At 69.4% G+C, this 57,671-nt stretch carries 35 protein-coding genes (2 of these 35 only partly in view); 17 read left to right on the forward strand and 18 right to left on the reverse strand.

All coding sequences use genetic code 11. The annotated features are described in order from the left end of the window. The 3 genes from ACFV2O_RS06315 to ACFV2O_RS06325 all read right to left on the reverse strand — a co-directional run. A protein-coding gene (locus tag ACFV2O_RS06315) for a helix-turn-helix domain-containing protein (protein ID WP_355074828.1) crosses the window boundary here: on the reverse strand, positions 1 to 757 show its 5' portion. 488 nt of this gene lie to the left of the window's left edge; 757 of the gene's 1,245 nt are visible here — the first part of the coding sequence; its start codon is at positions 755 to 757; its stop codon lies off the left edge, out of view. A 149-nt stretch (positions 758 to 906) separates the two neighbouring features. Further along, on the reverse strand, positions 907 to 2,148 hold the full coding sequence (locus ACFV2O_RS06320; protein ID WP_379250587.1) for a TetR/AcrR family transcriptional regulator: 1,242 nt from the start codon (positions 2,146 to 2,148) through the stop codon (positions 907 to 909). A 278-nt stretch (positions 2,149 to 2,426) separates the two neighbouring features. Then, positions 2,427 to 3,773 carry a cytochrome P450 gene (locus ACFV2O_RS06325; RefSeq protein ID WP_379250589.1) on the reverse strand — a complete coding sequence of 449 codons (1,347 nt, stop codon included), beginning with the start codon at positions 3,771 to 3,773 and terminating at the stop codon, positions 2,427 to 2,429. 169 nt (positions 3,774 to 3,942) lie between these two features. On the opposite strand from ACFV2O_RS06325, the gene ACFV2O_RS06330 reads away from it, so the two are divergent. After that, positions 3,943 to 4,125, forward strand: coding sequence for a hypothetical protein (locus ACFV2O_RS06330; RefSeq protein WP_379250591.1), 183 nt, complete (start codon positions 3,943 to 3,945; stop codon positions 4,123 to 4,125). 138 nt (positions 4,126 to 4,263) lie between these two features. Here the strand turns inward: ACFV2O_RS06330 and ACFV2O_RS06335 are convergent, their stop codons facing one another. The 6 genes from ACFV2O_RS06335 to ACFV2O_RS06360 form a co-directional block, all read right to left on the reverse strand. Beyond that, positions 4,264 to 6,213 carry an acetoacetate--CoA ligase gene (locus tag ACFV2O_RS06335; protein WP_379250593.1) on the reverse strand — a complete coding sequence of 650 codons (1,950 nt, stop codon included), beginning with the start codon at positions 6,211 to 6,213 and terminating at the stop codon, positions 4,264 to 4,266. A gap of 31 nt (positions 6,214 to 6,244) precedes the next feature. Beyond that, on the reverse strand, positions 6,245 to 7,057 hold the full coding sequence (locus ACFV2O_RS06340; protein WP_379250595.1) for an HpcH/HpaI aldolase/citrate lyase family protein: 813 nt from the start codon (positions 7,055 to 7,057) through the stop codon (positions 6,245 to 6,247). Between the two features lie 202 nt (positions 7,058 to 7,259). Continuing rightward, positions 7,260 to 7,745, reverse strand: coding sequence for a MaoC family dehydratase (locus ACFV2O_RS06345; RefSeq protein ID WP_379250597.1), 486 nt, complete (start codon positions 7,743 to 7,745; stop codon positions 7,260 to 7,262). Continuing rightward, on the reverse strand, positions 7,742 to 8,902 hold the full coding sequence (locus ACFV2O_RS06350) for an acyl-CoA dehydrogenase family protein (protein ID WP_379250599.1): 1,161 nt from the start codon (positions 8,900 to 8,902) through the stop codon (positions 7,742 to 7,744). The genes ACFV2O_RS06345 and ACFV2O_RS06350 overlap by 4 nt, the downstream gene beginning before the upstream one ends. Then, the gene (locus tag ACFV2O_RS06355) at positions 8,899 to 10,947 is read right to left on the reverse strand and encodes a biotin carboxylase N-terminal domain-containing protein (RefSeq protein ID WP_379250601.1); all 2,049 of its coding nucleotides are present in this window, start codon (positions 10,945 to 10,947) and stop codon (positions 8,899 to 8,901) included. Before ACFV2O_RS06355 ends, ACFV2O_RS06350 begins: the two co-directional genes overlap by 4 nt. Before the next feature lie 5 nt (positions 10,948 to 10,952). Beyond that, positions 10,953 to 12,551 carry a carboxyl transferase domain-containing protein gene (locus tag ACFV2O_RS06360; RefSeq protein WP_356963752.1) on the reverse strand — a complete coding sequence of 533 codons (1,599 nt, stop codon included), beginning with the start codon at positions 12,549 to 12,551 and terminating at the stop codon, positions 10,953 to 10,955. A 93-nt stretch (positions 12,552 to 12,644) separates the two neighbouring features. Here ACFV2O_RS06360 and ACFV2O_RS06365 point away from each other — a divergent pair, with 93 nt between their 5' ends. After that, positions 12,645 to 13,238: a TetR/AcrR family transcriptional regulator gene (locus ACFV2O_RS06365; protein ID WP_379250603.1), complete on the forward strand. Its 594-nt coding sequence runs from the start codon at positions 12,645 to 12,647 to the stop codon at positions 13,236 to 13,238. An 8-nt stretch (positions 13,239 to 13,246) separates the two neighbouring features. Here ACFV2O_RS06365 and ACFV2O_RS06370 read toward each other — a convergent pair whose 3' ends face one another. Both ACFV2O_RS06370 and ACFV2O_RS06375 read right to left on the reverse strand, forming a co-directional pair. Next, the gene (locus ACFV2O_RS06370; protein ID WP_379250605.1) at positions 13,247 to 13,993 is read right to left on the reverse strand and encodes a 3-hydroxybutyrate dehydrogenase; all 747 of its coding nucleotides are present in this window, start codon (positions 13,991 to 13,993) and stop codon (positions 13,247 to 13,249) included. Next, positions 13,990 to 15,366, reverse strand: a complete 1,377-nt coding sequence (locus ACFV2O_RS06375; protein ID WP_355074803.1) for an MFS transporter — start codon at positions 15,364 to 15,366, stop codon at positions 13,990 to 13,992. Before ACFV2O_RS06375 ends, ACFV2O_RS06370 begins: the two co-directional genes overlap by 4 nt. A gap of 141 nt (positions 15,367 to 15,507) precedes the next feature. Here ACFV2O_RS06375 and ACFV2O_RS06380 point away from each other — a divergent pair, with 141 nt between their 5' ends. The 5 genes from ACFV2O_RS06380 to ACFV2O_RS06400 all read left to right on the forward strand — a co-directional run bounded on the left by ACFV2O_RS06380 (position 15,508) and on the right by ACFV2O_RS06400 (position 22,053). Continuing rightward, positions 15,508 to 16,425 (forward strand): LysR family transcriptional regulator, encoded by a 918-nt coding sequence (locus tag ACFV2O_RS06380; RefSeq protein ID WP_364424902.1) that lies wholly within the window; start codon positions 15,508 to 15,510, stop codon positions 16,423 to 16,425. A 504-nt stretch (positions 16,426 to 16,929) separates the two neighbouring features. Beyond that, on the forward strand, positions 16,930 to 18,150 hold the full coding sequence (locus ACFV2O_RS06385; protein WP_379250607.1) for an acetyl-CoA carboxylase biotin carboxylase subunit family protein: 1,221 nt from the start codon (positions 16,930 to 16,932) through the stop codon (positions 18,148 to 18,150). A gap of 18 nt (positions 18,151 to 18,168) precedes the next feature. After that, positions 18,169 to 19,401, forward strand: a complete 1,233-nt coding sequence (locus tag ACFV2O_RS06390; protein ID WP_379250609.1) for an MFS transporter — start codon at positions 18,169 to 18,171, stop codon at positions 19,399 to 19,401. A 40-nt stretch (positions 19,402 to 19,441) separates the two neighbouring features. Next, positions 19,442 to 20,416: an L-histidine N(alpha)-methyltransferase gene (gene egtD, locus ACFV2O_RS06395; protein ID WP_379250850.1), complete on the forward strand. Its 975-nt coding sequence runs from the start codon at positions 19,442 to 19,444 to the stop codon at positions 20,414 to 20,416. Further along, on the forward strand, positions 20,413 to 22,053 hold the full coding sequence (locus ACFV2O_RS06400) for an MFS transporter (protein WP_379250611.1): 1,641 nt from the start codon (positions 20,413 to 20,415) through the stop codon (positions 22,051 to 22,053). Before egtD ends, ACFV2O_RS06400 begins: the two co-directional genes overlap by 4 nt. A gap of 88 nt (positions 22,054 to 22,141) precedes the next feature. On the opposite strand, the gene ACFV2O_RS06405 is transcribed toward ACFV2O_RS06400, so the two are convergent. Then, a complete protein-coding gene (locus ACFV2O_RS06405) occupies positions 22,142 to 23,542 on the reverse strand; it encodes a PLP-dependent aminotransferase family protein (RefSeq protein ID WP_379250613.1) in 1,401 nt (466 codons plus the stop codon). A gap of 72 nt (positions 23,543 to 23,614) precedes the next feature. Here ACFV2O_RS06405 and ACFV2O_RS06410 point away from each other — a divergent pair, with 72 nt between their 5' ends. Continuing rightward, complete coding sequence (locus ACFV2O_RS06410) at positions 23,615 to 23,935, forward strand: cupin domain-containing protein (protein ID WP_379250615.1); 321 nt, start codon at positions 23,615 to 23,617, stop codon at positions 23,933 to 23,935. Positions 23,936 to 24,319: 384 nt separating this feature from the next. Here the strand turns inward: ACFV2O_RS06410 and ACFV2O_RS06415 are convergent, their stop codons facing one another. The 3 genes from ACFV2O_RS06415 to ACFV2O_RS06425 all read right to left on the reverse strand — a co-directional run bounded on the left by ACFV2O_RS06415 (position 24,320) and on the right by ACFV2O_RS06425 (position 27,234). Further along, positions 24,320 to 24,979, reverse strand: coding sequence for a QsdR family transcriptional regulator (locus ACFV2O_RS06415; protein ID WP_379250617.1), 660 nt, complete (start codon positions 24,977 to 24,979; stop codon positions 24,320 to 24,322). A 260-nt stretch (positions 24,980 to 25,239) separates the two neighbouring features. Further along, positions 25,240 to 26,544, reverse strand: coding sequence for a helix-turn-helix domain-containing protein (locus ACFV2O_RS06420; protein ID WP_379250619.1), 1,305 nt, complete (start codon positions 26,542 to 26,544; stop codon positions 25,240 to 25,242). A gap of 201 nt (positions 26,545 to 26,745) precedes the next feature. Then, positions 26,746 to 27,234 carry a hypothetical protein gene (locus tag ACFV2O_RS06425; protein ID WP_379250621.1) on the reverse strand — a complete coding sequence of 163 codons (489 nt, stop codon included), beginning with the start codon at positions 27,232 to 27,234 and terminating at the stop codon, positions 26,746 to 26,748. A 1,084-nt stretch (positions 27,235 to 28,318) separates the two neighbouring features. On the opposite strand from ACFV2O_RS06425, the gene ACFV2O_RS06430 reads away from it, so the two are divergent. The 3 genes from ACFV2O_RS06430 to ACFV2O_RS06440 all read left to right on the forward strand — a co-directional run bounded on the left by ACFV2O_RS06430 (position 28,319) and on the right by ACFV2O_RS06440 (position 30,317). Beyond that, complete coding sequence (locus ACFV2O_RS06430; protein WP_379250623.1) at positions 28,319 to 28,690, forward strand: hypothetical protein; 372 nt, start codon at positions 28,319 to 28,321, stop codon at positions 28,688 to 28,690. Between the two features lie 290 nt (positions 28,691 to 28,980). Next, positions 28,981 to 29,343 carry a hypothetical protein gene (locus ACFV2O_RS06435; protein ID WP_379250625.1) on the forward strand — a complete coding sequence of 121 codons (363 nt, stop codon included), beginning with the start codon at positions 28,981 to 28,983 and terminating at the stop codon, positions 29,341 to 29,343. 41 nt (positions 29,344 to 29,384) lie between these two features. Then, complete coding sequence (locus tag ACFV2O_RS06440; protein ID WP_379250627.1) at positions 29,385 to 30,317, forward strand: hypothetical protein; 933 nt, start codon at positions 29,385 to 29,387, stop codon at positions 30,315 to 30,317. Between the two features lie 9 nt (positions 30,318 to 30,326). Here the strand turns inward: ACFV2O_RS06440 and ACFV2O_RS06445 are convergent, their stop codons facing one another. The 3 genes from ACFV2O_RS06445 to ACFV2O_RS06455 all read right to left on the reverse strand — a co-directional run bounded on the left by ACFV2O_RS06445 (position 30,327) and on the right by ACFV2O_RS06455 (position 33,051). Next, the gene (locus ACFV2O_RS06445) at positions 30,327 to 30,803 is read right to left on the reverse strand and encodes a hypothetical protein (RefSeq protein WP_379250628.1); all 477 of its coding nucleotides are present in this window, start codon (positions 30,801 to 30,803) and stop codon (positions 30,327 to 30,329) included. 361 nt (positions 30,804 to 31,164) lie between these two features. Continuing rightward, on the reverse strand, positions 31,165 to 31,908 hold the full coding sequence (locus tag ACFV2O_RS06450) for an ABC transporter ATP-binding protein (protein ID WP_379250630.1): 744 nt from the start codon (positions 31,906 to 31,908) through the stop codon (positions 31,165 to 31,167). Positions 31,909 to 32,004: 96 nt separating this feature from the next. Continuing rightward, positions 32,005 to 33,051 (reverse strand): ABC transporter permease, encoded by a 1,047-nt coding sequence (locus ACFV2O_RS06455; protein WP_379250632.1) that lies wholly within the window; start codon positions 33,049 to 33,051, stop codon positions 32,005 to 32,007. A gap of 130 nt (positions 33,052 to 33,181) precedes the next feature. On the opposite strand from ACFV2O_RS06455, the gene ACFV2O_RS06460 reads away from it, so the two are divergent. The 6 genes from ACFV2O_RS06460 to ACFV2O_RS06485 form a co-directional block, all read left to right on the forward strand. After that, positions 33,182 to 34,558, forward strand: coding sequence for a sensor histidine kinase (locus ACFV2O_RS06460; RefSeq protein WP_379250634.1), 1,377 nt, complete (start codon positions 33,182 to 33,184; stop codon positions 34,556 to 34,558). Next, positions 34,555 to 35,172, forward strand: coding sequence for a response regulator transcription factor (locus ACFV2O_RS06465; RefSeq protein WP_355074768.1), 618 nt, complete (start codon positions 34,555 to 34,557; stop codon positions 35,170 to 35,172). Before ACFV2O_RS06460 ends, ACFV2O_RS06465 begins: the two co-directional genes overlap by 4 nt. A 99-nt stretch (positions 35,173 to 35,271) precedes the next feature. Then, positions 35,272 to 35,610 (forward strand): hypothetical protein, encoded by a 339-nt coding sequence (locus ACFV2O_RS06470; RefSeq protein WP_379250636.1) that lies wholly within the window; start codon positions 35,272 to 35,274, stop codon positions 35,608 to 35,610. Between the two features lie 175 nt (positions 35,611 to 35,785). Next, on the forward strand, positions 35,786 to 36,211 hold the full coding sequence (locus ACFV2O_RS06475) for a PPOX class F420-dependent oxidoreductase (protein WP_379250638.1): 426 nt from the start codon (positions 35,786 to 35,788) through the stop codon (positions 36,209 to 36,211). A 24-nt stretch (positions 36,212 to 36,235) separates the two neighbouring features. Next, the gene (gene cobM, locus ACFV2O_RS06480; protein WP_379250640.1) at positions 36,236 to 36,982 is read left to right on the forward strand and encodes a precorrin-4 C(11)-methyltransferase; all 747 of its coding nucleotides are present in this window, start codon (positions 36,236 to 36,238) and stop codon (positions 36,980 to 36,982) included. Positions 36,983 to 37,394: 412 nt separating this feature from the next. Then, a protein-coding gene (locus ACFV2O_RS06485; protein WP_379250642.1) for a non-ribosomal peptide synthase/polyketide synthase crosses the window boundary here: on the forward strand, positions 37,395 to 57,671 show its start. Its footprint extends 23,412 nt past the window's final position; only the first 20,277 of its 43,689 coding nucleotides appear in the window; it begins with the start codon at positions 37,395 to 37,397; the stop codon falls past the right edge of the window.

The raw sequence follows: 57,671 nt of genomic DNA on the forward strand, positions 1-57,671 counted from the left end.
CCACGCTGACGTTCGGGTACCCGCGCTGATGGAACAGCTCCACTGCGCGCGTCAGCAGCAATTCGTGTTTGAAGGTGAGCGGGATCTCGGTCGCGGTGAAGTTCTCGGCCTCGGCGCTGCCGGGCGGCGGCAGCTCGCACGCGGCGAGTGCGTGGCAGGCCGCGGTGAGCCGCGCGGTGAGCGTCCGCACCGGGATCGACACATGGTGATCACCGATGCTGCTGAGCACGCTCAGTTCCGCCGCGGCCAGCACGGCGCGATCGGCCTTCGACAGCGCGGGCCTGGTCTCGGCGAGCAGTGCGGTGAGCGTCGCGTTCACGCCCGCGAGCTGATCGGCCAGCGTGTCCGCGTCGTCTTCCTCCAAGTAGCGCCGCTGCCAGCGCAACAGCGCCGCGCTGCGCCGGTTGACGATGGCGGCCTCGATCAAGGCGTCGAGCACCCGCGCGAGCCGTTGCTCGGCGGACAGGTCCGTGGCTTCGGGCAGCCGGACCGCTTCGGCGCTGACCGCGCCCAACCGCAACACTTCCTCGCGGAACAGCGCGTATTTGCTCGGATAGTGGCGATACAGCGCCGCGGAGCTGATGTCGAGCCGAGAGGCGATGTCGTCCATGCTGACGCCGTGGTAGCCGAGCGCGCCGAACGCCTCGGCCGACGCCGCCGCGATCTGGGCGCGGCGGTCACGTGGTCGGCGCCGGATCACGCGTGCCGGTGTCCCGTCGGCCGCCTTGTCCGCGGCATGGCGGTCCTGGGCACCCATGCCGCGATGGTAGCCCAACACAACGTTCGGTACAGCAACGCTACCCGGTCCCGGGAAGAAATGAACGGTAGATCACAAAAATCTGGTGGTCCGCCTTCAATGTCGCACAATGCGCCGATCGAAACGAGAATCGCTGCTAACTTATCTGACTATCGCGCGGGCCGTCCGAAGAGCACCAGCTGCATCAGCAGGCGCACCCGGTCCTGGGCGGCCAGCGGTTCGTTGCCGAAGGCGCGGCCCAGGTCGACGACCACCGCGAAAGCCGCGTGGACGAGGATGCGCGCCTCCGCCGGAGCGAGCTCCGGACGCACCTCGCGCAGCAGCCGGGCCCACTCCTCGACGCTGAGTCGCTGGATATTGCGCAGCACCGTGCGGTCCTCGGTGGGGACATGCTGGAACTCGGTGTAGTACACGAAGGTGAGGGCGCGTTCGGCGAACGATCCGGCGACGTATTGCGTGATCAACGCGGTGAGCGCGTCCTCCGAATCACCGGCCGCCGCCACGGCCGGGCCGACGGCGCCGGAAACCCGTTCGGCGGCACGGCGGAACGCGGCGGCCAGGATGTCGCTCTTGCCGCGGTAGAAGCGATACACCGCCGAGGCCGCCGAAAGCCCTGCGGCGGTGGCGATGTCCTCCACGCTGACGTTGGGGTAGCCGCGTTCGTGGAACAGCTCGACCGCTTTGCGCAGCAGCAGTTCGTGTTTGAACGAATCCGGAATCTCCACGACCGCGACCGGCTCGACCGCGCGCGTCGCGGGCAGCTTCGCGTGGGCGACCGACCAGCACGCCGAATGCAGCAGGCGGGCAAGGGGTTTCGCCGGGAGAGCGGCGTGATGGTCGGCGATGCTGGTGATCGTGCTGAGCAAGGCGGCGCGCAGCACGCGCACGTCCTCCTCGATGAGTTCCGGGCGCAGCGCGGCCAGCTGGCTGCCCAGCGCGCCGAGTACCGTGGCCTGCTGGTCGTTGAGCGTGGTCTGGTCGTCGGGCTCGAGGTATCTGACTTCCCAGCGCACCAGCGTGACGGTGGGGCGGTTGTCGATGGTGACCGCGATGAGCGCGTCGAGCACGTGCCGCAGCCGCTGTTCGGCGGGCCAGTCGGCCGCCTCATCGGGCAGCTCGACCGATTCGGTCATCGCCTGGCCGACGCGCAGCAGTTCTTCCCGGAACAGCGCGTATTTGCTCGGGTAGTGGCGGTACAGCGCCGCCGAGCTGATGCCGAGCCCGGAGGCGATGTCGTCCATGCTGACGCCGTGGTAGCCGAGCGCGCCGAACGCGGCGGCCGACGCGGCGGCGATCTGGGCACGGCGGTTCTTCGGTCTGCGCCGGATCTCGCGAGGTGCCGAGTCGCCGCTGCTCGCCTTCCGCGCCGTACGGCGATTGTCGACACTCATGACGAACATCGTAACGACCTGGCCGTATGGCCGGGCTGGCCGTGCCACGGGATACGGCTCCCGGGGATGAGCGGCCCCCGGGAGCTGTACCTGTTCTCCGGTGCGCGCCGGCATGCGACGAGGCGGGATGTGCGCGCCGGTGCGTCCGGAAGTCGACAGCCGGACTCGGCCGAAGCGCGGGGCACCATGCGCGCCGTGCCGAGACTAGCTGTCGAACAGAGACAAACTTACACGAATATAATTCCAGTACAAGAGCTGATCGAACACAGAATCATTGTTCACATACTGGTTGACCGCCGGTCGACCACCACCCGCGCCCGGCCGCGCGGCACCGTGGTGATGTTGCGGATCTTGCCGCGCTCGGGCGCGCTGCCCGCCGGGAGCGAAAGGGTGTCGCGGACGAGGATTTCGCGCAGCACCGTGGTGCCCTCGAGCAGTGAGAACCCCGCGCCGATGCATCGCCGCACACCGCCGCCGAACGGCAGCCAGGTGTTCGGCGCCACTTCGCCGTCGAGGAAGCGGGCCGGGCGGAACACGGCGACGTCGGGGTAGGCCTCGGTACGGCGGTGTGCGAGGACGATCGACGTGGCGACCACGGTGCCCGCGGGCAGCCGCTGTCCGCCGATCGTCATGTCCCTGGTCAGTTTTCGATTGGTGCCGGAGATGACGGTGTGCAACCGCATGGCCTCCTTGAGCACCGCGTCCAGGTATCGGTCGTCGCCGGCGCGCGCGGCCTCCGAGGCCTGCCGCTGGATCTCGGGGGCGGCGGCGAGTTCGTAGAGTGCCCAGGACAGCGCCGAGGCGGTGGTCTCGTGCCCGGCCAGCAGCAGCGTGATGAGCTGGTCGCGCAGTTCGGCATCGGTGAGCGGCGCGTCGCCGTCGCCCGCGCCGACCTCGAGCAGGCGTGACAGCACGTCGGTGCGCCCGGCCAGATCGGTCGCCCGCCGCCGCTCGGCGATCTCCGCGTAGAGCAAGGCGTCCACCGCGGCCAGGTTCTCGGCGAAGCTCTTCCACGGGCCGACCCGCCGCAATCGGTCGCTCTTCAAACCCAGGAAGACCAGCGGATTGAGGTGGACGATCCGATTCAGGCGCGGGTTCAGCTCGGCCCTGGTCCGCTCGTCGGTGACGCCGAAGACCACCCGCGTGATCACCTCGAGGGTGAGCGCGTTCATCCGGTCCAGCATGCGCACGGTGGATCCGGGCGCCCAACCGCCGATCTCCGCGGCCGCGATCTCGGAGATCAGCGCTCGGTAGCCGCGCAGCGCGGCGCCGTTGAACGCGGGCATGAGCAGCCTGCGCGCCCGCGCGTGCTCGGCCTCGTCGGTCAGCAGCAGCGAGTGCGGGCCCATGATCGCACCGAGGATCTGGTTGCCCTCGCCCGCGTGCAGGTCGTGCGGATCGCCCGCGAAGATCTCCTTGATGTGCTCGGGGCGGGAGTACACCACGACGCGGTCGGCGAACGGCGGGATCCGCAGGGTGAAGACGTCACCGTAGCGGCGCGCCATCGCGGTGAGGAACCGGGCCCGGTCCCGCTGGAACAACGCGCTCTGCACGAGCGGCGGCAGCGCGGGCCCAGGCGGAAAACCCGCGGGCTCCGTGCGTTCTCGGACGTCCTGTGCGGCCACGATGCCACCTCCACGCGCATGTCGAACCGGCTGTCGCCTCCACGCTAGGAGAAACCCGGACGCCGGTCCATGCCCGATGCCCGCCGCTCGCGTACCCCGGCTCACCATCCAAAAGTCCGTTTGTCCGAAACCGCTTGTACCGGTGCGTCTTTCTGGTAAGGAGTTCGTCATGGCGTTGGCTTTGCGCCCGGTGGACCCCATCCCGGTGCTCGGCGCCGTGGTCGCCGCGGTACGGCGGATCACGGCGCGCTATCGGCTCACCCCGCAGGAGAAGCGCAACCTGGAAGCCGCCCGCGGCGCGCGGGCGGCGGTCTTCACCGCGTCCATCGGCGGGCGCGGCTACTACCGATAAAATTCTGCGCCGCAGCCGAACTCGCGACGCACAGCACACAGCCGCGCCCGTTCTGGATCGCGGCGCCCGATTCGCGCGCTCCCGGCACTGCGTCCGGCAACTGATCGGGATCGGCCGCAGCCGAAGTCGGGAGCGCCCTCAGCCGCGCCCGCCGGGCCGGATCGTGCCGTACCAGTCGAGCAGGTCCGGGTTGTCCACGGCGCTGCGTTCGACGACGCGGGTCGGGTCGGCGCCCTGGAACAGCTTCTTGATCGGTACCTCGAGCTTCTTCCCGGTGCGGGTGTGCGGGATGCCGGGGGCCAGGATGATCTCGTCGGGCACGTGGCGGGGGGATACCTCGGTGCGGATGGTGCTGTTGACGCGCGCTTTCAGCTCGTCGGTGAGTTCCGCGCCGGGCGCGAGGGTCACGAACAGCGGCATCCAGTATCCGCCGTCGGGCTGCTCGGCGCCGATCACCAGCGCTTCGGCGATCTCCGGGAGCCGTTCGACGGATTGGTAGATGTCGGCGCTGCCCATCCGGATGCCGTGCCGGTTGAGCGTGGAGTCCGACCGCCCGTGCACGACCACGCTGTGGTGGTCGGTGATGGTGATCCAGTCGCCGTGCCGCCACACGCCGGGGAACATGTCGAAATACGCGTCGTGATAACGCTTCCCGTCCTCGTCGCGCCAGAAGGAGACCGGCATGGACGGCATCGGCGCGGTGACGACGAGCTCGCCGACTTCGCCACGCACCGGCTGCCCCGCCGGGTCGTAGGCGTCCAGCGCGACGCCGAGGAAGGGCGCCGACAGCTCACCCGGCCACACGGGCACGGTGCGCGCGCCCCCGATGAACGCGGACACCACGTCGGTGCCGCCGCTGATCGAGGACACCTGGACGTGCTCGCCGACGTTCTCGCCCAGCCACAGCGCCGAGGAGGTGGGCAGCGAGGAGCCGGTGATGCCGACGGTGCGCAGGGCCGACAGGTCGTGCTCGGTGCGCGGCACCGAGCCAGCTTTGATGCAGGCCAGCACATAGCCGGGGCTGGCGCCGAGCACGGTGGCGCCGACCTCGGCGGCGATCCGCCACAGCGCGTCGGGGGTCGGCGCGGTAGGGCTGCCGTCGTAGGTGACGATGGTCGCCCCGGCCAGCAGGCCCGCGATCTGGAAGTTCCACATCATCCAGCTCGGGCTGGTGTACCAGAAGAAGGTGTCTTCGGGTCCGATGTCGGATTGCAGGGCAACGGCTTTGAGGTGTTCGAGCAGCACGCCGCCGTGGCCGTGCACGATGCCCTTGGGCAGGCCGGTGGTGCCGGAGGAGAACACGATCCACAGCGGATGGTCGAAATCGACCGACTCCGTGGTGATCACCGGAGGCAGCCCGTCGGTGGTGGTCACCGCCTCGTCCCACGAGGTCGCGTCCGGCACGTCCAGCCCGAGCCGGGAGACCGCGATCGTGCCGTTCAGCGAGTCCAGGCCGGCACGCAACGCGGCGATGTCGTCGCGCTTGTCGTGCGCCTTGCCGCCGAAGCGGTAGCCGTCGGCGGTGACCAGGACAGTCGGCTCCAATTGCCCGAGACGGTCCAGCGCGGCTTTCGGCGAGTAGTCCTGTCCGCAGGCGCTCCAGATCGCGCCGATGCTCGCGGTGGCCAGGAACGCGATCACCGCTTCCGGGATGTTCGGCAGATACCCGGCCACCCGGTCGCCGGGCCGCACACCCAGCGACCGCAGCGTCTGTGCGAAAGCGGCGGTGTGGTCGATCAGTTCGGCCCAGGACACCTCGCGGATCGGAGCGTCCTCACTGACCGCCTTGATCGCGGGCCGGTCGGTGCGCAGCTGCCGGATCACCTGGTCCACATAGTTCAACCGGGTGCCGGGGAACCACTGCGCGCCCGGCATCTCCGCGCTCGCCAACACTTCGCCCGCGATGTCACCGAGCTCGAAGTAGTCCCAGACCGCGTGCCAGAACCCGGCGAGATCGTCGACCGACCACTGCCACAGCGCGTGATAGTCGGTCGCGTGCACACCGGTGCGTTCCGCGACGAATCGGGCGAAGTCGGTGATCCTCGCCTCGGCGATGTCTTCTTCGGTCGGCACCCATTGTGGTTGCATCGCGGTCCTCTCGACTGGGGAAACTCTGCGTTCAGGCGCGGTCGGCGCGCCGCACGATCTGCTCGGCGTGCCGGAACACGGGGCCATCGACCATCCTGCCCTCGAAGGCGAAGACGCCGCGGTGGTTCGGCGCTTCCGCCAGCACTCGGCGGGCCCAATCGATCTGCTCCTCGGACGGCGCGTAGGCGGCCCGCAGCACCGGCACCTGGCTGGGGTGGATCGCGACCTTGGCGTCGAATCCGACCGCGACCGCGTCCTCGGCCTCTGCTCGCAGGCCGTCCAGATCGCGGATGTCCAGATACACCGAGTCCAGCGCGAACTTGCCGTACGCCTTGGCGGCCAGCAGCGCGCGGGAGCGGACGTGTCGCGCCACGTCGCGGTAGCTGCCGTCGGCGTGCCTGCTCGCGGTGCCGCCGAGCCCGGCCACCAGGTCCTCCGCGCCCCACATGACGCCGATCGCATTGCGCGCCGTCATCGCCGCGCCGACGGTGAGCGCGCCGAGCGGCGACTCGATCAGCGCGATCACCGCGTAGTCCGCCAGCGCGGTGACCTGTTCGGCGGACTCGCATTTCGGCAGCATGAGCCTGCGGTAGGCGGTGTCGGCGAGCGCCGCCAGATCGAGCGCGTGGTCCTCGGTACCCGCCGCGTTGACGCGCACCACAGTGGTCGCCGGATCGAGCGGTGTATCCAGCAGCGCCTTGCGCGCCGCCGCTTTGTCGTGCGCGGCAACGCCGTCCTCGAGGTCGAGAATCACGACGTCGGCCGCAGCCGCCGCCTTCGCGAAGCGCTCGGGACGATCGGCCGGGCAGAACAACCAGGCCGGACCTGCCATCTGCCAATTCATGCGGCATCGCCTCCGGCATGAGCGCGACCCTGCCGACTCCGGGCCGAACCGCTCATGCTGTGTCGGTTGTGGATACCCACGGAGCCCGGTGTAGTAGTGCCACTGTGCTGCCTCAGGGCCGGGCCGCTCATGCTGTGTCGGTTGTGGGCATCCGCATCGCTGTTCGTGGTGACCTCGGGTTGTCTCACCCGGACCGGACGCCTCATGCCGCGCCCTCCGGAGCCTTGCGCACCAGCGTCTTGCGCACCGCCGTTGCCACGACCTCGCCGTGCTGATTGCGCGCCGTGTGCGCGAAGGTCACGATGCCCTCGCCCGGACGGCTCTTCGATTCGCGCTTGTCGGTGACCACGGTTTCGGCGTACATGGTGTCGCCGTGGAACAGCGGCTTGGGGAAAGCGACCTCCGAGAAGCCGAGGTTGGCCACGATGGTGCCCTGGGTCAGCTGCGCCACCGACAGTCCGATCAACGTGGACAGGGTGAACATCGAGTTCACCAACCGCTGATTGAACGGAGGCAATCGATCGCTGAACGCCGCGTCCAGGTGCAGCGCCTGGGTGTTCATGGTGAGCGTGGTGAACAGGACGTTGTCCGCCTCGGTGATGGTGCGGCCGGGGCGGTGCTCGTAGACCACCTCGGTGTCGAACTCCTCGAACCACAGGCCGCGCTGCACGATCGTCCGCCGGGTCACAGGCCCAGCTCCCGTCCGATCAGCATCAGCTGCACCTCCGTCGTCCCCTCGCCGATTTCCAGGATCTTGCTGTCGCGATAGTGCCGGGCGACGGCGTATTCGTTCATGAAGCCGTAGCCGCCGAAGATCTGCGTCGCGTCGCGAGCGTTGTCCATGGCGGCCTCGCTGGCCACCAGCTTGGCGATGGACGCCTGCTTCTTGAACGGCTTGCCCGCCAGCATCAGCGCCGCCGCGTCGTAGTAGGCCGTGCGCGCGGCGTGCGCCCGCGTCTCCATCCTGGCGATCTTGAACGCGATGGCCTGATTGCGCCCGATCGCCTGGCCGAACGCCTCGCGCTCCTTGGCGTAGCGCACGCTCTCGTCCACACAGCCCTGCGCGGCGCCGACCGCGAGCGCGGCGATGGCGATGCGGCCCTCGTCGAGGATGCGCAGGAAGTTCGCGTAACCGCGCCCGCGCTCGCCGAGCAGATTCTCCTCGGGGACGCGGACGTCGGTGAAACTGAGCGGATGGGTGTCGGAGGCGTTCCAGCCGACCTTGTTGTACGCGGGCTCGGCGACGAAACCGGGCGTGTCGGTCGGCACCAGGATCGTCGAGATCTCCTTCTTGCCGCCGGTGTTCCCGGTCACCGCGGTCACCGTGACGAGCTTGGTGATGTCGGTGCCGGAATTGGTGATGAACTGCTTGCTGCCGTTGATGATCCATTCGCCGCCGTCGATGACCGCGGTGGTCCTGGTGCCGCCCGCGTCGCTGCCCGCGCCCGGTTCGGTGAGCCCGAACGCGGCGAGGTTGCGGCCGCTGGTCAGCTGCGGCAGCCATTCCTGCTTCTGCTTGTCGTTGCCGAAGCGGTAGATCGGCATCGCGCCGAGCGAGACGCCCGCCTCCAGCGTGATCGCCACGCTCTGGTCGACCTTGCCCAGTTCCTCGAGCGCCAGGCACAGCGCGAAGTAGTCGCCGCCCATGCCGCCGTACTCCTCCGGGAACGGCAGGCCGAACAGGCCCATCTCGGCCATCCCCGCGACCACTTCGTACGGGAAGGTGTGGTTCGCGTCGTGCTCGGCCGCCACCGGAGCGACCACCGACCGCGCGAAGTCGCGCACGGTCAGCGCGAGATCGCGGTACTCCTCCGGCAGCGTGCCGGTGGACAGGAAGTCGGTCATGCGGGGATTCCTTCTCGTTCAATGGGATTCGTTGCGGCCTGCGCGACGACGCGCGCCAGCACTTGGTCCAGGCGCACCTGGGCGCCGGGTTCGACCAGTAGTTCGACGGTTCCGGCGACCGGCGCGGTGAGCGAGTGCTCCATCTTCATCGCCTCCACGATGACCACCGGATCGCCCGCGGCGACGGCGGCGCCGGAGGCGACCGGCACCGCGATCACGGAGCCGGGCATGGGTGAGCGGATCTCGGCGTCGCCCACGTGCTCGTCGCCGCCGCGCACGTTGACCTCGGCCACTTCGCGCAGCACCGCGATGCCGGACGGTCCGGCCACCCACGACAAGCCGTCCTGCTCGGCGACCCGGTAGGTGCGGCGCAGGCCGTCCAGGGTGAGGGCGAGTTCGCCCGCGCATCGATCGCCGGAGGCGGTGAATACGGCGGTCAGCGAGCGGCTTTCGCCCTCGTCGACCCGCACCGTGCCGTCGTCCGGCGTGCCGGACAGATAGACGTGCTCGACCCGCTCGCCGCCCGCGAGCCGGATCGGCGTCGGCGCGTCGGCCCCGAGCCGCCAGCCGGAGGGCACCTCCCAGGGATCGCGCGGCGCGGCGGGCCAGCGGCGCACCCAGTGCCAGGCCGCCGCGGCGACGAACTCGTCGTCGCCGACGGCGGCGGGCCGGAAGTCGGCGACCCGCCGGTCCAGCAGGGCGGTGTCCAGCCGTCCTTCGGCCACGTCCGGGTCGGCGAGCAGGAAGCGCAGGAATTCGATATTGCTGGTCACGCCGAGCAGCACGGTGTCGGCCAGCGCCCGATCCAGTTTCGCGAGCGCGGCGGCGCGATCACCGGCGTGCGCGATGACCTTCGACAGCATCGGGTCGTAGTCGCTGCCGACGCGCGTGCCGATCCGCAGGCCCGAGTCGACCCGGACACCGGGACCTTCCGGCTCGTCGAGGTCGAGCACCGTGCCGCCGGTGGGCAGGAACCCGCGCACCGGATCCTCGGCGTACACCCTGGCCTCGATCGCGTGCCCGACCATGCGGATGTCGTCCTGCGCCACCGCAAGCTTCTGCCCGGCCGCCACCCGGACCTGGCATTCCACCAAGTCGACGCCGGTGACCAGCTCGGTGACCGGATGCTCTACCTGCAGGCGGGTGTTCATCTCCATGAAGAAGAACTCGTCCGGCTGGTCGGCGGAGACGATGAACTCCACGGTGCCCGCGCCCACGTAGTCCACGCTGCGCGCGGTGTTGCAGGCCGCCGCGCCGATCCTGGCCCTGGTGGCCGCGTCCAGCAGCGGCGAGGGAGCCTCCTCGATCACCTTCTGGTGGCGGCGCTGCAAGCTGCATTCGCGCTCGCCCAGGTGCAGCACGTTGCCGAACTGGTCGGCGAGAATCTGCACCTCGATGTGCCGCGGCCGGGTGACGAACCGTTCCAGGAACAGCGTGTCGTCGCCGAACGCGGCGGCGGCCTCGCGCCGGGCGCTGCGCAGCGCCTCCGGCAGGCGGGCCGGATCGTCCACCCGGCGCATGCCCTTGCCTCCACCGCCCGCGGACGGCTTGACCAGCACCGGATAGCCCACTTCGGCGGCCGCGGCGATCAGCTCGTCATCGGTCAGGCCGGGGGTGGCGATGCCGGGCACCACGGGGACGCCGAACGCGGCCACGGTGTTCTTCGCGGTGATCTTGTCGCCCATCACCTCGATGGCGCGGGCCGGCGGGCCGAGGAAGACGATGTCCGCCTCCGCCAGCGCGGCGGCGAAAGCGGCGTTCTCCGAGAGGAACCCGTAGCCGGGGTGGACCGCTTGCGCGCCGGTGCGCACGGCGGCGGCCACCACCCGGTCGATGGCGAGGTAGCTCTCCCGGGCGGGGGCCGGGCCGAGACGCACCGCCGTGTCGGCTTCGTGGACGTGACGGGCGTCGGCGTCGGCGTCGCTGTAGACGGCCACCGAGCGAATCCCCAAGGCGCGCAGAGTGCGGATCACCCGCACCGCGATCTCGCCGCGGTTGGCGACCAGCACGGTGTCGAATCCGACGGGAACGGATCTGTTCAGCATCGTCATCACATCCGGAAAACGCCGTAGGAGACGGGTTCGAGCGGGGCCTGCGCGCACACCGACAGCGCCAGCCCGAGCACGGTTCTGGTGTCGGCGGGATCGATCACGCCGTCGTCCCACAACCTGGCCGTCGAGTAATAGGGGTTGCCCTGGCTCTCGTACTGGTCCCGGATCGGGGCCTTGAACGCCTCCTCGTCCGCGGCCGACCAGGGCTGCCCGCTGCTGTCGAGCTGGTCGCCGCGCACCGTCGCCAGCACCGACGCCGCCTGCTCGCCACCCATCACCGAGATCCGGGCGTTCGGCCACATCCACAGGAACCGCGGCGAATACGCGCGCCCGCACATCGAGTAGTTGCCCGCGCCGTAGGAGCCGCCGATGACGACGGTGAGCTTCGGCACGCGGGCGCAGGCCACCGCGGTGACCATCTTCGCGCCGTGCTTGGCGATGCCGCCCGCCTCGTAGTCGCGGCCGACCATGAAGCCGGTGATGTTCTGCAGGAACAGCAGCGGGATACTGCGCTTGTCGCACAGCTCGATGAAATGCGCGCCCTTCATGGCGGATTCGCTGAACAGCACGCCGTTGTTGGCGACGATGCCCACCGGATGTCCGTGGATGTGCGCGAACCCGGTGACCAAGGTCTTGCCGTATTCGGCCTTGAATTCGTGGAACCCGCTCTCGCCCTCGACGGTCCCGTCGACCAGGCGATGGATCACCTCGCGCACGTCGTAGGGAGTGCGCAGGTCGGTCGGCACCACGTCGTAGAGCTCGGATTCCGGCGCGGCGGGCGCGATGACGGGCCGCACGTCCCACGGGACCGGCGTGCGCGGGCCGAGCGTGGCCACGATGCGGCGCACGATGCGCAGCGCGTCCTGATCGTCCTCGGCCAAGTGGTCGGTGACGCCGGAGGTGCGCGAGTGCAGCTCGCCGCCGCCGAGTTCCTCGGCCGTGACCACCTCACCGGTCGCGGCCTTCACCAGCGGCGGGCCGCCGAGGAAGATGGTGCCCTGGTTGCGCACGATCACGGCCTCGTCGCTCATCGCGGGCACGTAGGCGCCGCCCGCGGTGCAGGAGCCGAGCACCGCGGCGATCTGGGGAATCCCTTTGGCGCTCATGGTCGCCTGGTTGTAGAAGATGCGCCCGAAATGCTCCCGGTCGGGGAACACCTCGTCCTGGTGCGGCAGGTACGCGCCACCGGAGTCGACCAAGTAGACGCACGGCAGCTGGTTCTGCAACGCGATCTCCTGCGCGCGCAGGTGCTTCTTCACCGTCATGGGGTAGTAGGTGCCGCCCTTGACCGTCGCGTCGTTGGCCACGATCACGCATTCCCGGCCGGACACCCGGCCGATCCCGGTGATGATCCCGGCGCCGGGGGAGTCGTCGCCGTACATTCCGGTCGCGGCCAGCGGGGACAGCTCGAGGAACGGGCTCCCCGGGTCCAGCAGCTGGTCCACGCGCTGCCTGGGCAGCAGTTTGCCCCGCGCGACGTGGCGATCGCGCGCCTTCGGGGGCCCGCCCAGCGCGGCGGCGGCCAGCCGGGCGCGCAGATCGTCGACCAACGCCGCGTGCGCGGCGCGGTTCCCGACGACCTCTTCGGTAACGGTCATTACGTAATCCTGTCGTCCAGTTAGTCGACGATAACTGAAATTCAGGTTAGTCTTGATTAACCGAGTTGTCCAGATCGGCCGAAAGGACCGCGTGTGACCAGTGCCGAATCCGTCGCGCCGACGCGTCGTGAGCAATTGAAGGCGCAGCGCAGGGCGCAACTGCTGGAAGCGGGAGCGCGGTTGATCGCCGATCGCGGCTTCCTCGGCATGCGCCTGGACGACCTGGGCGCCGCCGTCGGCATCAGCGGCCCCGCGGTCTACCGGCACTTCCCGAACAAGGAAGCGCTGCTGATCGAGCTGCTGGTCGGGGTGAGTCAGCGCCTGCTCGACGGCGGCAAGAAGGTGGTCGCGGGCACGAACTCCCCTGAGGAGGCGCTCGCCGGGCTGGTCGATCACCACTTGGACTTCGCGCTCGGCGAGCCGGAGCTCATCCGCATCCAGGACCGCGACCTGGACAACGTGCCCGCCCCGGCCCGCCGCGAGATCCGCCGCACCCAGCGCCAGTACGTGGAGATCTGGGTGAGCGTGTTGCGCGAGCTGCATCCCGAACTACCCGAGGAGGCGGCGCGGGTGCAGGCCCACGCCGCCTTCGGCCTGATCAACTCCACCCCGCACAGCGCGAGCGAGGCGACCGCGGCACGCGCCCGGCCGGTGCTGCGCGGGATGGCGCTGACCGCGCTCGGGTGAGCGCGCCCTCATCGCGCGCTCCACCCGCCATCCATCGTGTAGGCCGCGCCGGTGACCATGCCCGCCTCCGGCGACACCAGCCAGGCCACCAGCGACGCGACCTCCTCCGGCTCGACGAGCCGTTTGATCGCGCTCTCGGTGAGCAGGATCTTCTCCACCACCTCCTGCTCGGGCACGCCGTGCGCCTTGGCCTGGTCCGCGATCTGCTTGTCCACCAGCGACGTCCGCACGTAGCCCGGGTTCACGCAATTGCTGGTGACGCCGTGCGGGCCGCCCTCCAGCGCGGTGACCTTGGACAGCCCCTCCAGGCCGTGCTTGGCCGTCACGTACGCGACCTTGTATTCGGAGGCGCGCAGGCCGTGGACCGAGGAGATGTTGACGATCCGTCCCCAGCCCTGCCGGTACATGTGCGGCAGCGCCGCGCGCACCAGCAGGAACGGCGCCTCGACCATCAGCGTGAGCAGGTCGCGGAAGCGCTGCGGCGCGAAGTCCTGGATCGGGCTGACGTGCTGCACCCCGGCGTTGTTGATCAGGATGTCGACGTCGAGTTGCAGCTCCTCCAGCGCCGCGACGTCGAGCAAATCCACCGCCCACGACTTGCCGCCCAGCTCCCTGGCCACGGTCTTCGCGCCGACGCCGTCGACGTCGGCCACCGTGACCGTGGCCCCCCGCGCCGCGAGCGCGCGGGCGCACGCAGCGCCGATGCCGCTCGCGCCGCCGGTGACCAGGGCGCTGCGCCCCGCCAGATCGCTCATCGCACGGTCACTTCGGTGCGCGCGCCGAGGGTCTCGGCGTCGGCGTGATCGATGCTCTCCAAGGTCAGTCCCTTCGTCTCTCGTGCGACGAGCACGGCGATCGCGCTCACCGCCGCCGCGCCCGCCAGGTACCAGGCGATCGGCACCGCGGAGTGGTAGGTGTTCAGCAGCCGGACGGCGATGATCGGCGCCAGCGAACCGGCCACGATCGAGGTCACCTGGTAGCCGAGGGACACACCGGAATAGCGCATCCGGGTGGGGAACATCTCGGCCATGATCGCGGGCTGCCCGGCGTACATGAAGGCGTGGAAGATCAAGCCGATGACGATGGCGGACATGATGACCACGTTGTGGCCGCTGTCCATCATCGGGAAGGCGAAGAAGCCCCAGGTGCCCGCGGTGAGCGCGCCGATCAGGTAGACCGGCCGCCTGCCGATGCGGTCGGACAGGTTGCCCACCAGCGGGATCGCCACGAAGTGGACCGCGTGCGCGGCCAGCAGCCACCACAGGATCACTTGGGTGTCGGCGTGCACCTGCGTCTTCAGATAGGTGATGGTGAACGTGACCACCAGGTAGTACATGACGTTCTCGCCGAAACGCAGCCCCATCGCGGTGAACACGCCGCGCGGGTAGCGGCGCAGCACCTCCACCACGCTCAGCGAGGTCGCCTTGATCTGCTCGGCTTCCCGCTGCGCCGCGACGAAGATGGGCGCGTCGGTGATCTTGGTGCGGATGTAGTAGCCGATCAGCACCACGACCGCCGACAGCCAGAACGCGACCCGCCAGCCCCAGCCGAGGAACGCCTCGTCCGACAGCGTGGAGGTGAGCACCAGCAGCACCACCGTCGCCAGCAGGTTGCCCGCGGGTACGCCTGCCTGTGGCCAGCTCGCCCAGAATCCGCGGCTGCGGCTCGGGCTGTGTTCGGCGACCAGCAGCACCGCGCCACCCCACTCTCCGCCGACCGCGAAGCCCTGGATGAAGCGCAGGGCCACCAGCAGCGCGGGCGCCCAGTAGCCGATCTGCCCGAAGGTCGGCAGGCAGCCCATCAGGAACGTCGCGCTGCCCACCAGCACCAGGCTGAATTGCAGCAGCTTCTTGCGGCCGTACTTGTCGCCGAAGTGCCCGAACACCACGCCGCCCAGCGGCCGCGCCGCGAAACCGACCGCGTAGGTGATGAACGCGGCGAGGATGGCGTCCAGGTCGCTGGTGCCCTTGGCGAAGAACACCTTGCTGAACACCAGCGTGGCGGCGGTGCCGTACAGGAAGAACTCGTACCACTCCACCACCGTGCCCGCCATCGACGCGGCCACCACGCGGCGCAGGCCGCTGGTCGTGCCGCCCGAATCCGCCGCTACGGCGTTGTGCTCCCTCATCGCACTTCTCCTTCGTGCCCGGGGCCACACTTCGTTCCCGATGTGACGGCCCCCACAATGCTTTGGCTGCACCGAGTATTGGTGCAGAGGAATTACGCCGCAATGACCATTTGTGCAGTGCGTCTCTGCAAAGATGCAGATATGCGCCCGGCCACTCCTGGTCGTCCCAGCGCGGACGACCTCCTCGTCCTCCTGGCCGTCGGGCGCTCCGGCCGATTCGTGACGGCGGCCGACGAACTCGGCATCAACCACACCACCATCTCCCGGCGCATCGCCGCGCTGGAGCACACCCTCGGCGGCCGGGTGCTCACCCGGGTGACCGGTGGCTGGGAGCTGACCGATCTCGGCAGGGAAGCCCTGGCCGCGGCCGAGGCGGTGGAGTCGGCGGTGAAGTCGCTGGCCGCGGACGCCGACGGCAACCGGGTGCTGGAGGGGGTGGTCCGGCTCTCGGCGACCGACGGCTTCAGCGCTTACATCGCCGCGCCCGCGGCGGCGGAGGTGCAGCGGCGGCACCCCAAGATCTCGGTGGAAATCGTGGCGATCACCCGGCGCGCCTCGCAACAGCGTTCGGGGCTGGATCTCGAGATCGTGGTGGGCGAGCCGCAAGTGCACCGCGCCACCGCCACGCATCTGGCCGACTACTGTCTCGGCCTCTACGGTTCCCGCGAATACCTGTACGAGAACGGCGCACCCGCGACGATCGATGACCTGTCCCGGTATCCGCTGGTCTACTTCATCGACTCCATGCTGCAAGTCGACGATCTCGACTTGGCTTCCAGCTTCGTACCCGCGATGCGCGAATCGGTTACGTCCACCAATGTTTTCGTGCACGTCGAGGCCACGCGCGCCTCCGCGGGCCTTGGCCTGCTGCCGTGCTTCATGGCCGATCGCCACGCGGACCTCGTTCGCGTGCTGGCCGATTCGGTGACCGTCACCCTCGGCTACTGGCTCGTCGCGCGCACCGAAACCCTTCGCCGCCCGGAAGTGGCCGCCGTCGTCGCCGCGATCCGCGCCGTGGTCGCCGATCAGCGTGACATCCTCCTCGGTCGTCGGCACTGACGGTCGACTCCGGCCCCGGGGGGCGATGCGACTCGTCTTCGTCCGCTCCTGGCGGCATCCTCGGCCTCGCTCCTGACCGTGCGGCTTCGGTGGCTCAGCGGGCGAGGTGTCCGGCCTGGCGGCGCGCTGTGATCCAAATTACTGGTATCCGACCATCTGGACAGCGCACAGCTATCTCAAAGAAAACTCACAGCAATCAGCTGAACAGATGTTTTCATGCTGTCGCCGCCGGCGACGCCGGTGAGGTTAACAGGCCAGCGTACAACGTGGTCAGACATGCGGGCATTTCTCATTTCAGGGAAGAATTGCCAGTGTTGGGAAGGTGCATACTCAGCAGTATGAGGCATAGATCACGCGCTACGTGAACGCGCAATCATTCTCCTGACCAGATGTTTCTCCGCCGCGCTGCCGGGCGTTGGCGGAGTCGTAACTCTGTCTTCGTCTCCGGCGCCTTATTTGAGTTCAGTGAGCCGACTTCAAACGGAGGAATCTGTGCTACCACACGTGACCGTGATCCACCGCGTACGTGGTGTCGATGTTCCGTATACCGAGCGTATCGATCACGTTCGCAATCTTGTCACCTATGTTTGCGCGAGCGGCTTGCCCGACGGCATACCCGAGCAGGCGGCGGCGGTCACGGTTCTCGACGGCGCGACTCCGGTGCACGGTGCCGTGCGCGATCTCGCTGCACGGTTCGGCACGCCGGAACGCATTGTCGCACTGCACGAGTTCGACCTCTTCGCGGCGGCGGAGTTGCGCGCGGAGTTCGACATCCCCGGCGACCGGGCGGAATACGTCACCCGGTTCCGCGACAAGCTGACGATGGCCCAGGCGGTCGCCGCGCGGAACGTCTCCGTTCCCGCATTCCGCGCCGCACCCGACCTGTCCTCGGTCGCCGAATTCGCCACGGCGTCCGGTTTCCCGATCATCGTCAAGCCGCGATTCGGCGCGGGCAGCCGCGATGTGGTCAAGCTGAATTCGGAAGCGGATCTCGCCGCATTGCCGGACCTCGCGTCCGAACCATTTCTGGTCCAAGAATTCTGCCCGGACGAAGTCGGCGCCATCGACGGCGTGTGGACGGGTTCCCAACTCGGGCCGTGGCGCGCTTCGAAATATCTCGGAACATGCCTCGATTTCGCCAACGACGCGGAAAGCCTGGGCTATGTCGAGGTCGACGATCCCGCATTGACCGGTACATTGACCGAGTTCGCCGAATCGGTTCTTTGCGCACTCAGCCCTGGTGTCCCGACCGTATTCCATCTCGAATTCTTCGTCGGCGGCGACGGCGATTCTCCCCGCGTCCAGTTTCTGGAGGTCGCGGCGCGCGCGTGCGGCGGGCAAACCACCCACATGTGGCGCGAGGTGCACCGGTACGACCTGCTCGGCGCGGCGGTCGACATCCAGCTCGGCCGGACGCCCGCCACGGCGCCGCTCACCGACGGCGAGGTGGTCGCCGAACTGCTCATCCACCCGCCGGTGACGCCGCCGTGCCGGGTGGTGGACGTGCACTGGGCGGTCCCGGAGGCCTACGCCCCGTACCACTGCTCGATTCCGCAGGTGGGGTCGGTGATCACCGAAACGTTCGGCTATGCCGATATCGGTGCGGCATTCCGCATCCGCGGAAAGTCGACCGCGGAAGTACTGGAATCGGTGCGGCGCACCGTGGCCGGGTTCCGAATGATGTGCACGGCGCTCGATTCACCTGTCGCGGTGGCGGTCGCCTGATCTGCTCGGACTTCTCTCGTGTCTCGGCTCTCCGTAGCTCTGCCGCCGCCGGGTCCGCAGCGCATGCTGACCCTGATCACCGCGGCGTCCGCTGTCTCCAGCGGAATCTATTTGTCCACCGTGGTCCTGTATTTCACCAGGATCGTGCGCATTTCGCCGATACGCGTCGGTGTGGGGCTCAGCATCGCCGGCGCCGCCTGCGTTGTCGGCGGAGTACTCGTCGGCAAACTCTCGGATCGGCATGATCCGCTGTTGGTATTGCGTCGCAGTCTGATCGTCGCCGCTCTCGCCACGCTGGGATTTCTCGCGGTCGACGGATTCGCGATGTATTTGCTCGTCGTTCCCGCGGCGGCCGCGGGGCAGGCCTGCGTGCAATTGCTGACCACGGCGATCATCACCAAGATCGTCACCGACCGGGCCAACGAGTTCCGGGCGTACACGCGGTCGGTGCTCAACGTGGGCATCGCCGTCGGCATCGGGATGTCCGCGCTGGCGGTGCAATTCGACTCCGCCCTGCTCTATCGCGCGGCGATCGTCGTCGGAGCGATATTTCTCGCCCTGGCGGCGCTGCTGGTCGGCCGACTGCCCGCGCTGCGACCCGTCGATGCCGAGTCGCCCGGCGGCCGCAGCCGGTGGGCGGCATTACGCGACCGGCCGTATCTGGCATTGACGGCGCTCGACGGTGTGCTGTCGCTGCAATACCGCGTCCAGTCGGTCGCCATTCCCTTGTGGATCATCGGCGCGACCACGGCGCCGCGCTGGTCGATCGCCACGCTCGACATGCTCAACATCGCCATCGTCGTGTTGTTCCAGGTCCGCGCCAGCAGGCGCGTCCTCGACGTCCCAGCGGCGGGCGCGGCGCTGCGGCGCTGCGGCTGGGCGTTCCTGATCGCCTGCGTCCTGTTCGCGTCCGCGCGCGGCCACGGGGGATGGATCGCGGTGCTCATCCTGGTCGCGGGCGGCGCGATCCTGAGCGTGGGGGAGCTGTGGCAGACGGCGGGCGGCTTCGAAGCGTCGAACCTGCTCGCCCCGCCGCGGGAAATCGGCGCGTACCTGGGTGTTTTCAGCATCGGCTTACGGATGGCCGACACCGTCGGCCCAGCGCTGCTCGCTTGGTTGTGCGTCGATGTCGGCGTCGTCGGCTGGTACGTCACGGGATTCGTCCTGCTGGCCGCCGGGCTGCTGTCCCCTCTCGTCGTCGCTTGGGCCGAATCGACCCGCGACAAGTACGCGCTCGCTCCGGCGTCGTGAAACCGGACGCGAAACCCCGGTACTGGCATTGGAAGGAACCATCCCGATGGAAGCGACGATCGACATCCGGATCACCGAGGCGGATCTGGCCGAAGCACTGCGCACGGATGTCATGTCCGGACTGTCCGGACCGCGGAAATGGCTGCCGCCCAAGTGGTTCTACGACGCCCGTGGCAGCAAGCTGTTCGAGGCGATCACCGACCTGCCCGAGTACTATCCGACCCGCACCGAGCGCGCGCTGCTGCACGCCTGCGCTCAGGAGATCGCGGTCGGGGCCTCCGACGCGACGGAGCTGATCGAACTCGGTTCGGGATCCTCGGAGAAGACCGGTCTGCTGCTGCGTTCGTTCAGCGAACACGGCTCGTTGCGCTCGTATGTGCCCTTGGACGTCTCCGAGTCCGCTCTGCGGGACGCGGTCGGGTGGATCAACGCGGAGTTCCCCCGGATCGAGGTCCACGGCCTGGTCAGTGATTTCACCAACGGGCTCGACTGGCTGCCACGCCGTGGGCGGAGAATCGTCGCGCTGCTCGGCGGCACGCTGGGCAACCTCGTCCCGGCGGAGCGGGCCGAGTTCTTCGGGCGCCTGCACGACGTGCTCGAGCCGGGGGAACAGTTGCTGCTGGGCGTGGGCCTGGTGACCGATCCGGCCGTCATGGTGCCCGCCTACGACGACGCCGCGGGCGTGACCGCCGAGTTCAACCGGAACATCCTGCACGTGGTGAACAACCGGCTCGGCGCGAATTTCGAACCCTCGCGGTTCGCGCACGTCGCCGTGTGGGATCCCGGCAACCGGTGGATCGAGATGCGGTTGGAGGCCACCGCCGACATGACGGTCACCGTCGCGGACCTGGATCTGGTGCTCGAGTTCGCCGCCGGTGAGCAGATGCGCACCGAGATCTCGGCGAAGTTCCGGCTGGCGGACTTCCACGCCGAGCTGGCCGCTGCCGGGCTCCCGGCGCAGCGATCCTGGACCGATCCCGCCGAGCGCTTCGCCGTGGTGCTCGCGGGCAGATGAGCGACGTCATCGCGGCGGCCGGGGCGACGTTCGCCGAACGTCCCCGGCTGCGGTCCGGCACGGGCCGGTGGATCATGGCCGCCGCCGTGCTCGGTTCGGCGCTGGTCTCCATCGACACCACCGTGGTCAATCTCGTCGTGCCGCGGATCGGGGCGGACCTCGACGCCGACATGGTGGATCTCCAATGGGTGGTGAGCGGCTACACCCTCGCCTTGGCGTCGCTGATCCTGGTGGGCGGGGCGTTGGGTGACAGGTACGGCCGTCGCGCGGTATTCGTCTGGGGCAGTGTGGTCTTCGCGCTGTCCTCGGCGTGGTGCGGAGTCGCGCCGGACGTCGCGACGCTGGTGGCGGCGCGGGTGGTGCAGGGGGTCGCGGGTGCGCTGATCACGCCCGGCAGTCTCGCGCTGATCGCGGCGTCGCTGGATCCGCGTGATCAAGGCGCGGCGATCGGCATGTGGTCCGGTCTCGGGGGCGTGGCGGGTGCGGTGGGGCCGATCGTCGGCGGCTGGCTGGTGGAACTGGCCGGATGGCGCTCGGTGTTCCTGATCAATGTCCCGTTGGCCGTGGCCGTGGCCGTCGTGTCGATGCGTCGCGTCCCGGAGTCCCGAGATCCGTACGCGCCGCGGCGGCCGGATCTGCTCGGCACGGCGGTGGTGGTCACGGGCTTGGTGGTGCTGACCTACGGCTTCATCGCGGGGCAGGTGGAGATGCAGGCGGCTGGCGCGGTGCTGGTGGCCGTCTTCGTGATCGTGCAGACCCGCGTCCGCAACCCGCTGGTGCCGCCCGCGCTCTTCCGGTCGCGGCAATTCACCGCGGTCAATCTGGTGACGTTGCCGGTGTATGCCGCCTTGGGGTGTGTGCTGTTCCTGTTGCTGCTCCAATTGCAGATCGTCGCGGGGTATTCCCCTCTGGTCGCCGGAACCGCGACGATCCCGATTACCGCGATCATGCTGCTGTCGTCGGGTTGGATCGGGCGGTGGGCGCAGCGGCACGGTGCGCGCCTGCTGATGACCATCGGCCTGCTGCTATCCGCCGCCGGAGCGATGTCGTTGGCCGGAATCGGTGCGGACGGTTCGTATGCCACCGCGGTGCTGCCCGGCGTCCTCCTGCTCGGCGCGGGCATGGCGGTGTTCGTGGCTCCGTTGACCGAATCCGTGTTCGCGTCGGTGCCGACCGAGGAGGCGGGCATCGCCTCCGGGGTCAACAACGCGATCGCCCGCATCGCCCAGTTGCTCGCCATTGCCGCGATCCCCGGCCTGGTCGGCATCTCCCGGACGCCGCTCACCGACGGCGTCGCGTTCGGCGCAGGCTACCGCGCGGCCATGTGGATCTGCTCGGCCCTGTTCGCCTCGGGCGCCACACTCGCCGCGACCCTCATGCCTCGACCGGCAAGGACCACGGTGGCCGCCCCACCTGCGGCGCGATGGCCGAGCGACCTGCTTCCCTTTTCGGCGGACGCGGTGGACACCGGCGAGTCGCGGACGACCCCGTCGCGAGGTCGTCGGCTGGGCCGCGGCCGGGGCCCGCGTCGGCAACCGGGCGGCGGCCCGTCGGACCACGACGTTCGCCGCCCGCGACCTACCCACTCGACCGCACGGCCGGAAAACCGCTCCGGTCGACGTATGCGGAACGAGTGAGTGCGGGTCGGCCGCTTACGCCGTGCGTGCGGGTCGGCACGCGTTCGCGCCACTCGGACGGTGCAGCGCAGCCGGAACGGGAGTCCGTTCAAATAGCAAGCGGGGGTGACACCGCGACGGGCTGGTCAGGTGGTTCGTAGGTCCGCCATGCCTCGGCTAATCGGCGTGCGGCTTCGCGCAGGTCGTGGGGTTCGGCGACGAAACTGATCCGTATGCGGTCGATGCTGCCGCCGGAGGCATCCAGCCCGGCGCCGGGCAAGATCGCGACCCCGTGTCGCAGTGCGCGCTGAGCGAAGGAGGCGCCATCCCCATGGGGCAGTCGGATCCACAGCGTCTGGCCACCGGACACCGTGGGGATGTCCCATTTCGGTAGCCGCGCGGCCAGTTCGGCCACCAGCAGGTCGTGACCTTCTCTGCGCTGCTGCGAGATTCGTTCCCGTAATCGGTCGAGATCGCGGAGCAGCCAGGTGGCGGCTAACTGTGCTGGGATGTTGCCGCCGAGATCGTGCACCGCGCGCAGCCGAGACAACCGGGCGATCACCGGGACCGGTGCCCGCACCCAACCAACACGCAACCCGCCCCAGACGACCTTGCTGAGCGAACCGATGGATATCACCGATTCGTCATAGTGGGCCAACGGCGGTGGTGGCGGATCGGTGCCAGGGAATCCGAGATCGGCCAGCACCTCGTCATCGACCAAAGGCACCGCGGCCCTTCTCGCCGACTCGACCAGGGCCCGCCGTCCCGGCGCGGGAAGCACCGTCCCTGTGGGGTTGTGGCATGTCGCAACGACATACGCGAGCGCCGCCGAGGTTACCGTGCCCAAGCCGACCGGGCCTGTCCGCAGTACCGTCGCGGCCTCGCGAAACGCCTCGAGCGCGCCCGGGTACGTCGGCGCCTCGACCAGGACGTGGTCACCGGGCCGGAGCAGCGCGCGGGCGAGTAGCGACAGCGCGTGTTGTCCGCCGCCGGTGACGAGAATCTGCTCCGGATCGGTCGGCACGCCACGCGCTCGATATCGGTCGGCAATCGCCCTGCGCAACAGCGGATGTCCGGTTGGGTGGTACCCGATGTCGCCCTCGACCGCGGCGAGCTCGGGCGCGATGTGCCGATATGCCTGGGCCAACTCGGGCGGCGGTTTCCCCGGAGCGGCACAAGCGAGCGCGATGACATCGGCGCTCGGCTCGAGCAGTTGCAAAAAGGCCGGGGAATGGGTGGTCTCGCGAGCCGGGACCGTCTCGGGTCCCGCGACCCGGGTGCCACTGCCCTGTCGGCGCACCACGCGACCATCCGCGCCGAGCAGATCGTATGCCGCTACCACCGTACTGCGCCCGACCGCGAGAGCCTTCGCCAGTTTGCGCTCGGGCGGCAGCCGCATGCCCGACCGCAGCTCACCGTCATCGATCAACGCCCGCAGTCGCCGCGCCAGCAGGACATAGAGCGGACCTCGGTCGGTCGACCAGCGACCGAGCCGATCAGCAAGTTCCATTGGCTCCATATGCAAACCAATTCTGCCTGATTGGCTCTAGGGTCCCGACCTCGCCACGGCGACGATGAACCCATGAGCAAGATCTCCATTACCGATGTCGTCGACGACCTGAGCGGTCCTTGGCAGCCGCGCGACCTGGCCACCGCCAACGACGCCGTGGTGCGCATCGCTCGCCTGCACGGCGTATTCCCCTGGCATCACCACGACGAAGACGAGCTGTTCCTCTGCTGGAACGGCACCTTCCGCATCGAAATGCAGGACCATGCGGCGGTAACACTTGGTCCCGGCGAGATCTTCGTGGTTCCTCGCGGAGTCGAACACCGACCGGTGGCCGAGGAACCAGCTCACGCGATCATGATCGAACGGCCGGAAACCAGGCAATACGGCAACTAGCCGAGGACGCACGCGACAGCGGTAGAAGCTGCGACGCGCTGAGTGAACTGTCAGTGCGGCTCCCTATGCCGCGGCAGCCTGGTCAGCTCCTCGTGGTACCGGGGCGGCGTAGTAGGCGCGATAGGAGTGAGTCAGGGAAGTAGCCACAGTCGTTCACAAGGCAGCCGGTCATATTCAATGCTTTGATCGCCGACTTCGAATGCCGATACTTCCGGACAGTGACTCTCGGGCCACTTTCGCAACAGGTTTCGGACTGCTGTTCGACAAGCTACGTAGTCGAATACGCCGGCAGGTCCGGTGAACCTGATGTGGACGTCGGGTTCGCGGGGAAGCGGGGATTCCGCTGAAGAGGTGTACACCTGTCGTCACGCAGCTTCCGGTGGCCTACTCCGCATCCGGACCGCTGGTCGTCCCGCAGGGTAGGAGTGCGTTGACAACCCTGGCGGAACGATCATGGTCGGGCTGCTGGCCGGTGATGAGCCCGAGGTAGGTATAGGACTCCATGACGCGGACCAGTACGTACGGCAGATCTTCGGAAGGAATCGACGACTGCAGGCGACCGGCGGCGGTCTCCTCGCGCACGATCTCGGCGATCAGCTCGATCAGTCGAGCCTCGAAACCGGACGCCTTGGTGGTCAGCAGGCGCAGGGCCAGTTCGCCCTCGCGGTCGATGAAGCGCTGCATGCCCGGATTCGTGTTGACGGCGCGCATGGCCTCGTTCATGACGGCTGCGGCGGGGGACTGACCGGGCGCGGCGGGAGGTCCGGAGTGGCAGTGGGTCTTCCGCGAGCGGGTGAGGGTCGGTTCGATCAGTGACCAGAGAATCTCGGTGAGCAATTGGTCGCGGGAGCCGACCCAGCGATACAGGGTGGCGCGGTCAACGGCGAGACCCTTGGCCAGCGCTTGCATGTCCACACGGTCGCCGGCGAGGAAGGTTTTGCGGGCTTCGCGGAAGGCGTCGAGAGCGGTCGGACGCGACGTGGCGGTGCCGTCGAGATGGCGCCGCAACGGTGTGTCGGCGGAGCGGGGGTCCTGCCTTGCCATCCTGCGCACCTCCCTGCGGTTGTCTCGGAATGCATGCCGACCGGCACAGTATGCTACATTTCGGAGAAACATTGCAAGAAAGCTACGGATAATTATTCTGGTGCAACACTGAACTATCCGCCGCTTCGGCCTCCTGACCCGAACCCGGTGTCATGGGCGGTCTTTGAGCACAACCGTGCAGGTGTGAAGGGACAACCGCCGATCTGACGCATTTGGTCTCGGCGGCTGCGCTGCGCAGTTACATGTCTTGTCGAGCCAGGTCACGCCGTGCGGGCGAGTGTGTCGAGCCGGTGGCGGAGGTGTTCGGCGTCCTCGCCGTGGGTGCGGGTGGCGGCGGCGCGGACGGGGCGTAGTTCGGCCAGAAGGCGTGGGGAGTTGACGGGGCCTTCGAGGAGGGTGAGGGCGGTGTGTGCTTCGGTGATGGCGGAGGTGGTGTCGCCGAGGCCCGCGAGGGCTGCGGCGTAGTAGGCGCGGTACGACGCTTCGTCGCGCGGACGCTGAGTGCCGCGGGTGCCGATAGTTTCCCGGTAGATGCCCACCGCCCGATCGTGCTGGCCCAGATAGACCCGGCCCCTGGCCTCGATGGATCGGATCTCGAACGGCGTCACGTGGTGCAGCCATACCGGCTCGTCGACATCGTCGAGCCCTCGATCGACCTCGCGCCAGGCGCGCGTCATCGCCCGATCGAAGTCCTGTCGTTCGCCGATCGCGGCATGCGCCACGGCCTCCCGCGCGGAGCGAACGGCATTCAGCCGAGCCGATGGGATCCGGCGAGCAAGGTGACTGGCCCGCTGTGCCAGCCGCACCGGTTCTCGGCTGGTCGGCCGGTCTGTGGTCAGAAACGTCAAGCTGGCCAGCGCATTGGCGAGCAGTTCGTCGTTATCGGCCTGCTCGGCCATCAGCACCGCTTCGACGTAGCACCGCCGGGCGACGGCTGGGCGACCGGCGTCCAGACAAAGCCAGCCCGCGCACCGAGCGAGTCGGCTCGTCTCGGCCAACAGCCGCACGCCGGTTTCCCGGCCGTAGGTGCCGTGGTCGAGCAGGCGACGAGCCAAACCGTATTGGCGAAGCGCGAATTCGGCGATGTCCCCGCCTCCGAAGTGATTGTCGTGCTGCCACATGCGTTGCGTCAGCGTCTGCAAGTAGTCGACATGGCTGGACCCGACTCGCGTCGGCACCGTGGCCGCCGGAGCGGTTGCCGCCAAGGTTGTGATCGTCGCAGCGAGGCCGAATTGTCTGCGGTCCATTTCGTCGGCTCCTTTACCCCCATCTTCGATGGTCCTCGGATCGGCCGGACCCAGCAAGATTGGCAGCAACGCGGTGCGCGGCACGCCCAGCGCGTCGGCGGCGCGGACCAGTTCCCGGATGTCGAAGATGGTTCCCACTTCTCCGCGCTCGACTCGTCCGGCGTGGGTGCGGTCCCAGTGCAGCAGCGCGCCGAAATCGGCTTGGGATAGCCCCATTTCTTTGCGGACGAGGGCGAGGGCCTGCCCGGGCTGTCCTTCGGCGAGCAACTTGCGGAATCGCGGCGACTTCCATACGCCGTCGATCTCGTTGTCCGTCACTTTCGTCCCCCTGACCCCGAAATTTGCTGTGATGGCGCGACTTTAAGCACGATCGCGCAGGTCGGGAGGGACAATCGCAGATATCGCACGGCTGTTCCCTCGCAGTTGACAGTCTCTGGAGGGGCTCCATGTGGCTTCACTCGGTCGATGCAGTCGACTTCGGGCCATTATGGTGGCTGCGCTGCGAAGTCACATGTCACGTCACGCCGTGCGGGCGAGTGTGTCGAAGCGGTGGCGGAGGTGTTCGGCGTCCTCGCCGTGGGTGCGGGTGGCGGCGGCGCGGACGGGGCGTAGTTCGGCCAGGAGGCGTGGGGAGTTGACGGGGCCTTCGAGGAGGGTGAGGGCGGTGTGTGCTTCGGTGATGGCGGAGGTGGTGTCGCCGAGGCCCGCGAGGGCTGCGGCATAGTAGGCGCGGTACGAGGCTTCGTCGCGGGGGAAACAGTTCTCATGGCCGACGCTCTCGCGGTACAGCTGCACCGCCCGGCTGTGGTGTCCGAGCATGCCGAGTCCTCGCGCCTCGTGGGCGCGCAGTTCGGCCTCGGTGACGTGCTCCAGCCATGCCGGGTCGTCCGGGCTGTCGAGCCCGCGATCGGCTTCGCGCCAGACTCGCGCCATCGCGCGGCCGAACTCCTGCTCGTCGCCGACGGCCGCGTAGGCCGTTGCCTCCTCGGCGGCCTTCAGCGCGTTCATACGAGCCGACGGTATTCCCCTGACGAGTTCTGTCGAACGTCGTGCGAGGCGCACGGGCTCGGCGAATGAAGCGGGCGAGGACGCGGCGAGATTCGCGAGATCACCGAGGGCGGCGGCTAATAAGGCATTGTCACCGCACTGTTCGGCGAGCAAGACCGATTCAATGAGGTGCCGCCGGGCCGTGCCGGGGCGATTACTGTCGCGAGCCAACCATGCAACGGTATTCGACAGCCATCCCGTCGCACTGACCAATTCGGCACCTATGCGGTGGCCGTAGGACCTCGAGTCCAGTAGCCGCCGCACGGAGGCGTATTGCCCTGCTGCGTAGCGGAATATCGCGCCGCCACCGCGATGATGGTCGTGCTCCCAGAGTCGTTCGGTGAGCATGCGGATATACGTGATATGCCCGGTGCCGACCCGAATCGGTTCCGCGTTCCTGGTCGGCGGTATGGAGACACCCGCCACCGCCGTCATTGTCGCTGCCAGGCCGAATTGTCTGCGGTCCACGTCATCGACTCCTTCGCAGGCCTCGTTGTCGATGGTCCCCGTATCGGGGGTAGCGAGCAAGAGGGGCAGCAACGCGGTGCGCGGCACGCCCAGCGCGTCGGCGGCACGGACCAGTTCCCGGAGTCGAAGATGGTTCCCACTTCTCCGCGCTCGACTCGTCCGGCGTGGGTGCGGTCCCAGTGCAGCAGCGCGCCGAAATCGGCTTGGGATAGCCCCATTTCTTTGCGGACGAGGGCGAGGGCTCGACCTGGTTGTCCCTCGGCGAGCAACTTGCGGAAGCGCGGCGACTTCCATATGCCGTCGATCTCGTTGTCCGACACTTTCGTCCCCCTGACCCGAAATCCGATGTTATGAGCGGACTTTAAGCACGATCGCGCAGGTGGGGAGCGACAACCGCAGATATCGCGCACCTGGTCTCGTGCGCTTGACAGCGTGGCTATCCGCCTCCCGTTCCTCGAGGCTCGGGATGCGCGCGCCGTCGGGGTGATGCCGTGCGGGGCACGGCACTCCGGACGCGGTGAGCCGCGAACGGTGGCGAAAGCCCCCGGCGGCGGGCGTTCCCATCGAACGAGAGGTGATGATGAAGCCGAAAGTGGTCGGGTACCTGCGCCGCGACATCTCCGGGCAGCGCACGCGCAGGCACGAGATGGAAATTCGCGCTATGGCGAAGTCCTCGGGTTTCGATCTGGCACGAACGCTGGTCGCCGGTCCGACCGCGCCCGCTTCGCTCGCGGCGCTGCTCACCGTGGTCGGCCGCGTCGGCGCGGTCGCGGTGATAACGCCCGCGCTCGACCATGTGCAATTCCGCGCGGACGAGATCATGGCGGTGTGCGCGCTGATCACGCTCGATTCCCAGCACCTCCCGCCGCCCGGCATCGTCGGTCGGCGTCCGGCCGCCTCGCCGCACCCGGGTTTCCGGGGCCCGGGCTGCCTGCCCTGGCAGCGCTGATCCGCGAACTCGCGCGGCCTGAGACCACTGGTTCGGAGCACCCGCACGAGAAAGAAGTCGCTGTGCCCGTCGTTCGTCGCCGCATTCGCTGGCACAGCGCCGGACTCGGAGCGTCGTTTCGAGTTCGGACGCGATGTACCTGCGCTGAGCGCACGGGACCTTGCTGGGATAAACAGACCGTTCGGTAGTAAGTTCCCTCATGAGACGTCGACATTCCGCTCCGGCAGCTTCGCTCCGGTCGGATGTTGGACCGCTGCCGGGCGGTTCGTCGCAGGTGAAGGTGAGGGTTCATGGCCGAGTACACGCCGACTCTGGTCGCGATCTACGACGTGGGTTATTCGCGGACGCGCCGCGTAGCCGAGTTCAGGTTGGATCCCGGCGGTGGCGTGACGCTGGCGGTGACCGATCGGAACGGATGCCCGCTCGCTGAAAGGCTGTACGAGCGCGGTATCAAAGTCTTCGATTCGCCCGCGCGAATAACGCCGGACGAAGGTCCGCGTTTCCTGCGCGCGCTGCTCGATGCGCAGGCGATGAGCTATTACCGCGTCATCGATGAAACCCCGGACGAGCCGGAGCGGCCCGGCGTGCGCACGCCTTGGTCCGCGATCCCAGCACCGGGCTCGGACGGCGCGGCCCCGCCGCCCGCTCGGTGAGAGATGCTGTCACCCCTCTACTTCGCAATATCACCCGGCGCTTGACCAGAACCCTCGATCTGGGGACCCGGACCGCGGCGGGCACCTACCGGCGCACCAGCAGCACGCTGGATCTCGGTGCTCGCGAGTTCCGGGCAGTCGACGAGCGGTCCGCGCGTCTGGTGGAAGAAGCGCGCACCCAGGTGCGGTCGCACCCGGCGCAGGGGGCTCGGCAGAGGTGGAATTACCAGCCCAGTGCCGCCGAATCCGCCATGCGTGCGCGCCGGTTGACGACCGATGTCGGCTTCGACGGCGATATGAGAGAAGCCGTGGCGAAAAGCTCCACCACAGTGCGGAAGATGCTCTCCGACGACGGGCAATTGAACGTCTACAAACCGATTGATGGCGAGAAATACGACGCGGGATTACCTTTCGTGCACGCGCCCGGTGCGCTCACGAGCCGGGAGATCGCGGCATACCGTGTGGACGAACTGCTCGGCTTCGGCAGAGTACCGCCGACCGCACGGACCGACGGCGTGATAGGACCCGACGGCCGGCCCAGGCCGGGCATGATTCAGCAATTCGTCGAGTCCGAGCCGTTCAGGCCGGTGGGCGAGTATTCGAGAACTCAGCAACAGCAGGTCGGAGTACTCGACTACATCATCGGGGCCATGGATCGCCATCCCGGCAACTACCGCACTGTCGAACGCGGTGGGCAGTTGGAAGTGGTGGCCATCGATCACGGTCGATCGTTCCCGCTGTCGACTCGGCCGCTCGAAATCGAGATCGATTCCGACTTCGTCACGGCGCAGAAGGGTGAACGGCTCGAAGACGATGTCTTTCGCGCGGTGCAGAATGTGGACATGGACCGCTTTCGGGCGGCGCTCGGCGACGCGGGTCTGCACGACAATGCCATCAGCGGCGCGGTGACCCGGCTGGAGAAGATACGTGAACTCGGCATGATCCCGGCCGACGCCAACGTGCTGCCACCCTGATCCGCTGAGTCATCCGGCCTGCGGGTGCGGTCGCCGCTCGATCGTGTCGCGCGCCCGTGCCCACACTTCTTGTTTCTCGAACGTGGCGGCCTGCCACGAGTCGGTGGCGAGACCGACTCGACCGCGCCATTTCCGCATGATGTCGGCGTGCACCGGCCAGCGCACGAACCGCCGCATGTCCTGCTCGGTTTCCCACACCGAGATCGAGCCGCCGCGTGACTCCGACGGCCGGGCCCACAGCCACAGGCCGACCGCGCCGTGCATCACCGGCCAGTTCCGGCCCAGCCGCATTCCCGTCTTGTAGATCGCCTGGACGTCCTCTTCGGAGGCGGCCAGAAAGTCGGTCACGCTGACGAACACCGGGCCCCGGCTGTCGTGCAGCGGCCCGGCCTGCCAGGGCATCAGCACGGTTCCGTCGGAAAACGGCTGTTCGTCCGTGCCGCTGTGTCGGTCGCCGGAACGGTTCTCGCCAGAGTTAGTAAGCATGAGTAGATGATATGCACACGCTTATTGAATTGCCAACCCTTACCTTCTGGTCTTCGCGGCCGGCGGTACATCGAACCCGCGCCTACCACCGGCAGTGCTCCGATTCGTCGTATCGATCGACTGGATCCGAGTGGTTGCACAGCGGGCGTCTTGCTGTAGTCGGTCGGAGTCGGCACCGCGGCGAGCCATGCGGCAGCCACTCGCGAAACTGGCTGTACACCAATGGAGTTGCTATCCGCCGTCGAGCTGTACCTGGTCGACGGACTAACCGCGACAGGTGTCCGCCGAGCTCGAAAGGGTCAGAGGCGCGAGGAGTCCGCTGCGTTCTGTTGTCGGCTCGGGCGGTCCGTCGGCTGTCGACCTATGGCGTCACTGGGGCCGCGGCCGTTGCGGTCTCCGGAGTGAGGCGTCCGTCGACCATGCGGTAGACGGCGTTCATGCGGTGCAGGTGGGAGCGGTCGTGGGTGACCAGGAGGGTGGCGGCCGCGTGTTCGTGGGCGACGGACAGGATCAGGTCGATCACCGCGGCGCCGCGTTCGGTGTCCAGTGCGCTGGTGGGTTCGTCGATCACCAGGAGGGACGGTGCGTTCATCAGGGCGCGGGCGATGTTCACTCGTTGCCGTTGACCGCCGGACAGTTGCGCGGGGCGCTTGTCTCGCTGGTCGGCGAGCCCGACCGAGTCCAGTAGTGCCAGTGCGCGGTCGCGGGTCGTTCGGCGGTGTCGGCGTGACGTGATGATCCGCTGCCCGAGATGCGCCATCGCCTCGAGTTGCTCGACGGCGGTGAGTGCCGGGATCAGGTTCGGTTGTTGGAAGACGATGCCGATCGACGAGCGACGCAGTGCGGCGGCTTCGCGACGGGTCACGTCAGCGAGATCGGCGGTGCCCCGGGGTGTTACGAGACGGATGCGCCCGGATTCCGGGCGGATCAGGGTGGCTGTCACGGCCAGCAGGCTGGACTTGCCGGAGCCGGACGGGCCGGTGATGGCGGCGATCTCGCCGCCGCGGACCCGCAGGTTCACTCGGTCCAAGGCGGTGAGCCGGCCGGTGCCGTCGGGGTAGGTGAGCGTCACGTCCGCGAGGGTGAGCGTGGTGGTGGGTGTCATCGGAACTCCGTGCTGAGGGCGGTCGGGCGGTTCGGGTGCGCTGATGAGGCGATCCGGGTGCGGCGGTCGGCGATCGTGCCGTGCGGAGGCCTGCGGTCAGCGGCCCGCGCCGAGCGCGGTGAGCGGGTCGGCGGTGAACAGGAAGCGCAGGGCGAACGCCGCGCCGAGCAAGCCGAGCAGGATCAGCGCGAGCGAGGGAAGCAGTGTGGTGGCCGGGCTCAGCACGAACGGCACCGCGTCGCCGAGCAATGCCGCCGCGGCGACGGTGATCCCGAGGCCGGTCGCGATACCGGCCGTGAGCACGGTGGCGGCTTGGACGAGTGCGTCGCGGACGAGCGACCCCGAAGTCGCCCCCAGCGCTTTCAGCGTGGCGATGTCGGGCATCCGCTGAATCGTCCACACGGTGAAGAACGCGCCGATCACCAGCGCGGAGATGGCGAACAGCAGGGCGGTCATCAGGGTGAGCGAGCCGTTTTCGGCCTGGTAGGAGCCGATCGCCGAGCGCGCTCCCGACAAGTCGGTGGTCCGGGTGTGCGCGGTGGCGTTCACCGCTTCCGGATCGGTCGCCCCCGAGACCGCGAGCACGGTGGCCGCGCCGGAACGAGGGTTGAGCGCCTGCCAGTCGGCGAGCGTCATCCAGACCACGGGCGTATGGCTGTACCAGTCGTCGCCACGCACGGCGGACACGACGAACGCGCGGCCGCCGATCACCACGGAACCGCCGGGCGCGGCACCGAGATCGGCGGCCGCGCCGGTACTGAGCAGCACCGTGCCCGCATCGGTCGCCGGGCGGTTGCCGAATGCCGTGTCCGTGCCGAACAGGGCGACCTGCGCGGGGGCGGAGCCGTCACCGTTCGCTTTGCCGCGGGCGATGCCCACCGGTGTCACGCCGCGGGCGGCGGCGCGCCAAGTCGCGATCTGCTCTCCGGTCAGCATGGACCCGTCGAACGAGGGAGCGCCGCCGGTGTCGGCGAAGACGACGGTATCGCCGGGCAACGACTCGACGGCCGAGACGTTCTGGTGCGCGAGCCCGGCCGTGAGCCCGCTGAGGAAGCTCACCAGCACCGCCACCAGCGTGACGACGAGCGTGATCAGTGCGAACCGGCCGCGGGCGGCGCGGAGGTCTCGGAGTGCGACGAACATGTCTCCACCCTCACGCCGCGCCGGGCCGTTTCCATCGCGCCGGGGGAGGAAGCGCGGATGAGCGAAAGTCGGCGGCGGTTTTCCACCTTTCGATGGATGCCCCGGCGATAGCCGTACATAAGCTGACACCGTGCACTCGTCCCCGTTGACCCCGGTTTTCACCACGTTGCGGCTCGGCCTGCACGTGCTGATGACCGGTTTGGCGGTAGTGGTCGCCGTGCGCGCGGTGCTGCCCGGCGCGGCACATCCGGCCGCGACCGTCGGTCTCGCCGCGGCCTTCCTCGTGACCTATTTCGCGGGTGCGGGGTTCGCGGGGAAACGGCGCGCGATTCCGGTGTGGCTCGGTGCGCTGACGGCCTTGTGGCTCGGGCTGGTCGTACTCGCGCCGGACGCGGGTTATCTCGCGTTCGGCCTGTTCTTCCTGTACCTGCACCTGCTGCCGCGCCCATGGAATCTCTGCGCCGTGGCCGCCGCGACCGCCGTGGCGGTAGTCGGCTTCGGCCTGCATCGGGGCTGGTCGGTGGCCGGTGTGGTCGGCCCGGTCATCGGAGCCGCCGTCGCGGTCGGGATCGGGCTCGGTTATCAGGCGTTGTTCCGCGAGGCCGCGGAACGACAGCGACTGATCGACGAATTGCTCAGCACCAGAGCGATACTGGCCGAACGGGAACGCACGGCGGGCAAGCTCGCCGAGCGGGAGCGGCTGGCCGCCGAGATCCACGACACGGTCGCGCAGGGGCTGAGCTCCATTCAACTGCTGCTGCACGCGGCCGAGCGGGAAGCGCCGGATCACCCCGCGCTGCAACGGATCCGGCTGGCCAGAGAGGCGGCCGCGGAGAACCTCGCCGAGACCAGGCGACTCATCGCCGAACTGGCTCCCGCCGCGCTGGAGGGACAGTCACTGGCCGAGGCGCTGGAGCGGATCACTCAGCGCGCCGCCGCGCCCGGGTTGAATACCAGGTTCGTTGTGGAGGGTCCGCCGGAGCGACTGCCCATGCCGATCGAGGCCGCGCTGGTCCGGATCGCGCAAGGCGCGGTCTCTAATGTGATCCGGCACGCCGGTGCGGGCCGGATGCGCGTGACGCTCACGTATGCGGACGACGCGATCCATCTCGACGTGGTCGACGACGGTGTCGGCATCGCTCCCGAAGTGCTCGAGCGCAGCCCGTCGGGATCGTTCGGGCTGGCCGCCATGCGATCGCGGGTACACGAGCGGGGCGGAGTCATGGCGGTCGAGTCCGAGCCGGGGCACACGGCAGTCACCGTGTCCTTTCCGCTCGACACTGTCTCGGGTTGCGCCGAACTCGAAGCGGGCGAACATGGCGCGGTGCCGCTCGCCATGGCACATCCGCCGCGCACGGAACCGGCCCGGACGGAATCAACTGCCTCGGACCCGGTCGGGCCGGTGTGCGGCAGTCAAGGCGGGCCCGAGACCGGTCCGCCCGGCCAGGGCGGAACGGACACCCGAGGCACGGACTCGCGCGACCTCGGCGCGGAGGGTTCCGAGTGATCCGCCTGCTGCTGGCCGATGACCACGCGATCGTCCGCGCCGGATTGCGCGCGCTGCTGGACGTCGCCGACGACATCACCGTCGTCGGCGAGGCGGCCACCGCGGAGGCCGCCGTCGCGTTCTGCGCGACCACGCCGGTCGACCTCGTGCTGATGGACCTGAGTTTCGGGTCCGGCCGGTCGGGAGTCGAGGCGACCGCGCGGCTGCGTGAGTTGCCGAGCCCGCCGAACGTTCTCGTGGTCACCAACTACGACACCGACGCCGACATCCTCGGCGCGGTCGAGGCCGGCGCGTGCGGCTACATCCTCAAGGACACACCGCCCGGCGAATTGCTCTCCGCGGTGCGGTCGGCCGCGGCGGGCGACAGCGTGCTCTCGCCCGCGGTCGCGTCCAAGTTGATGACCAGGGTGCGCCGCGCCGACACCACGCTGAGCAGGCGCGAGATCGAGGTATTGCGGCTGGTGTCCGACGGTCGGTCCAACCGCGAGATCGCCAAACAGTTGTTCCTCAGCGAGACCACCGTCAAGTCCCACTTGGTGCATATCTACGGAAAACTCGGCGTGCGCTCGCGTACCTCCGCGGTGGCGCGGGCCCGCGAGCGCGGCATGCTGTGACGCGGACGCGCGCGGGAACGGCCGTTCTTCACCGGAGCCGAAGCTCCGCCGATCGACTACTGTGACCGACATCGGATTTTCTATCTTCGGGGGTTTCACATGCTGATCTGGGGCTGGCAGAAGCGTATCCACACGCTCGCCATGATCACCTTGATCTGCGGCCGCTGCGGCAATCCCGCCGCGCACGCGCTGCGCAAGCTCGTCACGAAGTTCACGCTCTTCTTCATTCCGCTCTTCCCGCTCAGCACCAAGCATCACCTGGAGTGCACGTGGTGTGGCGCATCGTCACCGGTCGCCGGACCGCAGGTGCCCGACCTCCTCGCCCGCGCGAACGCCGAGAGCATGGGCCCCGCCCAGTACCAGCAGCAGCCCGCCGCGGGCGGCCCCAACGCCCAGTGGCCCCAGCAGCCCGCTCCCAACCCCAACTGGCAGCGCTGACGAAAGTCCACCGGAGACAGCCAGTGGGTCGGCAGACCGGCACGGTGCGCGCTGATCGCCTTCCCCCGCGGTCGATACCGACGCGACGAGTGAATCGCGCGACCGAACTCAGCCGAACGGAGCCGATCGAACCAACCGAGCCGAGCTGTCCGGAGTCACCACCTAGGGTGAGCGGATGGCCTCTCTTTCCGATCCCGAAGTGCGCGAGTTTCTGACCCATGGCACCCGCACCGGCAAGGTGGCGTTCGTGACGGCTGACGGCAGGCCGATGGTGACGCCGGTGTGGTTCATCGTCGACGGCGACGAACTGGTGTTCAACACCGGCAAGTCCACCGCGAAGGGCAAGGCGTTCGCCCGGGACGGCCGCGTCTCGGTGTGCGTCGACCTGGAGGAACCGCCCTACGCGTCGGTCCAGTTGCGCGGCACGGTGACGCTCTCGGAAGACCCGGGCGAACTGCTGCGCACCGCCACCGAGATCGGCGGCCGTTACATGGGCGCCGACCGTGCCGAGGAATTCGGCAAGCGCAACGGCGTCCCCGGCGAACTCGTCGTCCGCCTCCGCCCCGAGAAGGTGATCGCCCACTTCGACGCCACCGCCTGAGCGGCGGTCAATACACTCGCGCGCATGACCGTGCACTTCATCGGGGCCGGGCCGGGCGCGGCCGATTTGTTGACGGTGCGCGCGGTCGAGTTGCTCCGCGCGTCGCCGGTGTGCCTGTACGCGGGGACCTATCTGGATCCCGGCGTGCTGGCGCACTGCGCGCCGGACGCCGAACTGGTCGATACCCAGCGCTTGGACCTCGACCAGATCACCGAGCGTCTGGTGCGCGCGGACCGGGCCGGACAGGACGTGGCCCGCCTGTGCTCGGGCGACCCGTCGCTGTACTCGGCGCTGACCGAGCAGACCCGCAGGTTGGACGCGCACGGGGTGCCGTGGGATGTCACACCGGGCGTGCCCGCCTATGCCGCCGCGGCGGCGGTGCTCGGTGCGGAGTTGACCGTGCCGGAGCTGGTCCAGTCGGTCGTGCTGACCCGGACGCAGGCCCGCTCCACCGCGATGCCCGAGTCCGAAGCGCTGGCGAACTTCGCCGCCACCGGCGCCACCCTCGCGCTGCACCTGGCCGTCACCCGCACCCGCGCGACGGCCGCCGAACTGGCCGCCGAGTACGGCCCGGACTGCCCGGTCGCTGTCGTCTACCGCGCCAGCCAGCCCGAGCAATTGATCCTGCGTGGGACCCTGGCCGACATCGCCGACCAGGTCGAGGCCGCCGGACTGCGGCAGGCCGCGGTGATTCTGGTTGGCCGCGCGCTCACGCCGGCGGTGTCGTGCGCGGAATCCCACCTCTACGACCCGGCGCGGGTGCGCGGGTAATGACGGCGGGTGCCATAGGCGGCCGCCTCCCGCGGCGCGAAAGCGCCGGTTTGGGGCGGGGGTGACGCATGTGAGAACCGCAACATCCTCCTGGCAAACCTCTTACGACCTACCTACCTGCGTTGATGCGCAGTGGCTATGACGATTGGTTGGTCGGCTGCCGGGGGCGACGGTAGATTGATCCGGTGATTCGCAAAGAAGGTCCCGGCGGAGCCGGTCGGTGGGTGCTGGGCACGGGCGAGCCCATGTAACGAGCCCGGCCGGTTGGACAGATAGTTCAATTGAACATTTTTGCCTGATTTGATGTGAGAACTGAACCTGGAGACGCAGGCGCCACGCTCGGATAGGTGGAGCGCCCTCTCCGGGTGTGGTCGGGGAGCGCTTGCGTGGTGTTCCGGAAGCGAGGTTACGGTTGGACCGGCTGGATTTCGGCGGAAACGGCGAAACTGGTGGCGAACGGGCACACGCTGCGTCTGGGGTAGCACCCGACCTGTCGGGTGCGTTCCCGTTGTCTCCCGCTCAGCTGGGCATCTGGTACGCGCAGCACGTCGACCCGCAGGTGCCGGTCACGATCGCGCAGTACGTCGACCTGCACGGTGAGCTGGATGTCGATGTGCTCGAGCGGGCCAGCATCGACGCGTCGCACGAGTTGGGTTCCGGGTTCCTGCGGATCGTCGAGCGCGATGGCGAGCCGCTGCAGTTCGTCGACCACTCGATCGCCGATTACGACAAGGTCGTCTACGTCGATCTGCGCGGCGAGGCCGATCCGGCCGCCGCCGCGATGGCGTGGATGCGCGCGGAGTACAGCCGTCCGTTCGACCTGCTGAACGACCGGTTGATCAAGGTCGCGGCGCTGCAGCTGGCCGACGATCATTGGTACTGGTATTCCCGCTCGCATCACGTGGCGCTCGATGGCTTCGGCGCGATGACCTATGTGAATCGCATCGCCGAGCTCTACACCGCCTATGTCGACGGGGTCGAACCGGCTGTTTCCAAGGCGACCGACCTGCACACGCTGTATGAGCAGGAGATCGCCTATCGGGAGAGTTCCCGCTTCGCCTCCGACAAGGAGTATTGGGCGCAGCGGGTGGCGGGGCTGGAGGAAGGCACCAGCCTGACCGGCCGTTCCGCGCCGCCCGCCGCGATCAACGGCATCGCCAGCGCCGCGCTGTCGGACGAGCAGAACACCCTGCTGGACGCGGCGGTCGCGCGGCACGATTCCTCGCCCGCCGGTCTGCTGCTGGCCGGTTTCGCCGCGTATCTGGCGCAGTGGAACGGCGTCGAGGACGTCATTCTCAGCCTGCCGGTGACCGCGCGCACTACCGCGGCGATGCGCCGCTCGGGCGGCGTGTCGTCGAACATCGTGCCGCTGCGGCTGCACGTGGGCCACGACACGACGGTGTCGGAGCTGCTCAAGCAGGTGGCGGTCGAGGTGTCCGGCGCGTTGCGGCACCAGCGGTACCGGCACGAGGACATCCGCCGCGACGCGGCCGGTGACGGTGTGGTGACCACGGAGTTCTTCGGGCCGTGGGTCAACATCATGCTGTTCGGTGACGAGATCGCGCTCGGCCCGATGGTCGGCCAGCTCAGCGTGCTGTCGACCGGCAGCATCGAGGATCTCGGCGTCAACTTCTACCAGTCGGTCGCGGGCACGCGATCGCACATCGACTTCGAGACCAACCCCAACCTCTACACCGAGGACGAGGCGCGCCGCCACCACGGCCGGTTCCTGGAGTTCTTCGATCGCTTCCTCGCCGCCGAGGCGGACGCCGGCGTGTGGGGGCTTCCGGTCGCCACCGCCGAGGAGCGTGAGCGGACGCTGCTGGAGTGGAACGACTCCGAGCAGGACGTTCCGGAGACCACGCTCGCGGCGCTGCTGGACGCGCAGATGTCGCGGACGCCGGACAACATCGCCCTCGACTTCGAGGGCGCGACGCTGACCTACGCGGAGTTCGACGCGCGGGTCAACCGGCTGGCTCGTTTCCTGATCGCCGACGGCGTGGGCCCGGAGTCGCTGGTAGCGCTGGGCATGCGCCGCTCGCTGGAGCTGGTGATCGGCATGCACGCCGTGCTGAAGGCCGGTGGCGCGTACGTGCCGATCGATCCGGATCATCCGGCCGAGCGCACCGCCTACATCCTCGACAGCGCCGCGCCGGTGTGCGTGCTGACGCACTCGGCCGACGAGCTGGAGCTGCCGCAGGCGGTGCGGCGGGTGGAGATCGACACCCTGGACACCTCGGCGTACTCCGCCGACCCGGTGACCGACTCCGACCGCCTGGCCCCGCTGCGTCCGGACAACACCGCCTACGTCATCTACACCTCGGGTTCGACCGGCCGCCCCAAGGGCGTCGCGGTCACCCACCACGCGATCGTCAATCAGCAGCTGTGGATGCTCGACGAGTACCGGCTGACCGCGGAAGACGTGTACCTGCAGAAGACCGCGACCACGTTCGACGTGTCGCTGTGGGGCTACTTCCTGCCGTTGCTGGTGGGCGCGAAGCTGGTCATCGCCTCGCCCGACGGGCACCGCGACCCGCTGTACGTGGCGGAGATGATCCAGCGGCACGGGGTGACCGTCACCGACTTCGTCCCGTCCATGCTCACGGTGTTCGTCGCGCACGCCACGCAGGCCCAATGCGCCACGCTGCGGGCGGTTTTCGTGATCGGCGAGGCGTTGCCGCCGGAGACCGCGGCGGGCTTCCGCGCCATCACCGACGCCGGGCTGCACAACCTGTACGGCCCGACCGAGGCCGCGGTCTCGGTGACCTACTGGGAGGCGACGACCGCCGACACGGTGACCGTGCCGATCGGTATCCCGGAGTGGAACGTCCAGGTCTACGTGCTTGATTCGCGGTTGCGCCCGGCCGCGATCGGCGCGCCCGGTGAGCTGTACCTGGGCGGGCGTCAGCTCGCCCGCGGCTACCGCGGCCGTCCCGACCTGACCTCGGATCGCTTCGTCGCGAACCCGCTGTCGAGCACGGGTGAGCGGATGTATCGCACCGGCGACCTCGTGCGCTGGAACGAAGCGGGCACGCTGGAATACATCGGCCGCACCGACTTCCAGGTGAAGTTCCGCGGCCAGCGCATCGAGCTGGGCGAGATCGAGACCGATCTGCTCGCCCACCCCGCGGTCAGCCAGGCCGTCGTGCTGGTGGTGGACACCGCGACCGGTCAGCAGTTGGTGGCCTACGTCGTGCCCGCTCCCGGTCACAGCGTGGAACCGGTGGAGCTGACCAGGTTCGCCGCCGAGCAGCTGCCCAGCTACATGGTGCCCGCGTCGATCATGGTGCTGGACGCCTTCCCGCTCAACACCAGCGGCAAGCTGGACCGCAAGGCGCTGCCGGAGCCGGTGTTCAGCGCCGACGCCGGCGACTTCCGCGCGCCGCGCACCCAGGCCGAGCAGATCGTGGCGGGCATCTTCGCCGACGTGCTCAGCCAGGACCGCGTCGGCATCGACGACAACTTCTTCGACCTGGGCGGCAACTCGCTGGTCGCCACCCAGGTGGTGGCGCGTATCGGCGCCGCGTTCGGCGCCCAGATCGGGGTGCGCGCGCTGTTCGAGACCCCGACCGTCGCCGGTATCGCCGCGCGCGCGGAAAACGCCGCGCCCGTGGGCGAATCGCGTCCGCCGCTGGTGGCCCAGCAGTTGCCGGAGCGGGTGCCGCTGTCGCTGGCACAACAGCGTATGTGGTTCATCAACCAGTTCGACCCGACCGTGCCGACCTACAACCTGCCGTTCGTGGTGCGGTTGCGCGGCCAGGTGGACCTGGAAGCGTTGCAGTCGGCGCTGCTGGACGTGGTCGAGCGGCAGCAGTCGCTGCGCACGATCTTCCCCGAGTCCGGCGACGGCGGCTACCAGCAGGTGCTCCCGGTCGACCAGGTCGATCTCGGTATCGAGGTGCAGCCGATCGACGAGGCCGAACTGCACGGCGCGCTGGCCGAATTCGCGGCGCGCGGCTTCGACGTCTCGACCGAGCTGCCGATCCGGGTGCGGGTCTTCGCGGTCACCGGCGGGCGTGGCAACGGCGCGGCGGACTACGCGCTGGCGTTCGTCGTGCACCACATCGCGGCCGACGGCTTCTCCTTCGGCCCGCTGGCGCGCGACGTGGCCGCCGCCTATCTGTCCCGCAGCGCGGGCGAGGCGCCGAGCTGGGCGCCGCTGCCGGTGCAGTACCAGGACTTCAGCGTCTGGCAGCGCGAGCTGCTCGGCGCGGAGTCCGATCCCGCGTCCATGGCGGCGCGCGAGATCGCCTATTGGCGTAGGGCATTGGCCGGTCTGCCGGATCAGCTCGACCTGCCCGCGGACCGCCAGCGCCCGCCGGTGCAGAGCTTCCACGGCAGCCGGGTGAGTTTCGACATCGACGCCGAGTTGCACCGGCGGCTGGTCGCGCTGGCCCGCGCGCAGGGCGTCAGCCTCTTCATGGTCATGCACGCCTCGCTGGCCGTGCTGCTGGCCCGGTTGTCCGGCACCAGCGACATCGCGATCGGCACCCCGGTGGCCGGGCGTGGCGAGCAGGCGCTCGACGACCTGATCGGCATGTTTGTCAACACCCTCGTGCTGCGTTCGGAAGTGGACGGCAGCGAGTCGTTCGCCGAATTCCTCGGCCGCACCAGGGAAACCGATCTCGCCGCGTTCGCGTTCGCGGACGTGCCGTTCGAGCGGCTGGTCGAGGTGCTCAACCCGACCCGTTCCCAGGCGCGGCACCCGCTGTTCCAGGTGATGCTGTCGTTCCAGGAGATGTCGCACGCGACCTTGGAACTGCCCGGGCTCTCGGTCACCGCCGACGAGCTCGAGGTCGACATCGCCAAGTTCGACCTGCAATGGACGGTCACCGAGGAACGCGGCGCGAACGGTGAGCCCGCAGGCATGGGCGCGGTCATCTCCTTCGCCACCGACCTGTTCGACGCGCCCACCGTCGCCGAGTTCGGCCGCCGTTACCTGCGCGTGCTGGAAGCCGCCGTCGCCGCGCCGGGAACCACGGTGCGCGACATCGAGATCCTCGACGAGGCCGAGCGCGCCCGGGTGCTGTCCGAGTGGAACCACACCGGGCACGACGTGCCCGCCGCCACCGTGCTCGAGCTGTTCGAAGAGCAGGTGCGGGGCAGGCCGGACGACCCGGCCGTCCTGTTCGACGGCGGCACGCGCGGCGCGGAGGAGTTCGGCGCGCCGATCGAGCTGACCTACGCCGAGTTCGCCGCGCGGGTGAACCGGTTGGCGCGCAAGCTGATCGAGGCGGGCGTCGGCCCGGAGACGTTGGTCGCGGTCGGCATCCGCCGCTCGGTGGACATGCTGGTGGCGATCTACGCCACGCTGACCGCCGGTGGCGGCTACGTGCCGATCGACCCCGACCACCCGGCCGAGCGCACCGAATACGTGCTCGACAGCTCGTCTCCGGTGTGCGTGCTCACCACCACCGGCGACAACGTCACCGCCGCCGACATCCCGGTGCTGACGCTGGACACCCTGGACCTGAGCGGATTCGGCGACGAGCCCGTCACCGACGCCGAGCGCCGCGCCCCGCTGCGCGCCGCGAACACCGCCTACGTGCTCTACACCTCCGGCTCCACCGGCCGCCCCAAGGGCGTCGCGGTCAGCCACGCGTCGGTGGTCAACCAGATCGCCTGGATCACCGCCGAATACCGGATCGGCCCGGCCGATGTGATCCTGCAGAAGACGCCGGTCACCTTCGACGTGTCGGTGTGGGAGCTGTTCGGCACGCTGGCCGTCGGCGCCCGCATGCTGATCGCCGCGCCGGACGGTCACCGCGATCCGATCTACCTGTCGGAGATCATCGGACGGCACCGGGTCACCATGACCTCGTTCGTGCCGTCCATGCTCTCGGTGTTCGCCGGGTCCGCCGACACCGCCGAATGCGCCTCGCTGCGCGCGGTTCTGGTCGCCGGTGAGGCGCTGCCGCCCGCCACCGTCACCGCCTTCCGGCAGTTCTCCACCGCCGCGGTGCACAACCTGTACGGCCCGACCGAGTTCACCGTGCACGCCACCGCCTGGCAGCTCAACGAGGTCGCGCCCACGTCGGTGCCGATCGGCCGCCCGGTGTGGAACGCGCAGACCTACGTGCTGGACGAGGGCCTCGCCCCGGTTCCGGTCGGCGTGCCCGGCGAGCTGTACCTCGGCGGCGTGCAGACCGCCCGCGGCTACCACGGCCGTCCCGACCTGTCCGCCGAGCGCTTCGTCGCCGACCCGTTCGGCCCGCCCGGCTCCCGCCTGTACCGCACCGGCGACCTGGTGCGCTGGGTGCGTCCGCGCGATCCGGAGGTGGGCAGCGCGGGCGTACTGGAGTACATCGGCCGCACCGACTTCCAGGTGAAGTTCCGCGGTCAGCGCATCGAGCTCGGCGAGATCGAGACCGCCCTGCTCGACCATCCGGCCGTCACCCAGGCCGTGGTGCTGGTCATGGACACCGTCGCGGGCGACCAGCTGGTCGCCTACGTGGTCACCGGCGGCGGTCCCGTCGACCTGGACAGCATCAAGAACGCGCTGCACCGCACGCTGCCCGCGTACATGGTGCCCTCGGCGATCGTGGTGCTCGAGGCGTTCCCGCTGAACGCCTCCGGCAAGCTGGACCGCAAGGCGCTGCCTGCGCCGGTGTTCGAGGTGCGCGAATTCCGCGCTCCGACCACGCCGATCGAGGAGATCGTCGCGCAGATCTTCGGTGAGGTACTCGGTATCTCCCGCGTCGGCGTGGACGACGACTTCTTCGAGCTGGGCGGCAACTCGCTGATCGCCACCCAGGTGGCCTCCCGCCTCGGCATCGCGCTGGACACCAGGGTGCCGGTGCGCATGCTGTTCGAGGCGTCCACGGTCGCGGCGCTGGCCGCGCGGGTGGAGTCGCACGCCGGGGACGGCGCGCGCAAGGCGCTGGTGGCCCGGCACCGTCCGGAGCAGGTGCCGTTGTCGCTGGCGCAGCAGCGCATGTGGTTCCTCAACCGTTTCGACACCTCCTCGGCGGTCAACAACATCCCGGTCGCGATCCGGCTGTCCGGCGATCTGGACATCGCCGCGTTGCAGGTCGCGGTCATCGACGTGATCGACCGCCACGAGTCGCTGCGGACGGTGTTCCCGGAGACCAAGACCGGCCCCGTGCAGGTGGTGCTGGACGCGGCGCAGATCGTGCCGGACCTGACCCCGGTGCGGGTGACCGAGCACAACCTGATCGATCACCTGGTCGAGCTGGCGTCGATGGCGTTCGACGTGACCAGCGAAGTGCCGCTGCACGCCCGGCTGTTCGAGATCAGCGAGACCGAGTACGTGCTGGGCATGGTGGTGCACCACATCTCGGCCGACGGCTGGTCGATGGGACCGCTGGCCCGCGACGTCATGGTGGCCTACGCCGCCCGCACGTCGTGGGAGGCGCCCGCGTGGTCGGCGCTGCCGGTGCAGTACGCCGACTACGCGCTGTGGCAGCGCGAGGTGCTCGGCTCCGAGGACGACCCGAGTTCGCTGATCGCCAACCAGATCCGGTACTGGACGCGCGAACTGGCCGATCTGCCCGACGAATTGACGCTGCCGTCGGACCGGCCGCGCCCGGCCGTCGCCTCCTACCGCGGCGGCACCTACCCGTTCGTGATCTCCGGCGAGACCCAGCGCGCCCTGATCGAGCTGGGCCGCAGGCACAACGCGTCGCTGTTCATGGTGCTGCACAGCGCGCTGGCGGTCCTGCTCGCCCGCGCCAGCGGCACCAGCGACATCGCCATCGGCACCCCGGTCGCCGGCCGCGGTGAAGCCGCGCTGGACGACTTGATCGGCATGTTCGTCAACACCCTGGTGCTGCGCACCGAGGTGGACGGCGCGATGAGCTTCGCCGACCTGCTCGCCCGCTCCCGCGAGACCGACCTGCACGCCTTCGCGCACGCGGACGTACCGTTCGAGCGCCTGGTCGAGGTGCTCAACCCGGCGCGTTCGCAGGCGCGGCATCCGCTGTTCCAGGTGATGCTGACCTTCCAGAACACCCGGCAGGCCAGCTTGGAACTGCCCGGACTGTCGGTCAACGGCATCGACTACGACGCGCGGCTGGCCAAGTTCGACCTGCAGCTGACCCTCTCGGAGACCCAGGACGACCACGGCGATTCGGCGGGCATGTCGGCCGAATTCTCCTACGCCCTGGATCTTTTCGACGAGCCGACCGTCGCGGCGTTCGCCCGGCGCTTGGACCGCATCCTCGCGGCCGTGACCGCCGACCCGGACGTCCCGATCGGCGACATCGACCTGCTCGCGTCCGAGGAACGCGCCAGGGTGCTGATCGATTGGAACGACACCGGACATCCGGTGGACCAGGTCGCTACGCTGGTCTCGCTGTTCGACGCGCAGGCGGCGGCGACGCCGGACGCGATCGCGCTGGACTTCGAAGGCGAGCGGCTGACCTACCGCCAGTTCCAGGAACGGGCCAACCGCATCGCCCGCCAGCTCATCGGCGCGGGCGTGGGCCCGGAATCGCTGGTGGCGCTGGCGCTGCGGCGTTCCACCGAACTGGTCGTCGCGATGTACGCGGTGGTGCAGACCGGCGCGGCCTACGTGCCGCTGGACCCGGATCAGCCCGCCGACCGGATCAACTACATCATCGAGACCGCCCGCCCGCGGATGATCCTGTACCGCTCGGCGGACGGATTCGGCCTTGACCCGCAGCCGGCGGTGACCGCGCTGTCGGTGGAAGGCATCGAGGGCGTGCCCGGTTTCGCCGAGACCAGCGGCGCGCCGATCACGGATGCCGAGCGCACGCGCCCGCTGCGGCCGGAGAACACCGCGTACGTCATCTTCACGTCCGGTTCGACCGGACGCCCGAAGGGTGTCGCGGTCAGCCACGAAGCGATCGTGAACCGGTTGCTGTGGATGCAGCACGAGTACCCGATCGGTCGCGACGACGCGGTGTTGCAGAAGACGCCCGCCACGTTCGACGTGTCGGTGTGGGAGTTCTTCTGGCCGTTGCAGACCGGGGCCAGGCTGGTCGTGGCGCGCCCGGACGGGCACCGCGACCCGGTGTACCTGTCCCAGATCATCGCCGAGAAGCAGATCACCACGGCGCATTTCGTGCCGTCGATGCTCTCGGTCTTCGTCTCCACGCTCGGCAACGAGAACGGCGACGGACTGCCCGCGCCGCGGCTGCGGCAGGTCTTCGCCTCCGGTGAGGCGCTGCCCGCGCAGACGGCGCAGCGTCTGCGCGAGCTGACCGGCGCGCGGCTGCACAACTTGTACGGCCCGACCGAGGCCGCCGTCGACGTCACCTACCACGAGGCGACCGACGCCGACGCGGTGTCGGTGCCGATCGGACGCCCGGTGTGGAACACCCGCGTCTTCGTGCTGGACAGCCGCCTGCACCCGGTCGCCCCGGGTGTCGCGGGTGAGCTGTATCTCGCGGGCGATCAGCTGGCGCTCGGTTACCTGGGCCGCTCGGACCTGACGGCCGACCGATTCGTGGCCAACCCGTACGGCGCGCCGGGCGAGCGGATGTACCGCACCGGTGACCTGGTGGCCTGGACTCCGGACGGCGAGCTGGAGTACCTGGGCCGCACGGACTTCCAGGTGAAGCTGCGCGGCCTGCGCATCGAGCTGGGCGAGATCGAGTCCGCGTTGCTGGCGCAGCCCGGGATCGCGCAGTCGGTGGTCGTACTGCGCTCCGACGCGCACGCGGGCGATCAGCTGGTGGGCTACCTGGTCTGCGAACCGTATGTGGCTGTGGACATCGACGAGGTGAAGTCCGCGCTGGCCGCGGCGCTGCCGGGCTACATGGTCCCGGCCGCGCTGGTCGTGCTGGACGCCTTCCCGGTGAACGCCTCCGGCAAGCTGGACCGCAGGGCGCTGCCCGCTCCGGTGTTCGAGGCCAGGGTGTTCCGCGCGCCCTCGACTCCGATCGAGGAGATCGTCGCGGAGATCTTCGCCGACCTGCTCGGCGTGCCGCGCGTCGGCGTGGACGACGACTTCTTCGAGCTCGGCGGCAACTCGCTGGTCGCCACCCAGGTGACCGCCCGCGTCAGCGCCGCGCTGAACACCGAGGTCGGCGTGCGCGTGCTGTTCGAGGCCCCGACCGTGGGCGCGCTCGCCGCGCGGATCGAGTCGCACGCGGGAAGCGGTGCGCGCCAGGCGCTGACGGCACAGGTGCGTCCCGAGCACCCGCCGCTGTCGCTGGCGCAACAGCGGATGTGGTTCCTCAACCGCTTCGACGCAGACTCCGCCGCGAACAACATCCCGGCCGCGGTGCGGCTGGAAGGCGCGCTGGATCTGGACGCGCTGCGCGGCGCGGTCGCCGACGTGGTCGGGCGCCACGAATCGCTGCGCACCATCTACCCGTCGCGCGACGGCGTGGCCTACCAGCGGGTGCTGAACGCCACCAGGGCGATTCCCGAGCTGGACGTGGTCGAGGTGGCCGAGGGGCAATTGCTCGGCGTCCTCTACGAGTTCGTCGAGCGCGGCTTCGACGTGACCACCCAGCCGCCGGTGCGCCTGCGCGCCTACCGGCTCGCCCCGGACGACTACGTGCTGGTCGTGGTGGTGCACCACATCGCCGCGGACGGCTTCTCCATGCGTCCACTGGTGCGCGACCTGATGACCGCCTACGTGGCGCGGACCTCGGCGGCTGAGCCGGGCTGGCCGCCGCTGGCGGTGCAGTACGTGGACTTCGCGCTGTGGCAGCGCGACACGCTCGGCTCCGAGGACGACCCGACCTCGCTGATCTCCGAGCAGCTCGACTACTGGCGCGAGACGCTGGCCGGGCTGCCCGACGAACTGCGCCTGGCCGGTCGTCCGCGGCCCGCGGTCGCCTCCTACGGCGCGGGCACCTATCGGTTCCGGGTGCCGGGCGAGCTGATCGAAGACCTGAACCGGGTCGCGCAGACGCACGGCAGCACGCTGTTCATGGTGGTGCACGGCGCCTTCGCCGCGCTGCTGGCGCGGTTGAGCGGCTCCGAGGACATCGCCATCGGCATCCCGGTCGCCGGTCGTGGCGAGCAGGCGCTCGACGATCTGGTCGGCATGTTCGTCAACACCTTGGTGTTGCGCGCCGAGGTGGACACCGCCGAGCCGTTCGCCGATCTGCTCGCCCGGGTCCGCGAACGCGACCTGCAGGCGTTCGCGCACGCGGACGTGCCGTTCGAGCGGCTGGTCGAGGTGCTCAACCCGGCGCGTTCGCAGGCGCGGCACCCGCTGTTCCAGGTGATGCTGTCGTTCCAGAACCTCGGCCGCACCGCGCTGGAACTGCCCGGTCTCACCGTCTCCGAGCTGGGCATCGACCAGCCGACGGCGAAGTTCGACCTGCAGCTCACACTCAGCGAGGTCCCCGGGGCCGAGACGGCGATGGACGCCGAACTCGTCTACGCCACCGACCTGTTCGACGGCGTTTTCGCCGGGACGTTCGCCGAGCGGTTCGTGCGCGTGCTGCACGGCATCGCCGCCGATCCGTCGGTCACCGTCGGCGACATCGACCTGCTCGACGACGCCGAGCGGGCCTTGGTGATCGAGCGCTGGAACGCCACCGAATTCCCGGTCGACGCCGCGCTCACCTCGCCGGTCGGCGACGCCGCCGCGACCCTGGTCTCGCTGTTCGAGGCGCAGGTCGCGCGCACTCCGGACAGTCCCGCGGTGACGTTCGAGGGGACGAGTCTGTCCTACGCCGAGTTCGCCCGCCGGGTGCATCGCTTGGCGCGCTGGCTCAAGGTCAACGGCGTCGGCCCGGAATCATATGTGGCGCTGGGCATGCGCCGCTCGATCGACCTGGTGGTCGGCATGTACGCGGTCAACGCCGCGGGCGGCGCGTACGTGCCGCTGGATCCGGACCATCCGGCCGAGCGCATCGACTACATCCTGGAGACCGCGCGCCCGGTGTGCGTGCTGACCTCCGGTTCGGACCTGGAGACCACGGTTTCCCGGCAGGTGCGCATCGATCAGCTCGACCTGTCGGAGTTCTCCGACGGGCCGCTGACCGACGCCGACCGGCACAAGCCGCTGCGTCCGGCCAACACCGCGTACGTGATCTTCACGTCCGGTTCGACCGGCCGCCCGAAGGGTGTGGCGGTCTCGCACGCCGCGATCGTCAACCGTCTGGTGTGGATGCACGCCGAATACGGCTTGGCGGCCTACGACGTGGTGTTGCAGAAGACGCCCGCGACGTTCGACGTGTCGGTGTGGGAGTTCTTCTGGCCGTTGCAGGTCGGCGCGCGCCTGGTGGTGGCCAAGCCGGACGGGCATCGCGATCCCGCGTACTTGGCGCGGCTGATCGTCGACGAGCAGGTCACCACGGTGCACTTCGTGCCGTCGATGCTGTCGGTGTTCGTCGCCGAGGAGCGCGCGGCCGAATGCACGAGCCTGCGCAATGTTTTCGCGTCCGGTGAGGCGCTGCCCGCGGTGACCGCGCAGAAGTTGCGCGAGCTGACCGGCGCGCGGCTGCACAACCTGTACGGCCCGACGGAGGCCGCGGTCGACGTCACCTTCCACGAGGTGACCGAGGCCGACACGGTGTCGGTGCCGATCGGCGCTCCGGTGTTCAACACGCAGGTGTACGTGCTGGATTCGCGGCTGCGGCCGGTTCCGGTCGGCGTGCCCGGCGAGCTGTACCTCGCGGGCGCGCAGCTGGCGCACGGCTATGTGGGCCGCCCCGATCTGACCACCGAGCGCTTCGTGGCCAACCCGTTCGGCACTGCCGAGCGGATGTACCGCACCGGCGACCTGGTGGCCTGGACCGAAGACGGCGAGCTGGAGTATCTGGGCCGCACCGACTTCCAGGTGAAGGTGCGCGGTCTGCGCATCGAGCTGGGCGAGATCGAGTCGGCGCTGACGGCGCTGGAGTCGGTGGCGCAGGCGGTGGTCGTGGTGCGCACCGACGAGCGGACCGGTGACCAGCTGGTCGCGTACCTGGTGACGGACCCGGACCGGGTGGTGGACGTCGAGTCGGTCAAGGCCGAACTCGGCGCGCGGCTGCCGGGGTACATGGTGCCCGCGGCCTATGTGGTGCTGGACGAGTTCCCGCTCAACGCCTCCGGCAAGCTCGATCGCAGGGCGCTGCCGGAGCCGGTGTTCGAGGCCAAGGTGTTCCGTGCGCCCGCCACGCCGGTGCAGGAGATCGTGGCCGAGACCTTCGCCGAGGTGCTCGGCGTGGAGCGGGTCGGCCTGGACGACGACTTCTTCGAGCTGGGCGGTAACTCGCTGGTCGCCACGCAGGTGGCGGCGCGGCTGGGTGAGGCGCTGAACACGCAGGTGCCGGTGCGCACGCTGTTCGAGGCGTCGACCGTGGTCGCACTGGCCGCGAAGGTGGAATCGGCCGCGGGCGAGGGCGGCCGGACGCCGCTGGTGGCGCGGGAGCGTCCCGAGCTGGTGCCGCTGTCGTTGGCGCAGCAGCGGATGTGGTTCCTCAACCGGTTCGACAACCGCACCGCGGTGAACAACATTCCGGTGGCGCTGCGGCTGAGCGGTGCGCTGGACGTCGACGCGCTGGGTGCGGCCATCGGCGACGTGCTCGCGCGCCACGAGGCGCTGCGCACGATCTACCCCGAGGTGGAGGGCACCGGCTACCAGCGCGTGCTGCCGGTCGGCGAGGTCGCCTTCGAACTGGTCGCCGAGCCCGTCGCCGCGGACGCGCTGCCCGCGCGGATCGTCGAGCTGGCGAGCGTCGGCTTCGACGTGACCGCCGAGATCCCGTTCCGGGCGAGCCTGTTGTCGCTGTCGGCGACCGAGCACGTCGCGGTGCTGGTGCTGCATCACATCAGCGCGGACGGTTTCTCGCTGCGGCCGTTGCTGCGCGATGTGGTGCTCGCCTACACCGAGCGCGCTCGCGGCGAGGTGCCGTCCTGGGCTCCGCTCGAGGTGCAGTACGCCGATTACGCGCTGTGGCAGCGCGAGGTGCTCGGCGCCGAGGACGACGCCGACTCCGTCGCGGCCAGGCAGATCGCCTACTGGACCGAGCAGCTGCGTGATCTGCCCGATCAGATCGAGCTGCCCGCCGACCGGCCCCGGCCGGAGATCGCCTCCAATGCCGGTGGCACGCACAACTTCTCGGTCGACGCGCAGGTGCACGAGGCGCTGGCCGAGCTGGCGCGCGCCCGCGGCGTGACGCTGTTCATGGTGGTGCACGCCGCGCTGGCGGTGTGGGCGGGCCGGTTGTCGGGCAGCACCGACGTCGCGATCGGCACGCCGATCGCGGGCCGTGGTGAACGCGCGCTCGACGACGTGGTCGGCATGTTCGTCAACACGCTCGTGCTGCGCAGCGAGGTCGAGCCGGGCGCAGGCTTCGACGAGCTGCTCGAGCAGGTGCGCCGCACGGATCTGGCCGCCTTCGCCAACGCCGACGTGCCGTTCGAGCGGCTGGTGGACGTGCTCAGCCCGGCGCGCTCGCAGGCGCATCACCCGCTGTTCCAGGTCGCGCTGACCTTCGAGGCGGCCTCGGCGGCCGCTCTCGGTGCGGTCGCGCTGCCCGGTGGCGTCGAGGTCGCCGCGGTCGAGTTCGATCCGGGCACCGCGAAATTCGACGTGCAGCTCACCGTGGGCGAGGCCGCCGACGGCGGGTTGACGCTGTCGTGGAACTACGCCACCGAACTGTTCGATCCCGAGACCGTGGCCGCGTTCGCGGATCGTTTCGTGCGCATCCTGCGCGGGGTCGCCGAGGATCCTCGGGCGGCGATCGGCGATATCGATCTGCTCGGCGAGGGCGAGCGGCTGGACGTCTCGCAGCGCTGGGTGTCGTCGGGTTCCGAAAGCGTCGCAGGGCTTTTCGCCGATCCGAACATCACCCTGGTCGGGCTGTTCGACGCGGCTGTGGCCGCGCATCCGCATCGCGTCGCGGCCCGCTTCGGCGTGGAGACGCTGACCTACGCCGAGCTGGACCGGCGCGCGAATGTGCTGGCGCGCAGGCTGATCAGCGACGGCGCGGGGCCGGAGACGCTGGTCGCGGTGATCCTGCCGCGGTCGCTGGATTTGGTCGTGGCGCTGCTGGCGGTGGTGAAGACGGGCGCGGGTTACGTGCCGGTGGACCCGACCTACCCGGCCGAGCGCATCGCCTACGTGCTCGCCGACTCCCGGCCGACCAGCGTGGTGCTCGACTCCACGGTGCAGGTCGAGGTGCCCGCCGGGCTGCCGTCGGTCGTGCTCGACGGATTCGCGGTGGAGACCGGCAACGTCGAGGACGCCGACGACGCCCCGATCACCAACGCCGACCGCAACTCCGCGCTCACGCCGGACAACGTCGCGTACGTGATCTACACCTCCGGCTCGACCGGCCGCCCGAAGGGCGTCGCGGTCGCGCACCGCAACGTGGTGCGGCTGTTCGCGAACACCGACCGCGACTTCGGTTTCGGACCCGACGACGTGTGGACGCTGTTCCACAGCTACGCCTTCGACTTCTCGGTGTGGGAGCTGTGGGGTCCGCTGCTGTTCGGCGGCACCCTCGTGGTGGTCGACTACTACACCTCGCGCTCGCCCGAGCAGTTCCTGGAACTGCTGCGCGCCGAGCGGGTCACGGTGCTCAACCAGACCCCGTCGGCGTTCTACCAGCTGGCCGAGGCCGACCGGAACGCCGCGCCCGACGCCGCCGCTCTGGCGCTGCGGTATGTGGTGTTCGGCGGTGAGGCGCTGGAGCTGCGCAGGCTGTCGGATTGGGTGGCGCGCCACGGCGACGGCACCGGCGCGACGGCTGGCACCGCGCCGCTGCTGGTCAACATGTACGGCATCACCGAGACCACGGTGCACGTGTCCTATCGCGCGCTGGACGCCGCGACCATCGCCGCCGCCTCCGGCAGCGTGGTCGGCCGCGCCATCGCCGGTCTGCGGGTGTACGTCCTCGACAGCAGGCTGCGCCCGGTGCCGGTCGGCGTCGCGGGCGAGATGTACGTGGCGGGCCCGCAATTGGCGCGCGGCTACCTCGGACGCCCGGATCTGTCGGCGACCCGCTTCGTCGCCGACCCGATGGGCGGCACGCCGGGTGGGCGGCTCTATCGCTCCGGCGACCTCGCCCGCTGGAACCGCTTCGGTGAACTCGAGTACCTGGGCCGCGCCGACGACCAGGTGAAGGTGCGCGGCTTCCGCATCGAACTCGGCGAGATCGAGTCCGCGATCCTCGCCCAGCCGGGCATCGCCCAAGCCGCGGTCATCGTGCGTGAGGACCAGCCCGGCGATCAGCGGATCGTCGCCTACGTGGTGTCCGAGCCGGATGCCGAACCCGTGCTGGACGCGGTGCGCGACGGCGCGGCCGCGCAACTGCCCGCCTACATGGTGCCCTCGGCCGTGGTGCGGCTGGAATGGATCCCGCTGACCGTCAACGGGAAGCTGGACCGTCGCGCGCTGCCCGCCCCGACGGCGACCTCGCGCGCGTTCCGCGCGCCGGTCACGCCGGTGCAGGAGACCGTGGCGGCGGTGTTCGCCGACGTGCTCGGCCTGGAGCGGGTCGGCGTGGACGACGACTTCTTCGACCTCGGCGGCAACTCGCTCATCGCGACCAGGGTGGTCGCCCGCATCGGCGCGGCGTTGGGGACGACGGTCGCGGTGCGCACCCTGTTCGAGGCCTCGACGGTGGAAGCGCTCGCCGCTCGGGTGGAATCGCACGCCGACGGCGCGGCCCGCGCCCGGCTCGTCGCCCGCGAGCGCGCGGCGGGCGAACTGGTGCCGCTGTCGTTCGCGCAGCAGCGCATGTGGTTCCTGAACAAGTACGACACCTCCTCGGCGGCCTACAACCTGCCGATCGCCATCAGGCTCACCGGCGCGCTGGACGTCGAAGCGCTGCGGCTGGCGGTGGCCGATGTGGTGCGCAGGCACGAATCGCTGCGCACCCGTTACCCCGAGCACGGCGGCACCCCGGTCCAGGTGATCGTGCCCGCCGAGGACATCGCCCTGGATCTGCGTCCCGTGGCGGTGGACCCGGCGCGGTTGATCGAGACGGTGACCGAGTTCGTCACCACCGGATTCGACGTGGCCGAACAGGTTCCGCTGCGCACCCGGCTGTACGCGGCCGGGCCGGACGAGCATGTGCTCGTCGTGGTGGTGCACCACATCGCGGCCGACGGTTTCTCGATGGGACCGTTGACCCGCGACGTGATGGCCGCCTACACCGCGCGCAGCACCGGCAGCGCTCCCGGCTGGGCGCCGCTTGCGGTGCAGTACGCCGACTTCGCGGTGTGGCAGCGCGAGATCCTCGGGTCCGAGGACGATTCCGACTCCCTGCTGGCGAAGCAGGTCGCCTACTGGCGGCACGCGCTCGACGACATCCCCGACGAACTGGCCCTGCCCACCGACCGCCCGCGTCCGGCCGTCGCCTCGCACCGCGGCGCGACGTTGCACCGCGAGCTGTCCGGTGAACTGGTCGCCGCACTCGAGGAGATCGCGCGGCAGCGCGGCGCGTCGCTGTTCATGGTGATGCACGGCGCGCTGGCGGTGCTGCTGGCGCGGCTGTCGGGCAGCGACGATGTCGCGGTCGGCACCCCGGTCGCGGGCCGCGGCGAGGCCGCGCTCGACGACCTGGTCGGCATGTTCGTCAACACGCTGGTGCTGCGCACGGGAATCGAGCCGGGCGAGTCGTTCGCCGACCTGCTCGGCCGGGTGCGCCGCACCGACCTGGACGCCTACGGCAACGCCGACGTGCCGTTCGAGCGGCTGGTGGAACTGCTCGCGCCGGAGCGCTCGCAGGCCCGCAACCCGCTGTTCCAGGTGATGCTGGCGTTCCAGAACTTGGAGCGCACCACCCTGGAACTGCCGGGGCTTTCGGTGTCCGCGCTGGACCTGGAAGAGAACGTCGCGCGCTTCGACCTGCAGTTCACCCTCGCCGAGCGCGGCGAAACCGGTTCCGGCGCCATGGCTTTGGCGCTCACCTACGCCACCGAGCTGTTCGACGAGCCGACCGCCGCGGCCATCGTGGATCGCTGGGAGCGTGTGCTCGCCGCGGTGGCGGCCGATCCGTCGGTCGCCGTCGGCGCGATCGACGTGCTCGACGCCGCCGAGCGCGCCGACCTGGTCGCGCGCACCGGCGCGCCCGCCACACCCGCGCGGACGCTGCCGGACCTGATCGCCGAAGCCGCCGCCATCGATCCCGAGGCGCCCGCCGTGGTGTTCCAGGGGAGAAGTGTGTCCTATGGCGAGCTGGACGCGCGGTCGAACCGCTTGGCCCGCTTGCTGATCGAGCGCGGTATCGGCACCGAGGATCTGGTGGCGGTCGCCGTGCCGCGCTCGGACGAGTCGTACTTCGCCGAGTGGGCGGTGTCGAAGTCCGGCGGCGCGTTCGTGCCGATCGACCCGGCCTATCCGGCCGACCGCATCGCGCACATGGTCACCGACTCCGGTTCCCCGATCGGCCTGACCGTGGCGTCGGTGCGCGCCGAACTGCCGGAATCGGTCGAGTGGCTGGTACTCGACGAACTGGATCTCGACGGGTTCGACAGCGCCCCGGTGACCGACGGCGATCGGGTGCGTCCGGTGCGGCCGGAGCACCCGGCCTACGTCATCTACACCTCCGGTTCCACCGGCGTGCCCAAGGGCGTCGTGGTCACCCACGCCGGTCTCGCGAACTTCCGCGACGAGCAGAACGCCCGCTACGACGTCGACTCCGACACGCGCGCACTGCATTTCGCCTCGCCCAGCTTCGACGCCTCGATCCTGGAGTTCCTGCTCGCGATCGGCCGCGGCGGCGCCTTGGTGGTCTGCCCGCCCGGCGTGTACGGCGGCGAGGAACTGTCCGAGCTGATCCGCGCCGAGCGGGTCACGCACGCCTTCATCACCCCGTCGGTGCTCGCGTCGCTGGATTCGGCCGCGCTGGCAGGCATGCGGGTGATCGTGGCGGGCGGCGAGGCCGTGCCGGCCGATCTGGTCACCAAGTGGGGTGGCGCGCCGGACGGTTCGGGCCGCCGCTTCCACAACGGTTACGGCCCGACCGAAACCACGATCATGACCAACATCAGCGACGCGCTCGCGCCCGGCGACCGGGTCACCATCGGTGGCCCGACCCGCGGCATGCAGTCGCTGATCCTGGACGCCCAGCTCAGGCCCGTTCCGGTGGGTGTCGCGGGTGAGCTGTATCTGTCGGGCGTCCAGCTGGCGCGCGGCTACCACGCCCGCCCCGGCCTGTCGGCGGAACGGTTCGTCGCCAACCCGTACGTGCCCGGCGCGCGGATGTACCGCACCGGCGACGTGGTGCGCTGGATCCGGGTCGGGCACTCCGCGGGCTCCGCGCCCGCTGGAGGAGTCGAATCGCTTGTTGTCGAATACGTAGGCCGCTCCGACTTCCAGGTGAAGGTGCGCGGTTTCCGCATCGAACTCGGCGAGATCGACGCCGCGCTCGCCTCGCACGAGACCGTCGACTTCGCCGTCACCGTGGGCCACAAGAGCGCCGCGGGCGCCGTGTCGCTGGTGTCGTACGTCGTTGCCGCGCAAGGTCATTCGATCGACGTCGCGGCGCTGACCGCGCACGTCGAGGAGCGCCTGCCCGCCTACATGGTGCCCTCGTCGATCATGGTGATCGACCATGTGCCGCTCACCCCGGTGGGCAAGCTGGACCGTAAGGCGCTGCCGGAACCCGTGTTCGCGACCGAGGTCGTGTTCCGTGCGGCGCGCACGCCGGTCGAGCAGACCATCGCGGAAGTGTTCGCCGAGGTGCTCGGCGTGGAGCGGGTCGGCGTGGACGACTCCTTCTTCGCGCTCGGCGGCGACAGCATCGTCTCCATCCAGTTGGTGTCGCGGGCCAAGGCGCGCGGCGTGGTGTTCACGCCGCGGCACGTGTTCGAGCAGCGCACGGTGGCGGGTCTGGCGTCGGTCGCGGAGACCACCGAGGCGGCCGAGGCGTCGGCGACGACGCTGGCCGAGCCGCCGGGCGGCGGCATCGGCGCTATGCCGTTGACGCCGGTGGTGCGGTTCATGGCCGAGCGGCGCGGCTCGTTCGGCCGGTTCAATCAGACGCTGGCGCTGGAACTGCCGATCGGCATCGATCGGGCGGGCATCGCCGCGACGGTCGGCGCGGTGATCGATCGCCACGACATGCTGCGCGCGAGCCTGCGCCGCGACGGCGACGACTGGGTGGTGGAGACCGCCGCGCCGGGCACGGTCGCGGTGGACGCGCTGATCGATCGCACCGAGTTCGACGCGAACGTCACCGACGCCGACCTGGTCGAGATCGCCTCGGCCGCACTGGACGAGTCGCTGGACCGGCTCGATCCGGCCGCGGGCGTGGTCATCCGGTTCGTCTGGCTCGAGCCGGATTCCGCCGAGCGCGCCGGACGCCTGATCGTCGTCGCCCACCACTTGGTGGTGGACGGCGTCTCCTGGCGCATCCTGGTGCCCGACTTCGTCGCCGCGTGGGGGCAGCGCACCGCCGGGCAGACGCCCGAGTTGGTCGCCCCGGCCACGTCGATGCGGGCGTGGGCGCACGCGCTGGAGCGCGAGGCGGTCAGCCCGGAGCGGGTGGCCGAACTGGACTACTGGCGTTCGGTAGTCGGTACGGCCGATCCGCTGCTGACCGAGCGTGCGATGGATCCGGCTCTCGACACCTCGGGCGTCATCGAGAAGCATCAGGTCGAGGTGTCCGCCGAGGTCACCAAGGCCCTGCTCACCACGGTTCCGGCGCTGTTCCACGGCGGTGTGAACGACGGCCTGCTGACCGCGCTGGCGCTGGCCACCGCCAAGTGGCGGGCGCGGCGGGTTGCCGCTCGCGGCGAGGATTCGCTGCTGATCCGCTTGGAGGGTCACGGCCGCGAGGAAGACGTGGTGCCGGGTGCG

Source organism: Nocardia sp. NPDC059691 (genome assembly GCF_042733915.1).
Taxonomy (GTDB): domain Bacteria; phylum Actinomycetota; class Actinomycetes; order Mycobacteriales; family Mycobacteriaceae; genus Nocardia; species Nocardia sichangensis.

Coding starts and splice junctions, on each gene's coding strand:
- ACFV2O_RS06360 (WP_356963752.1), bottom strand. CDS start 12,551: ATGACCGTTACCGAAGAGGTCGTCGGGAACCGCGCCGCGCACGCGGCG.
- ACFV2O_RS06415 (WP_379250617.1), bottom strand. CDS start 24,979: ATGGCAAGGCAGGACCCCCGCTCCGCCGACACACCGTTGCGGCGCCAT.
- ACFV2O_RS06355 (WP_379250601.1), bottom strand. CDS start 10,947: ATGCTGAACAGATCCGTTCCCGTCGGATTCGACACCGTGCTGGTCGCC.
- ACFV2O_RS06320 (WP_379250587.1), bottom strand. CDS start 2,148: ATGAGTGTCGACAATCGCCGTACGGCGCGGAAGGCGAGCAGCGGCGAC.
- ACFV2O_RS06400 (WP_379250611.1), top strand. CDS start 20,413: ATGAGCGACGTCATCGCGGCGGCCGGGGCGACGTTCGCCGAACGTCCC.
- ACFV2O_RS06445 (WP_379250628.1), bottom strand. CDS start 30,803: ATGCTTACTAACTCTGGCGAGAACCGTTCCGGCGACCGACACAGCGGC.
- ACFV2O_RS06380 (WP_364424902.1), top strand. CDS start 15,508: ATGCGCCCGGCCACTCCTGGTCGTCCCAGCGCGGACGACCTCCTCGTC.
- ACFV2O_RS06450 (WP_379250630.1), bottom strand. CDS start 31,908: ATGACACCCACCACCACGCTCACCCTCGCGGACGTGACGCTCACCTAC.
- ACFV2O_RS06340 (WP_379250595.1), bottom strand. CDS start 7,057: ATGAATTGGCAGATGGCAGGTCCGGCCTGGTTGTTCTGCCCGGCCGAT.
- ACFV2O_RS06350 (WP_379250599.1), bottom strand. CDS start 8,902: ATGACCGACTTCCTGTCCACCGGCACGCTGCCGGAGGAGTACCGCGAT.
- ACFV2O_RS06425 (WP_379250621.1), bottom strand. CDS start 27,234: ATGAACGCGCTGAAGGCCGCCGAGGAGGCAACGGCCTACGCGGCCGTC.
- ACFV2O_RS06410 (WP_379250615.1), top strand. CDS start 23,615: ATGAGCAAGATCTCCATTACCGATGTCGTCGACGACCTGAGCGGTCCT.
- ACFV2O_RS06435 (WP_379250625.1), top strand. CDS start 28,981: ATGGCCGAGTACACGCCGACTCTGGTCGCGATCTACGACGTGGGTTAT.
- cobM (WP_379250640.1), top strand. CDS start 36,236: ATGACCGTGCACTTCATCGGGGCCGGGCCGGGCGCGGCCGATTTGTTG.
- ACFV2O_RS06475 (WP_379250638.1), top strand. CDS start 35,786: ATGGCCTCTCTTTCCGATCCCGAAGTGCGCGAGTTTCTGACCCATGGC.
- ACFV2O_RS06470 (WP_379250636.1), top strand. CDS start 35,272: ATGCTGATCTGGGGCTGGCAGAAGCGTATCCACACGCTCGCCATGATC.
- ACFV2O_RS06375 (WP_355074803.1), bottom strand. CDS start 15,366: ATGAGGGAGCACAACGCCGTAGCGGCGGATTCGGGCGGCACGACCAGC.
- ACFV2O_RS06370 (WP_379250605.1), bottom strand. CDS start 13,993: ATGAGCGATCTGGCGGGGCGCAGCGCCCTGGTCACCGGCGGCGCGAGC.
- ACFV2O_RS06455 (WP_379250632.1), bottom strand. CDS start 33,051: ATGTTCGTCGCACTCCGAGACCTCCGCGCCGCCCGCGGCCGGTTCGCA.
- ACFV2O_RS06330 (WP_379250591.1), top strand. CDS start 3,943: ATGGCGTTGGCTTTGCGCCCGGTGGACCCCATCCCGGTGCTCGGCGCC.
- ACFV2O_RS06430 (WP_379250623.1), top strand. CDS start 28,319: ATGATGAAGCCGAAAGTGGTCGGGTACCTGCGCCGCGACATCTCCGGG.
- ACFV2O_RS06335 (WP_379250593.1), bottom strand. CDS start 6,213: ATGCAACCACAATGGGTGCCGACCGAAGAAGACATCGCCGAGGCGAGG.
- ACFV2O_RS06405 (WP_379250613.1), bottom strand. CDS start 23,542: ATGGAACTTGCTGATCGGCTCGGTCGCTGGTCGACCGACCGAGGTCCG.